Annotated in this window: 53 protein-coding genes, 6 tRNA genes, 1 pseudogene and 1 other annotated feature (1 of these 61 running past the window's edge); of the genes and pseudogenes, 43 read left to right on the forward strand and 17 right to left on the reverse strand. The window is 38.6% G+C overall.

The features are described 5' to 3' along the window. Positions 1-209: 209 nt before the first annotated feature. A complete protein-coding gene (gene mnmM, locus N7548_RS05785) occupies positions 210-764 on the reverse strand; it encodes a tRNA 5-(aminomethyl)-2-thiouridylate-methyltransferase MnmM (RefSeq protein ID WP_263608528.1) in 555 nt (184 codons plus the stop codon). Further along, entirely contained in the window at positions 754-1,689 is a 936-nt protein-coding gene (mnmL, locus tag N7548_RS05790) for a tRNA modification radical SAM protein MnmL/YtqA (protein ID WP_263608529.1), read from the reverse strand. Before mnmL ends, mnmM begins: the two co-directional genes overlap by 11 nt. 66 nt (positions 1,690-1,755) lie before the next feature. Between mnmL and N7548_RS05795 the strand changes: the two genes are divergently transcribed. From N7548_RS05795 to N7548_RS05835, 9 genes are all read left to right on the forward strand, one after another. Next, the gene (locus tag N7548_RS05795; protein WP_263608530.1) at positions 1,756-2,538 is read left to right on the forward strand and encodes a DUF1189 family protein; all 783 of its coding nucleotides are present in this window, start codon (positions 1,756-1,758) and stop codon (positions 2,536-2,538) included. 8 nt (positions 2,539-2,546) lie between these two features. Beyond that, entirely contained in the window at positions 2,547-6,995 is a 4,449-nt protein-coding gene (locus N7548_RS05800) for a PolC-type DNA polymerase III (protein WP_263608531.1), read from the forward strand. Between the two features lie 41 nt (positions 6,996-7,036). Beyond that, entirely contained in the window at positions 7,037-7,801 is a 765-nt protein-coding gene (locus N7548_RS05805; protein WP_263608532.1) for a Bax inhibitor-1/YccA family membrane protein, read from the forward strand. Between the two features lie 3 nt (positions 7,802-7,804). Then, positions 7,805-7,993, forward strand: a binding site (T-box leader). Positions 7,994-8,034: 41 nt separating this feature from the next. Beyond that, positions 8,035-9,030, forward strand: coding sequence for a phenylalanine--tRNA ligase subunit alpha (pheS, locus tag N7548_RS05810; RefSeq protein WP_263608533.1), 996 nt, complete (start codon positions 8,035-8,037; stop codon positions 9,028-9,030). A gap of 1 nt (position 9,031) precedes the next feature. After that, complete coding sequence (gene pheT, locus N7548_RS05815) at positions 9,032-11,377, forward strand: phenylalanine--tRNA ligase subunit beta (RefSeq protein ID WP_263608534.1); 2,346 nt, start codon at positions 9,032-9,034, stop codon at positions 11,375-11,377. Positions 11,378-11,459: 82 nt separating this feature from the next. Next, positions 11,460-12,479 carry a dual-specificity RNA methyltransferase RlmN gene (gene rlmN / locus N7548_RS05820; RefSeq protein WP_263608535.1) on the forward strand — a complete coding sequence of 340 codons (1,020 nt, stop codon included), beginning with the start codon at positions 11,460-11,462 and terminating at the stop codon, positions 12,477-12,479. Positions 12,480-12,491: 12 nt separating this feature from the next. After that, on the forward strand, positions 12,492-13,439 hold the full coding sequence (gene rsgA, locus N7548_RS05825; protein WP_263608536.1) for a ribosome small subunit-dependent GTPase A: 948 nt from the start codon (positions 12,492-12,494) through the stop codon (positions 13,437-13,439). Then, on the forward strand, positions 13,440-14,069 hold the full coding sequence (gene rpe, locus N7548_RS05830; RefSeq protein WP_263608537.1) for a ribulose-phosphate 3-epimerase: 630 nt from the start codon (positions 13,440-13,442) through the stop codon (positions 14,067-14,069). Further along, entirely contained in the window at positions 14,066-14,662 is a 597-nt protein-coding gene (locus N7548_RS05835) for a thiamine diphosphokinase (protein WP_263608538.1), read from the forward strand. The genes rpe and N7548_RS05835 overlap by 4 nt, the downstream gene beginning before the upstream one ends. Positions 14,663-14,689: 27 nt before the next feature. Here N7548_RS05835 and rpmB read toward each other — a convergent pair whose 3' ends face one another. Further along, complete coding sequence (rpmB, locus tag N7548_RS05840) at positions 14,690-14,878, reverse strand: 50S ribosomal protein L28 (protein ID WP_263608539.1); 189 nt, start codon at positions 14,876-14,878, stop codon at positions 14,690-14,692. A gap of 338 nt (positions 14,879-15,216) precedes the next feature. On the opposite strand from rpmB, the gene fakA reads away from it, so the two are divergent. The 6 genes from fakA (at position 15,217) to N7548_RS05870 (ending at position 19,900) form a co-directional block, all read left to right on the forward strand. Further along, on the forward strand, positions 15,217-16,899 hold the full coding sequence (fakA, locus tag N7548_RS05845; RefSeq protein ID WP_263608540.1) for a DAK2 domain-containing protein: 1,683 nt from the start codon (positions 15,217-15,219) through the stop codon (positions 16,897-16,899). Between the two features lie 41 nt (positions 16,900-16,940). After that, positions 16,941-17,026 (forward strand) — tRNA-Leu (locus tag N7548_RS05850). Between the two features lie 196 nt (positions 17,027-17,222). Beyond that, entirely contained in the window at positions 17,223-17,525 is a 303-nt protein-coding gene (locus N7548_RS05855) for an ArsR/SmtB family transcription factor (RefSeq protein WP_263608541.1), read from the forward strand. An 88-nt stretch (positions 17,526-17,613) separates the two neighbouring features. Beyond that, entirely contained in the window at positions 17,614-18,153 is a 540-nt protein-coding gene (locus N7548_RS05860) for a DUF402 domain-containing protein (protein ID WP_263608542.1), read from the forward strand. Between the two features lie 78 nt (positions 18,154-18,231). Further along, positions 18,232-19,158: an aromatic acid exporter family protein gene (locus N7548_RS05865; RefSeq protein ID WP_263608543.1), complete on the forward strand. Its 927-nt coding sequence runs from the start codon at positions 18,232-18,234 to the stop codon at positions 19,156-19,158. Positions 19,159-19,210: 52 nt separating this feature from the next. Further along, on the forward strand, positions 19,211-19,900 hold the full coding sequence (locus N7548_RS05870; RefSeq protein ID WP_263608544.1) for a hypothetical protein: 690 nt from the start codon (positions 19,211-19,213) through the stop codon (positions 19,898-19,900). Positions 19,901-19,982: 82 nt separating this feature from the next. Here the strand turns inward: N7548_RS05870 and N7548_RS05875 are convergent. The 5 genes from N7548_RS05875 to N7548_RS05895 all read right to left on the reverse strand — a co-directional run bounded on the left by N7548_RS05875 (position 19,983) and on the right by N7548_RS05895 (position 21,567). Continuing rightward, a tRNA-Gly gene (locus N7548_RS05875) sits at positions 19,983-20,057 on the reverse strand. Positions 20,058-20,118: 61 nt separating this feature from the next. Continuing rightward, positions 20,119-20,195 (reverse strand) — tRNA-Pro (locus N7548_RS05880). A 12-nt stretch (positions 20,196-20,207) separates the two neighbouring features. Continuing rightward, positions 20,208-20,284 (reverse strand) — tRNA-Arg (locus N7548_RS05885). A gap of 21 nt (positions 20,285-20,305) precedes the next feature. After that, positions 20,306-20,381 (reverse strand) — tRNA-Asp (locus tag N7548_RS05890). A gap of 16 nt (positions 20,382-20,397) precedes the next feature. After that, positions 20,398-21,567 (reverse strand): hypothetical protein, encoded by a 1,170-nt coding sequence (locus N7548_RS05895; RefSeq protein ID WP_263608545.1) that lies wholly within the window; start codon positions 21,565-21,567, stop codon positions 20,398-20,400. A gap of 88 nt (positions 21,568-21,655) precedes the next feature. Here N7548_RS05895 and N7548_RS05900 point away from each other — a divergent pair, with 88 nt between their 5' ends. From N7548_RS05900 to N7548_RS05915, 4 genes are all read left to right on the forward strand, one after another. After that, positions 21,656-21,964 carry a hypothetical protein gene (locus N7548_RS05900; RefSeq protein WP_263608546.1) on the forward strand — a complete coding sequence of 103 codons (309 nt, stop codon included), beginning with the start codon at positions 21,656-21,658 and terminating at the stop codon, positions 21,962-21,964. 62 nt (positions 21,965-22,026) lie between these two features. Beyond that, complete coding sequence (locus N7548_RS05905) at positions 22,027-23,520, forward strand: aminotransferase class I/II-fold pyridoxal phosphate-dependent enzyme (RefSeq protein WP_263608547.1); 1,494 nt, start codon at positions 22,027-22,029, stop codon at positions 23,518-23,520. Beyond that, complete coding sequence (gene speB / locus N7548_RS05910) at positions 23,510-24,370, forward strand: agmatinase (protein WP_263608548.1); 861 nt, start codon at positions 23,510-23,512, stop codon at positions 24,368-24,370. Before N7548_RS05905 ends, speB begins: the two co-directional genes overlap by 11 nt. Before the next feature lie 162 nt (positions 24,371-24,532). Next, positions 24,533-24,883, forward strand: coding sequence for a hypothetical protein (locus tag N7548_RS05915; RefSeq protein ID WP_263608549.1), 351 nt, complete (start codon positions 24,533-24,535; stop codon positions 24,881-24,883). A gap of 52 nt (positions 24,884-24,935) precedes the next feature. Here the strand turns inward: N7548_RS05915 and N7548_RS05920 are convergent, their stop codons facing one another. Both N7548_RS05920 and N7548_RS05925 read right to left on the reverse strand, forming a co-directional pair. Then, entirely contained in the window at positions 24,936-25,316 is a 381-nt protein-coding gene (locus tag N7548_RS05920) for a hypothetical protein (RefSeq protein ID WP_263608550.1), read from the reverse strand. Positions 25,317-25,401: 85 nt separating this feature from the next. Further along, a tRNA-Thr gene (locus tag N7548_RS05925) sits at positions 25,402-25,475 on the reverse strand. A gap of 85 nt (positions 25,476-25,560) precedes the next feature. Between N7548_RS05925 and N7548_RS05930 the strand changes: the two genes are divergently transcribed. The 21 genes from N7548_RS05930 (at position 25,561) to N7548_RS06030 (ending at position 48,241) form a co-directional block, all read left to right on the forward strand. Further along, positions 25,561-27,288: an ABC transporter ATP-binding protein gene (locus tag N7548_RS05930; protein WP_263608551.1), complete on the forward strand. Its 1,728-nt coding sequence runs from the start codon at positions 25,561-25,563 to the stop codon at positions 27,286-27,288. After that, a complete protein-coding gene (locus N7548_RS05935) occupies positions 27,285-29,066 on the forward strand; it encodes an ABC transporter ATP-binding protein (protein WP_263608552.1) in 1,782 nt (593 codons plus the stop codon). The genes N7548_RS05930 and N7548_RS05935 overlap by 4 nt, the downstream gene beginning before the upstream one ends. A gap of 61 nt (positions 29,067-29,127) precedes the next feature. Continuing rightward, complete coding sequence (locus N7548_RS05940) at positions 29,128-30,741, forward strand: alpha-glucosidase (protein ID WP_263608553.1); 1,614 nt, start codon at positions 29,128-29,130, stop codon at positions 30,739-30,741. Then, positions 30,728-32,116, forward strand: coding sequence for a glycoside-pentoside-hexuronide (GPH):cation symporter (locus N7548_RS05945; protein ID WP_263608554.1), 1,389 nt, complete (start codon positions 30,728-30,730; stop codon positions 32,114-32,116). The genes N7548_RS05940 and N7548_RS05945 overlap by 14 nt, the downstream gene beginning before the upstream one ends. Positions 32,117-32,211: 95 nt before the next feature. Next, a complete protein-coding gene (locus tag N7548_RS05950) occupies positions 32,212-32,409 on the forward strand; it encodes a cold shock domain-containing protein (RefSeq protein ID WP_262095747.1) in 198 nt (65 codons plus the stop codon). Positions 32,410-32,787: 378 nt separating this feature from the next. Beyond that, positions 32,788-33,606 (forward strand): transporter substrate-binding domain-containing protein, encoded by an 819-nt coding sequence (locus N7548_RS05955; protein WP_263608555.1) that lies wholly within the window; start codon positions 32,788-32,790, stop codon positions 33,604-33,606. Further along, a complete protein-coding gene (locus N7548_RS05960; RefSeq protein WP_263608556.1) occupies positions 33,606-34,364 on the forward strand; it encodes an amino acid ABC transporter permease in 759 nt (252 codons plus the stop codon). Before N7548_RS05955 ends, N7548_RS05960 begins: the two co-directional genes overlap by 1 nt. Further along, positions 34,361-35,101 carry an amino acid ABC transporter ATP-binding protein gene (locus N7548_RS05965; protein WP_303645807.1) on the forward strand — a complete coding sequence of 247 codons (741 nt, stop codon included), beginning with the start codon at positions 34,361-34,363 and terminating at the stop codon, positions 35,099-35,101. The genes N7548_RS05960 and N7548_RS05965 overlap by 4 nt, the downstream gene beginning before the upstream one ends. 111 nt (positions 35,102-35,212) lie before the next feature. Next, the gene (locus tag N7548_RS05970) at positions 35,213-35,941 is read left to right on the forward strand and encodes a Fic family protein (RefSeq protein ID WP_263608557.1); all 729 of its coding nucleotides are present in this window, start codon (positions 35,213-35,215) and stop codon (positions 35,939-35,941) included. Between the two features lie 74 nt (positions 35,942-36,015). Continuing rightward, positions 36,016-37,152 (forward strand): MFS transporter, encoded by a 1,137-nt coding sequence (locus N7548_RS05975; RefSeq protein WP_263608558.1) that lies wholly within the window; start codon positions 36,016-36,018, stop codon positions 37,150-37,152. A 30-nt stretch (positions 37,153-37,182) separates the two neighbouring features. Continuing rightward, positions 37,183-38,028 (forward strand): S1-like domain-containing RNA-binding protein, encoded by an 846-nt coding sequence (locus tag N7548_RS05980; RefSeq protein ID WP_263608559.1) that lies wholly within the window; start codon positions 37,183-37,185, stop codon positions 38,026-38,028. Further along, a complete protein-coding gene (gene proS / locus N7548_RS05985) occupies positions 38,028-39,452 on the forward strand; it encodes a proline--tRNA ligase (protein WP_263608644.1) in 1,425 nt (474 codons plus the stop codon). Before N7548_RS05980 ends, proS begins: the two co-directional genes overlap by 1 nt. A gap of 255 nt (positions 39,453-39,707) precedes the next feature. Continuing rightward, positions 39,708-40,019, forward strand: coding sequence for a hypothetical protein (locus N7548_RS05990; protein ID WP_263608560.1), 312 nt, complete (start codon positions 39,708-39,710; stop codon positions 40,017-40,019). Positions 40,020-40,036: 17 nt separating this feature from the next. Then, positions 40,037-41,074 (forward strand): V-type ATPase subunit, encoded by a 1,038-nt coding sequence (locus N7548_RS05995; RefSeq protein WP_263608561.1) that lies wholly within the window; start codon positions 40,037-40,039, stop codon positions 41,072-41,074. A gap of 9 nt (positions 41,075-41,083) precedes the next feature. Further along, on the forward strand, positions 41,084-43,003 hold the full coding sequence (locus N7548_RS06000; protein ID WP_263608562.1) for a V-type ATP synthase subunit I: 1,920 nt from the start codon (positions 41,084-41,086) through the stop codon (positions 43,001-43,003). 14 nt (positions 43,004-43,017) lie between these two features. After that, positions 43,018-43,461, forward strand: coding sequence for an ATP synthase subunit C (locus N7548_RS06005; protein WP_263608563.1), 444 nt, complete (start codon positions 43,018-43,020; stop codon positions 43,459-43,461). Between the two features lie 18 nt (positions 43,462-43,479). Beyond that, entirely contained in the window at positions 43,480-43,788 is a 309-nt protein-coding gene (locus N7548_RS06010) for a V-type ATP synthase subunit F (RefSeq protein WP_263608564.1), read from the forward strand. Positions 43,789-43,797: 9 nt separating this feature from the next. Further along, positions 43,798-44,397, forward strand: coding sequence for a hypothetical protein (locus tag N7548_RS06015; protein WP_263608565.1), 600 nt, complete (start codon positions 43,798-43,800; stop codon positions 44,395-44,397). Positions 44,398-44,408: 11 nt separating this feature from the next. After that, entirely contained in the window at positions 44,409-46,157 is a 1,749-nt protein-coding gene (locus N7548_RS06020; protein ID WP_263608566.1) for a V-type ATP synthase subunit A, read from the forward strand. A 12-nt stretch (positions 46,158-46,169) separates the two neighbouring features. Then, positions 46,170-47,612: a V-type ATP synthase subunit B gene (locus N7548_RS06025; protein ID WP_263608567.1), complete on the forward strand. Its 1,443-nt coding sequence runs from the start codon at positions 46,170-46,172 to the stop codon at positions 47,610-47,612. Beyond that, positions 47,609-48,241 (forward strand): V-type ATP synthase subunit D, encoded by a 633-nt coding sequence (locus N7548_RS06030; RefSeq protein ID WP_263608568.1) that lies wholly within the window; start codon positions 47,609-47,611, stop codon positions 48,239-48,241. The genes N7548_RS06025 and N7548_RS06030 overlap by 4 nt, the downstream gene beginning before the upstream one ends. A 30-nt stretch (positions 48,242-48,271) precedes the next feature. Here N7548_RS06030 and N7548_RS06035 read toward each other — a convergent pair whose 3' ends face one another. From N7548_RS06035 to yidD, 4 genes are all read right to left on the reverse strand, one after another. Continuing rightward, positions 48,272-48,451, reverse strand: coding sequence for a hypothetical protein (locus N7548_RS06035; protein ID WP_263608569.1), 180 nt, complete (start codon positions 48,449-48,451; stop codon positions 48,272-48,274). After that, positions 48,448-50,427, reverse strand: a complete 1,980-nt coding sequence (feoB, locus tag N7548_RS06040; RefSeq protein WP_263608570.1) for a ferrous iron transport protein B — start codon at positions 50,425-50,427, stop codon at positions 48,448-48,450. The genes N7548_RS06035 and feoB overlap by 4 nt, the downstream gene beginning before the upstream one ends. Then, on the reverse strand, positions 50,424-50,675 hold the full coding sequence (locus N7548_RS06045; RefSeq protein ID WP_263608571.1) for a FeoA family protein: 252 nt from the start codon (positions 50,673-50,675) through the stop codon (positions 50,424-50,426). Before N7548_RS06045 ends, feoB begins: the two co-directional genes overlap by 4 nt. A gap of 82 nt (positions 50,676-50,757) precedes the next feature. After that, entirely contained in the window at positions 50,758-51,006 is a 249-nt protein-coding gene (gene yidD, locus N7548_RS06050) for a membrane protein insertion efficiency factor YidD (protein WP_263608572.1), read from the reverse strand. A gap of 118 nt (positions 51,007-51,124) precedes the next feature. On the opposite strand from yidD, the gene fusA reads away from it, so the two are divergent. Then, the gene (fusA, locus tag N7548_RS06055; RefSeq protein ID WP_263608573.1) at positions 51,125-53,185 is read left to right on the forward strand and encodes an elongation factor G; all 2,061 of its coding nucleotides are present in this window, start codon (positions 51,125-51,127) and stop codon (positions 53,183-53,185) included. A gap of 469 nt (positions 53,186-53,654) precedes the next feature. Beyond that, positions 53,655-54,200, forward strand: a complete 546-nt coding sequence (gene hpf / locus N7548_RS06060) for a ribosome hibernation-promoting factor, HPF/YfiA family (RefSeq protein WP_263608574.1) — start codon at positions 53,655-53,657, stop codon at positions 54,198-54,200. 48 nt (positions 54,201-54,248) lie between these two features. Here hpf and N7548_RS06065 read toward each other — a convergent pair. Continuing rightward, a pseudogene (locus N7548_RS06065) lies at positions 54,249-54,893 on the reverse strand (DUF975 family protein); the annotation flags it as partial. A 104-nt stretch (positions 54,894-54,997) separates the two neighbouring features. Further along, positions 54,998-55,594 carry a superoxide dismutase gene (locus tag N7548_RS06070; RefSeq protein WP_263608575.1) on the reverse strand — a complete coding sequence of 199 codons (597 nt, stop codon included), beginning with the start codon at positions 55,592-55,594 and terminating at the stop codon, positions 54,998-55,000. A 140-nt stretch (positions 55,595-55,734) separates the two neighbouring features. Between N7548_RS06070 and N7548_RS06075 the strand changes: the two genes are divergently transcribed. Continuing rightward, complete coding sequence (locus N7548_RS06075) at positions 55,735-57,117, forward strand: potassium transporter TrkG (protein WP_263608576.1); 1,383 nt, start codon at positions 55,735-55,737, stop codon at positions 57,115-57,117. Here the strand turns inward: N7548_RS06075 and N7548_RS06080 are convergent. Next, on the reverse strand, positions 57,114-57,671 hold the 3' portion of the coding sequence (locus N7548_RS06080; protein WP_263608577.1) for an Rqc2 family fibronectin-binding protein. 984 nt of this gene lie beyond the right edge of the window; only the last 558 of its 1,542 coding nucleotides appear in the window; the start codon falls outside the window, past its right edge; it ends in the stop codon at positions 57,114-57,116. The genes N7548_RS06075 and N7548_RS06080 overlap by 4 nt on opposite strands.

Consider the following 57,671-nt stretch of genomic DNA (forward strand, 5'->3'; position numbering starts at 1 on the left):
CATAACGCAGCGATCAATATCAACAAAGAAGGGTTTAGAAAGTATAAGTTAGCATTTCAGTTATAAACAAATAAGAACCGTAGGGACTACGGGGATAGCCTATTGAGTCACTGGCGGGTACGCTGGTATGGATAGGAAGCCCCCACTTCTATTTAAGTGGTGGGTAGTTCACTCCAGAAGCGTACATACAACAAAAAAACTGCCAATCGTCAATTTGACTTCGGCAGTTTTATTTTTTCAATGAGGATCACATAAGGTGCATCTTGTCGATTTTGAATTTGATAAATGACAGAGATGAATGTCGAATCTAACGTTTTAATGTAAACGTTTAAGGCTTCAGACTCTTGTTTACCCGCATCATGTCCAGGATAAACAGTCATCAATATGAAGTCATCTACCTTCATCTGCGATAGAATCGTCTGTACGGTACTTAGGGTGACTATCGCGGTTGTTGTGATGGACTTATCACCATTAGGCAAATAACCCAAGTTGAATACAACGCCACGATAACTGGTTAAGGTACTTATTTTCTCGAATGAATCATGAATTAATGACACATTATGAATACCCAAATCCATTAGTTTTTCCTGGGTCACTGCCAACGCTTTAGACTGAATGTCAAAACCAATCACTTGTTTCGCAAGAGAAGCGATATAAATCGTATCGTGTCCATTACCAACGGTAGCGTCAATGATGGTATCCGTTTTTTGAACATGGGTCTTTAAATAGTTTTGAACAAATTGTTTGATATGATCATCTTTCATATAAATCACCTTGCCACGCATTGAGCGCACGCATACGTTTATCTATTTCATTCTGAACAACAAACTTCTTAATGGTCCACTTCGGTTCAATCAATAATTTTAAAGGGGCATCCCCAGTCACACGGTGAACAATCATCGAAGGTTTTAGAATCCGTAACTGATCAACAGTGATATCGACATATTCTTCTAAAGATAGTATTGGGAAAGGATTTTTTTTATAATCGAAACCCATTTTGGTTTTTTCCATGACATGAAGCATATGAATTTTAATCCCTTGAATATCCAATGTATTGATGTGTCTGATCGTATCAAGCATCATTTCTTTGGTTTCATAAGGTAACCCATTGATGATGTGAACTACCACTTCAATATTTCGTTTTCTGAGTTCAAAAACAGCATCATCGAAGCACTTCAGATCGTGAGCTCTGTTGATGAGGTTCGAAGTGGTTTCGTGGATGGTTTGCAAGCCGAGTTCTACCTGCAAAGGCATGCGTTTGTTCAAGTCATCTAAGTAGTCAAGTACCTCAATCGGTAATGAATCTGGTCTTGTCGCTATCGAAATCATGACGATGTTTGGATCTAAAGTGATGGCTTCTTCATATAAAGATTTGAGTTTTTCAAGCGGACCATGGGTATTGGTATTGGCTTGAAAATAAACCACATAATTGGCTTTATCAGGCCATTTTAGGTGCATCATCTCTTTGATATTATCGAATTGTTTCCTTAATGGATCATATTTAGACCCGGCAAAATCACCGGAACCTAAAGGGGTACAAAAAGTACAGCCACCTCGCGCTACAGTCCCATCAATGTTAGGACACGTAAAGTGACCATTTAAGGCAATCTTAAAGACTTTGTTTGGATAAACGTGTCTATAATAGTTGTTGAGTGTGTTATAATGTTTTTCGTCTGTCATTAATTGCATAGGATCACCAAATGTATTTTAACACAGGTGTCTTATTATGTTATAATAAATAGAAGAGGTTCTGACATGATTAAACGCATCAATATCGCGGTGTTTCAACCGTCAAAAATTGCATTTTTCTTAAAAGATAAAATGGGTTATGTATTTGGTTACATGGCTCTTTTGGCATTCTTAGCCTCTTTACCAGTGATGATTCAATTGTTTTTGGTATCCCCTTTAACAGCTGAAGTTAAACAGGACATCACAGGTGTGTTCATTCAAAAAGCCGTGGGATGTGAAATTGTTTCAGGCACATTGGCGTGTGAATCACCCACCAATTTCACTTATGGTGGGATACAATTACGATTTTTACAAGACCCAGCGGATATGGGTGTCCAACTGATATTCGAACAGGATAGAATAATACTCTATTCAACCACATTTCAAATATTAGATATCACCTATGAATCCATGGGTGTGACCAATTTAGATCTATCTTTAAAAACACAAGAGGATGTCCAAGCTTTTAAGGCTGCTTTAGTCCCATTTATGACTGTGATTCAACCCATTTACGCAACCACTGTTTCACTCTTAGTATTCATTTCCAATTTCTTATTATATATCGCGATTGCAGGCATCATGGCATATTCGTTTGGTTTTAGAGTAGAAAAAATCGCATACCAGTTCCGTTTTAAATTAGCAGCTTACGCAACCACCAGTTATTTTATTTTGGCTTTGGTTGTTGAATTATATGGTTTAGGTTACATCTTGGCTTTTGGCATGATCCTACCATTCATCACCATGACCATCGCATTCAATGGTTTATTAAAAATGTCGGTAGTCATCCGTAAAAAAGACGACGAAACGTAGGATATACTATGAATAAATTTGATCTATTTATCAAACAATCAGGGTTCAAAGACCCTCAATTATTACAGGCACAACTCAATAATGTTGCAGTCAATCCAAATGAGAAAAAGTGGACCTTTTTCATCTCGTTTAAAGAGACACCTGAAGCCAAATCTTTAGGCCATTTCGCAGCTCAATTGGTGCTTTATTTCACCATTCCAAACCAAGTACACAAGGTCGAGTACTTTTTTAAGTATGATAACCCAACCTGGCAAAAAGACCCTATTGCGTACTTCCAATGGGTTTTACAAACCTTATCCGAAGAACGCGCTTCTTTGAATGTATTTAAGAACTTTGAAGTCATCTATACCGATGGCTTTGTCGTGTTTGTCGATGAACACAGTGAACACCTCAATAGGTATCTACCATTTTTTGAAGAGGCATTTAAAAAATATGGTTTTTATTCAAGTATTCGATTGGAAATAACCAAAACCATTCCAAATGTGATTGAGGAAATCAAAAAAGATGAACAACAAGCCATTGAAAAGCTAAAAGACATCCAACCCAAAGAAAAAGTCGAACCTAAAAAGGCTTTAAAGAACTTCAAAAAAGTCTACAAAGCGGACAAAATCAGTCCGATTTCTGATATCCCTAAAGACAATTATGAACTGGATAAGTATCAAAATACCCAAGGTGTCCCTGCTTTCTCAGTAGAAGGTACCATCTTAAAAACAGAAATCAAACACCTTAAAAACATATCGCTTTTACAAATGACCGTCGCTGACGCGGATGACGCCATCATTGTAAAACAGTTTTTAAACAAACCAGAAGACATCACCACCGCAGAAGCATATAAGCCCAATGACATCGTTCGTGTGTCTGGTAGAGCCTCTTTTGATACGTTTGCGAAAGACGTCATTTTAATCGCGAATGTCATTGAATTCTTAGAAAAGACCAGCAAAAAAGAACGTAAAGACAATGCGAAAGAAAAACGCATCGAGTTCCATTTACATACCAAAATGTCCAATATGGACGGGATTACCGATGTTGCAGATTATGTCGATCAGGCCATCAAATGGGGACATAAAGCCATCGCATTTACAGACCATGATGGGTTATATGCGTACCCAGATATTGCGAAAGCAACCAAAGGAAAACCCATCAAACCCATCTATGGAGTCGAAGTCAATTACATTGATGAAACGGCCTTTAAGATGGCATTTGGTGACCGAGACATTGACCTAAAGACCGCGACTTATGTGGTATTTGACTTAGAAACCACTGGTTTATCTTCTGAAAGAGACAAAATCATCGAAATCTCTGCAGTCAAGATTCAAAACCATCAAGTGACTGAACAATTCTCAACCTTTGTCAACCCAGAACAAAAGTTGTCTTATTTCACCACCAGTTTGACTACCATTACCGATGAAGATTTGGTGGGAGCACCTAAAATTGATGAAGCCTTACCGAAGTTTTTAGCATTTGCGAAAGACGCGATTTTGGTCGCGCACAATGCATCCTTTGATATTGGGCACATCTACGCTAACATGGCCAGACTTTCCATCGATGATATCGAATTTCCGGTCATCGATACATTAAATATCGCTCGATATTATTACAGAGATGACCTGAAACGTTATAACCTTAAAGCGGTTGCGAAACTCTTTAAAGTGAAATTAGAAACGCACCATAGAGCCGTCGATGACGCTTTAGCAACCGCAAACATCTTTATTTTGATGTTGGCTGATTTATACAAAAAAGGCATCACCAAACACAGTGACATCAACCGTTCGATTGAACTTGCGAATGCATGGCAATGTGGCTTTACGACCCATATGAACTTACTGGTTCAAAACCAAGTGGGTTATAAGAATTTATTTAAAATCATTTCAGACACATTAACTGACCATTTCTTTGAAGGTCCAAGGCTGTTAAAATCGGTCTTAGAAGCCCATCGTGAAGGGATTTTGGTCGGGTCTGGTTGTAGTCATGGTGAAGTCTTTGAAATGGCTTTAAACCGCAGTGAAGAAGACCTTAGAAGAGTCATATCTTTCTACGATTACATCGAAGTTCAACCACCGGTATCTTATCGTCACTTGAAGGAAGATTTAGGTGTTGAAGCGGATTTCATCATCCAATCACTGATTAAGAAAATCATCAGGGTTGCGAAAGAGATGAATAAACTCGTCATCGCGACAGGTGATGTGCATTATTTAAATGAATCCGACGCGATTTATCGTGACATATATATTCGTACCAAACTCGTTGGTGGTGGTACACATGATCTCGCGAGATATGAAGTTGCACCACTACAGTATTTGATGACCACCGATGAAATGTTAGAAGCGTTTAAATTTATCGGGACAGAATTGGCATATGAGATTGTCGTTACCAATACGAACAAATTAAACAACCGTATTGATGCGATCCAAGCATTCCCTAAGAGTTTATATTCTTTAAGAGACGATGCCTTTAAAGACAAACTTGGTATCGCATCCATCAAAGATGAAATCTATCGTTTGGTCTATCAAAAAGCCCACCAACTTTACGGGGAACAAATCCACCCAATGGTTGAAAAACGCATTGAACGTGAACTTAAAAACATCATTGAAAATGAATTTGGTCCAATCTATTACATCTCATACTTATTAACCAAAAACAGTAACGATGCCGGATACCTTGTCGGTTCTCGTGGGTCTGTCGGTTCCTCGTTGGTAGCGACCCTCATGGGAATCACGGAAGTCAACCCACTCAAACCCCATTATCGTTGTCCAAATGGCGATTTTACCGTATTTAAAATGAGTGAAGAGGACATTGCGCAATTTGGTTTAACCGACCTTGAAAAGGCATTCCAAACCCATTTTGATAATGTCGCTTCAGGGTATGATTTATCGGATCAAGTGTGCCCTCAGTGTGGACAAAAACTCCATAAAGATGGCCACGATATCCCGTTTGAAACCTTCTTAGGGTTCAATGGGGATAAAGTCCCAGATATCGACTTAAACTTCTCTGGTGAATACCAATCCAAAGCCCATGATTATGTTCGTGAACTTTTGGGTGAATCCCATACCTTTAGAGCTGGTACCATTCAAACGGTTGCAGAAAGAAATGCCTTTGGTTATGTCAAAGGGTTCTTAGAGGATAAACAAATCACAGGTATTCGTAATGCCCAAGTGGAACGATTGGCTAAAAACATTGAAGGCGTCAAACGCTCTTCGGGTCAACATCCAGGCGGTATTGTGGTGGTGCCATCCGAAAAAGAAATTTTCGATGTCACACCGATTCAATACCCAGCAGATGACATCGAAGCCGGTTGGAAGACCACCCATTTCGATTATCACTCATTTGAAGATAACTTATTAAAACTAGACATTCTAGGTCACGATGACCCAACCATGATTCGTTTCTTGATGGATTATGTCAAAGCCCATCCTGAGGATTTCCCATTTACAGAAGCGAGTGAAATCCCAGTGGATGACCCTAAAGTGTATGAATTATTCGCCAACACCACCTGTATTGGATTAGACCCAAAAGACATCAATAGTGAGGTCGCCTCCTTTGGTATTCCCGAACTTGGCACCAACTTTGTGCGTCAAATGCTCACCGATACCAAACCAAGCAATTTCGCTGGTATGGTTAAAATTTCGGGTCTATCGCATGGTACAGACGTATGGTTGAAAAATGCTCAAGATTTGATTTTAAATAAAAAAGAAGAATTCCAAGGCATCACTTTTGACCAAATCATCGGTTGTCGTGATGACATCATGGTCGACTTGATTAACTTTGGCATGGACCCTTTAAAGTCCTTTGAAATCATGGAGTTTGTACGTAAAGGCAAACCTTCAAAGGACAAAGAAAAGTGGAAAACCTACGAAGAATTGATGATGCGCAACAGTGTACCTAAATGGTACATTTGGAGCTGCTCGCAAATCAAGTATATGTTCCCGAAAGCCCACGCTACCGCGTATGTCTTGATGGCGATGCGCATCGCTTGGTTTAAAGTTTATAAACCAATATTATTCTATAGTGCTTATTTTTCCAAACGTGCCGACCAATTTGATTATGAAACGATGGTTTTAGGACCGAATGCGATTCGTAACCGGATCAAAGAAATCGAAGGCTTATTCAATACCACAGCCAAAGATGAGTCGGTCTTAACTGTCCTTCAAATTGCGTTAGAGATGACCCTTAGAGGCATGAAGTTCTTAAAAGTAGATATCTTCCAATCAGAAGCTGTCGAATTTAAAATTGAAGGCAATCACTTGAGAATGCCATTTGTCTCGGTCGATGGTCTAGGCACACAAGTTGCCTATGACATCGTGGACAAACGTCATGAAAAAACATTCACTTCAAGAGAAGACGTCAAAAATCGTACCAAGATCAATAAGACCGTTTTTGAAAAGATGGAAGCTTATGGTGCATTTGACGAATTAAATGAGGAAAATGATGTGATTGAGCAAGGATTGTTTGCACTTTAAAACAAGAAGTTTTATAATACGGATGAATGGAGGTTATATTTATGCAACAAAATAATCCTGTATTTTCTCGATTAAGAAAAAACCCGGATGCCATGGCCTATGGCGCTGAAGCAGCAAGCATTCGAGGTATTATATTGAAGACCATCATCCTGTTTGTGATTGCGATTGGCACAGGCATCTTAGCCTTGAGTTTCGCCGACCAAAATCCTAACTTGTATATTGGTTTAGTGATGTTCTCGGGCATCATTGGTTTTATCAGTATCATCGTCGCCATGAGTTCGATTCGACTCGCCCCTGTATTCTCCTTGATTTATGCCATGAGTGAAGGTTTATTCCTCGTACTCATCAGTGTCATTTACATGGAAGCATTCAATTACACAGGGTACAACATTGTCTTACTAGCTGTCTTGATTACAGCCGCCATATTCTTTGGTATGCTGGTTTTATATAGCACCAAACTCATTGTGGTGACACAAGGCTTTAGACGCTTCATGTTATCATTTGGATTCATGATGTTGAGTGTCGTCTTATTCGTTTCCATCGCTTCTATCTTTGATGGCGGTCAAATGGCATACATGTTATTTGGTAACCCGGATAGCCCAATCGTTTTATTCTTAACATTGGTATTTGTCATGTATGGCGCATTCATGCTCACATTGCACTTTGACAATGCAGCACAAATTGCTGACCAAGGGTTAGACAAACGATATGAATGGGTTGCAGCCATGGGTTTAATGGTCGCAATTGTATATATCTACTACCAAGTTTTAAGATTACTTGCTATAATATTATCTAGAAGAGATTAAATAACAATAGAAGGACCCAGTACTTATTCAAAAGTGTTTAGAGAAGACATGGTTGGTGAAAATGTCTCACAACGAATAACGAATTCAGCTTTCTTGTGGTGCTAATCACACCCGTATGTGCTGCGTTAAGGCAATCAAGGGCTAGAAGCAATTCTAGAACTAAGGTGGTACCGCGTTTATGACGTCCTTAGAGCAATCTAAGGGCGTCTTTTATTTTTGCTAAGGAGGCAACTATGGAACTACAACATTTATTAGAACAAGCCAAACAAGCGCTTGAATCCATTCAAACCATGAATGACCTAAATAACTTAAAAGCAAACTATTTAGGTAAAAAAGGGGAAATCGCCAGTTTGATGATGACCCTCAAAGACTTGCCTAACGAAGAAAAACCAAAAGTAGGCAAACAAATCAATGAAATCAAACAATCCCTCGAAGCGTTGTTTGAAGAAAAAAGGGATGCCATTGATCAAAAAGAAATCGCATCCAAACTGGAAAAAGAATCCATCGATGTGACCTTACCAGGGCTTCAAATGGAGATTGGTTCAGCACACCTTTTACAACAAATTGTCGAAGAATTAGAAGCATTCTTCATCGGCTTAGGGTATGAAGTCAAAGAAGGTCCAGAAGTCGAAAGTGATCATTACAACTTTGAAATGCTTAACTTACCAAAAGACCATCCAGCCCGTGCAATGCAAGATTCTTTTTACATCGATCCCAACCGTTTACTCAGAACCCATACCTCGCCGGTTCAAGCAAGAACCATGTTGGAAAGTGCGGGTAAACCGATTAAAATCGTATGTCCAGGTAAAGTCTATCGTAGGGATGACGATGACCAAACCCATAGCCATCAATTCATGCAAATTGAAGGCTTGGTCATTGGTGAAGACATCGCCATGTCTGACTTAAAAGGTACTTTATTGGCTGTGATTCGTCAATTCTTTGGTCAAGACAGAGAAATCCGTTTGAGACCTTCTTATTTCCCATTCACTGAACCTTCAGTCGAAGTCGATGTTCACCATGAAGATGGTCGTTGGATTGAAGTATTAGGGGCTGGCATGGTCCATCCTAATGTTTTAAAAATGGGCGGTTATGACCCAGATAAAGTCCAAGGGTTCGCCTTCGGTATCGGTGTTGAACGCTTGGGTATACTCAAATACAAAATCGATGATATCAGACAATTCTACACGAATGATCTTCGTTTCTTAAAACAATTCAAAGGGGGACGCTAAGATGAAAATCTCTACCCATATGTTAAAAAACCTCATCCATGAGGTACCCAATAATTTAAAAGAACTCACCAATGGCTACATCACTGAAATCGAATCCTATGAATCCTTGGTGGTTGCGAGCGGTTTAGCTACCGGTCATGTACTCACCTGTGTGGATCACCCAAATTCGGACCATTTACATGTGACTACCGTGGATTTAGGCAATGGTTTGGTGGAACAAATCGTTTGTGGCGCACCGAACGTAGCTGCCGGTCAATATGTCATAGTTGCGACCCCTGGGGCTGTATTACCAGGTAATTTTGAAATCAAGCGCAGTAAAATCCGTGGGGTTGAATCCAACGGCATGATATGCTCATTAAGAGAACTAGGCATTGAAGACAAATATGTCGAAGACAAATACAAAGACGGTATATTCTATTACAACGAAGCTGTTCCACTAGGCGTAGATCCACTCCCGTTTTTAAATCTCAATCAAGATTCCATGGAGTTGTCATTGACACCCAATAGAGCCGATTTATTGTCCGTTCTAGGGTTTGCATACGATTTGTCCGCTGTTCTTAATAAGAAATTGATTTATCATGAAGAAACCCCATTTGAATCTGAACAACTCAACCCAGTGGTGGTTCAAAATGAGACCGAAGGTTGTTATCGCTATTTTGCAAGAACTCTCAATCATGTAAAAATCAAATCCTCACCTGAATGGTTAAGAAGTGATTTGATTGCCAGTGGGATTCGTCCAATCAACAATGTGGTCGACGTCACCAACTATGTCATGTTAGAACTAGGTGTGCCTCTACACGCATTTGATAGAAACAAATTTGAAACCGATAAAGTGGTGATTCGCGACGCCAAAGAAGGCGAAGAAGTCGTTACTTTAGATGGCATCAAACGCATCCTATCGAAAAAAGACATCGTCATCACCAATGGCTTATACCCAGTGGCTTTAGCCGGTGTGATGGGTTTAGAAAATACCATGGTCGATAACGACACCGATAGCATCATCTTAGAAGCAGCCAGCTTCGATCCTAAACGCATTGGTGAAACCTCAAAACGTTTGGATTTAAGAAGCGATTCCTCATTACGTTTTGAACGTGGTATTGATGAAACGCGCGTACGCATGGCCATCAATAGAGCTGCAACCCTATTGTATGAACTTGCGAATGCAGAAGTCACCAAAGAAATTGCCTATACGGGTATCCCTTATCCAAAACCAGTGAAAATCGAATTACATGTTGAAAAGGTCAACAAGTACTTAGGTATCGCACTGACTAAAGAAGCCTTAAGAGACATTTTAAGACGCTTAAATATCATCCCTGTCTCAGAAGATGTGTATCTCGTTCCAAGTTATCGAAATGACTTACGCATTGAGGCAGACCTCATCGAAGAAGTGGCGAGAATTTATGGTTTAAACAACATTCCGATGACCTTGCCAAAAACCAATCAATTGGGTCATTATTCCAAACGTCAAACACAAGTACTTAAATTTAGAAGATTGCTTAGACACATGGGCTTGAATGAAGTCCTTAACTACTCATTGTTGAAGACCGCTGAAGTGAATTTGTTTACCTTACCAAGCGAAGATGTGATTTCTGTATTACATCCACTATCAGAAGATAAGAAATCCTTAAGACACTCTTTGATCAATGGTTTGGTTGAAAATGCCAAATACCATGCATCTAGACAAATCAACGATTTGAAATGCTTTGAAGTGGGCAAAGTCTATTATTCCCATGAAGAACCTGTCCATGTGGCTGGATTATTGATGGGCAACTATCAACAAATTGCTTGGTCTAAACAAGGCCTAGAAACATCCTTCTATGTCCTAAAAGGACTCGTGGATGCGTTATTGAAACACTTTGATTTGGTACCTACTTATGAAAAACAAACCCAAATCGAAGGATTCCATCCAGGGGTTTGCGCAAACATTCTCATCAAAGATCAAGTGGTGGGCGTGCTCGGTAAATTGCACCCAAGTTTAGGTATTGATGCGTATACTTTTGAACTCAGCCTTGAAAAGCTCATGACATACATCGAACCACAACCTAAATTTGAAGTGATTTCTAAATACCCAAATATCACCAGAGACTTGGCTTTTGTCGTCGACCGTGGTATTGAAGTGGGTAAAATCACCAAATTAATTGAACAAACCGCACGTAAGTTCTTAGTAGACCTCACATTATTTGACGTCTATAGAGATGAAAAACTGGGGGATCTAAAACAATCCTTGGCTTATAGTCTCACTTTCAACAGTAAGGAAAAGACGTTAGAAGCTGCCGATGTAGATAAACTCATGAAGAGCATTGTCAATCGTTTACAATTTGAATTTAAAGCAGAACTGAGAGGTTAAGAAGGCAAATTGCCTTCTTTTCTTTTGTGTGCATCGTGTAGGCAAAAAAAGCATTTTAGTGTATAATATCTTTGGTGATAGAATGACAAATATTTATGATTTAAGATTAGAAGCATTAGAGTCGTTTATGGTAGAACACGGACAAAAGAAATTCCGTGCATCTCAAATTTTCGACTGGATTTATAAAAAGAAAGTTGTTTCATTCAACGAAATGTCCAACGTAAGCCAAGAAGTCATTGACCTTTTGGAAGCCAATTTTGAAATAAAAACACTTGAAAAGGTCATCGAATCCAAAAGCGTCGATGGCACCGTTAAATACTTATATGGTCTTCAAGACGGAAACCTCATTGAAACCGTTGTGATGAATCACGACTATGGCTATTCCATATGTGTAACTTCACAAGTCGGTTGTAACATGGGTTGCCGTTTTTGTGCATCGGGTATTTTAAAGAAAAAACGTAACCTGACAGCCGGCGAAATCATGAGTCAAATCATTGAATCCGAACGTGCTTATGGCAAACGTATTTCATACGTGGTTGTCATGGGGATTGGTGAACCATTCGACAACTATGAACACTTAATGACGTTTTTAACCAACGCCAATTCAGCTAAAGGTCTTGAAATTGGGGCGAGACACATCACGGTATCTACCTGTGGTATCGTACCGAAAATCAAAGAATACGCCGATGAACAACTTCAAATCAACTTAGCGATTTCTTTACACGCACCAAACAATGAAGTTCGAAATCAATTGATGCCGATCAATAAAGCATATCCAATTGAACAAGTCATTGACGCGATTCGCTATTATATGACTAAAACCAATCGTCGTATTACCATCGAGTACATTTTAATCGATGAACTCAACGATAAAAAAGAACATGCCTATGAGTTATTAAAACTACTCAAAGGCTTGAATGTCTATGTGAATTTAATACCTTATAATGAAGTATTAGAAGCACCATTCAAACGCTCAAAACGTGAGAATCAAGAAGCATTCTATGATGTCCTTAAAAAAGGCGGCATGAATGCGACACTCAGAAAAGAACAAGGCCACGACATCAACGCGGCTTGTGGACAACTTAGAAGCCAAAATCTATAACGGAGGTATCTTTTGAGAAAGGGTCAAATCATCAAACTCATCGGTGGTTTATATGAACTCATCGATGTTGAGTCTAAAGCCATCATTCAAGCCAAAGCCAGTGGTAAATTACGCTATCAAAAACTAGATGAGTCATCCTCATTCAATAAATCTGTCACGAAAAAGACCAAATTGGAGACAAAAATCGTTCAAGTGAGTCCAAAAGTAGGCGACATCGTTGAATACGATGAGACAGACATCAACCATCCGATTCAAAAGATTGAACCACGTAACAACGAGCTCAATCGACCGGATGTAGCGAATGTCGATCAAGTGTTGATTTTAAACGCTGCTGTCAACCCATCCTTCAGTTTCAACCTGTTGGATCAGTTTTTGATTTTGATTGAAAAAGCCCATATCAAACCCATCATCATCGTTTCAAAAATCGATTTGATCGATGCGAAAGGGTTGAAAGATATCCAAGATGGACTGTCCTATTATGAACAAATTGGTTATGATGTGCACTATGTGAACTCTAAACAAAAGATTGGTTTTGATACCCTTGAAGATATTTTCCACGACAAAATTTCTGTTTTAGCTGGCCAAACTGGGGCAGGAAAGTCCACATTTTTGAATGCTTTAATGCCGGATTTAGGGATCAAAACCCAAGAGATTTCCAAAGCCTTAGGTCGAGGTAAACATACCACAAGACACACGGAACTCTATGCCTATGCTGGCGGAAAAATAGCTGATACACCTGGATTTTCTAAATTGGAACTTGACATGTTTGATGCGGGAGAATTGAAAGATTACTTCATCGAATTCCGTGAGATATCGTCCGGCTGTAAGTTTGGAAACAAATGTGTACACATCCATGAACCTGGTTGTGCGGTTAAAAACAACCCCAATATTCTTACCACAAGATATCAAAATTATGTCAAATATTATGAAGAAATAAAAAATAAAAAAGAGGTATACTAAATGTTTATTGCACCCTCAATCTTAACCGCAGATTTCAATCAATTGGCGACTGAAATCGAATCTGTTAAATCTGCTGATTTTCTACACTTAGATGTCATGGATGGTCATTTTGTACCAAACATTTCTTTTGGGTCGCATGTCCTCAGTGGGTTAAAAAAAATCTCTAAAGTGCCTTTAGATACCCATTTAATGCTATCAAACCCATTGGACTACATCGATCAATTTGTCGAAATTGGATCGTCATACATTACAGTTCATGTCGAAGCGAATAAAGTCCAAGAATCCATCAATCGTATCAAAGCCTCAGGTATCAAAGCAGGTATTACTTTAAAACCAAAAACCAAAGTAGAAACACTATACCCATATTTAGACCAAGTAGATTTGGTACTCATCATGTCGGTTGAACCTGGATTTGGGGGTCAAAAATTTATGGTAGATCAACTTGAAAAAGTAAAAGCGTTGGTTGAGCTTCGAAAAACCTATGGTTATCACTATATGATAGAAATCGATGGTGGTATCAATGGGGATACTGCAAAACTGGCGAAAGCCGCTGGTGTAGATATCGCTGTGGTTGGTTCTTATATATTCAATGCGAAAGACCGCGATGCTGTGATTGGATCTTTGAGATGAAAGTAGCGGTCATCAGTCCAACGGTACCTATAGACATCCGTGCACTTATAAAACCAGAAGATTATTATGTCATCGCTGTGGATGCAGCGATAGAAGCATTGAACGAACAAGCTATTCCTTATCAATTGGCTGTGGGTGATTTTGATTCACTCAGCACACCCGCATTATTAAAAGGTGAGGTCATTCGGTTAAACCCGATTAAAGATGATTCAGACACTTCAAAAGCCCTAGAAATCGCTTTTGGTATGTCGGATGATGTCATCCTCATTGGGGGAACTTCAGGCGCGAGAAAAGACCATTTTGTCGCGAATTTATTATTACTAACACACTACCCAACACTGGTGATGATGGATGCTTATAATCAAATCCGAATTAAAACAGTTGGGACCCATCATATAGAAAAAAAAGGGTATGACTACTTATCGGTTTTCCCAGTCGAAAACAGCGTCATTACCCTAACAAACGTTAAATACCCACTACATCAATACACGCTCAACCGATTCAATCCTTTGGGTTTATCCAATGAGATTGATGGGGTCGCAACCCTCATCGTTCATGAAGGTAAGTTGATGGTATTTCAGTCCAAAGAATAAAAAAAAAGGCGATCGGCCTTATTTTTTTTAAGCTCTTGTAAGTGTACCTTTTTTAAGTGCACGCGCAGAAACTTTAACCTTCTTAACATTACCATCTTCATCTATGATTCGAACGGTTTGTAGATTAACTTTCCATGTGCGTCTTGTCGCATTTAAGGCGTGGCTTCTTGTATTACCAAAAGTCGTACCCTTACCTGTTACATAACATTTTGCCATAGTTTCACTCCTTTACTTCGCGCATTAAAACTATACCATACTCAAAAATAAAAAGCAACTGGTTTCAGCCTATTTCGTGCGTAATTATGACTACTTATATTATTATATAGTATTATTTGATTTTGTCTAGTGAAAAGTAATAATTTCGTATCATACAAAAGGGGTTTCTTTTTTTATCACTTGTGATATAATAGCGTTGTATCTTGTATACTTGCATCTTCAAAGTAAACATGCTATACTAAGAAAGCCTAAAAAACACATTAAATTGACACTATCTCTTTGAGACCAAATATATCTAAAATTCAATATCTAGTCATTTAATTATCAGGAGGATTAAAATGGCAAACACAATCAGTGGATCATTATTTAAAAAAATGGTGACCAACGGGGCGATTAACTTAAAGAACAACCACCAAGAAATTAACCACTTAAACGTATTTCCGGTACCGGATGGCGATACAGGCACGAACATGCAAATGACCATGATGGCGGGTATTAAAGAAGTATCCACATTAGACTCAAAATCCATCGTTGATGTGTCCAAAATTTTATCCCGTGGGCTATTGATGGGCGCAAGAGGTAACTCAGGCGTTATCTTATCCCAATTTTTCCGCGGCGTTTATTCCGAAATTGCGAAAATCAAGAATGGTTCTGCGACTGTAGACGAATTCATCGCAGCTTTGGTTGGTGGCTATCAAATGGCTTACCGTGCAGTTATGACCCCAGTAGAAGGTACCATCCTAACCGTTGTTAGAGAAGCAGCTGAACATGTATTAAGAGAAAGAAAGTCTTTAAAATCGGTTGAAGACGTCTTAAATTGCTATTTAGCACAAGCAAGAGTATCCCTAGACAGAACACCAGAATTACTACCTGTATTGAAACAAGCAGGTGTGGTAGACTCCGGTGGTGCTGGCTTTATCAAGATCATTGAAGGTATGTTATTGGCAGCACAAGGCCAAACACTCACCTTACAACAAGAAGTGCAACAAGAATTACAACATGAAGAAGGCTTTAAAGGACAAAACATTGAAGACTTCAACATTGAATTTGGTTATTGTACAGAATTTATTGTTAAATTACACAATCAAAATGACTTCGATCAAGAAGTTTTAAGAAATACCTTATTACAAATGGGCGACTCACTTGTCTTAGTACAAGATGAAGAATTGGTTAAAGTACACGTACATACCAATCAACCAGGTGTAGCCATCACGTTAGGTCAAAAATATGGTGATCTACAAACCATGAAAGTTGAAAATATGAGACTTCAACATGGTGCTGTAGTCGAAAGCATCCATGAACATGACCACAACCATGATCACAAAGAAGAAGTCAACTTCCAAGCAGTTAAAGAAGAAAGATCCAAATATGGCATCATCGCCGTTTGTTTCGGAGATGGTATCAAACAAGCCTTTAAAGAACTAGGTGTAGATTACATCATCGACGGCGGTCAAACCATGAACCCACCAACGGAAGAGTTCATTAAAGCAGTTAAAGCAGTCAATGCTGAAAATGTCATTATTTTACCTAATAACTCTAACGTTATCTTATCCGCTGAACAAACCTTAGCACTATGTGAAGATCAAAATATCCGCGTCCTAAAGACAAAGAGCATTGGTCAAGGGTATGCTTCATTAATGGTATTCGATAACACCCAAGAAATGGATGATAATGTCGAAGCGATGTCAGAAATCGTTGCAAATATGACTACTGGTGAATTAACTTACTCAGTCAGAGACACTGAAATGAACGGTGTTAAGATTGCGAAAGGTGATTTCATTGGTATCACTAAAGGCAAGATTGTGGTATCACTACCTGATCGTGTAGAAGCGATTCATGGATTACTCGACACCATCATTAAAGAAACCTCAGAAATTGTAACTCTATTCTATGGTAAAGATGTTTCCGAAGATGAAATTACAGAAGTCAAGAAGTACATTCAATCCTTGAATGAAGACCTTGAAATCGAAGTCATCAATGGTAAACAAGATATCTACGCTTACATTGTTGCAGTTGAATAACGAGTCAAAATGGGTATAATTTAATTTATACCCTTTAATTTGCGGATATGGCGGAACGGTAGACGCGCATGTTTGAGGGGCATGTGGCTTAAAGGCTGTGTGAGTTCAAATCTCATTGTCCGCACCATTAACTAATTAACGGCTAAATAAAGCCGTTTTTTGTTATATAATAAAATTAAACGCATATATATATAGTTATAAAATTTTTTAATATGCATATTATTATAGGCAAATTACCGAGAGAAATTTGTGAGAAAACAACGTTTTTGTTTCAAGAGTGATTGGTTTAAGATATAATTGTTATGTAAAAGAGGTGTATCCATATGGAACAATCCATTGACCAAGTTTTTAAAGCATTAGGTGACCCGATACGTATTCAAATTGTAGATACATTAGCAAAGGGTTCTGTGTGTGCATGCAAGCTACTAGAACAATTTCAAATCACGCAACCCACACTATCATTTCATATGAAAATATTGGTAAGTAGTGGCTTAGTTGAAGCCATTAAACAGGGTAAGTGGGTATTTTACGAATTAAAACACGATGTATTGAAGCATATTCGTCATTATGCGTTTCAGTTAGAATCTACCAAACAGAATCACATCGCCATTTGTTCTTGTAAATAAAGACCACGTAAATAGGTAAATTAAGTTGAATTGATGGTTACCAAAGATTAACTTGTGTTATAATATTGCCAATTAGGGAGGTGTTTCAATGAAACCACTCATTGTTGGTGACACTGTCCAAATTCATAGTTATAAGCACAACAAAGCATTACATCGAATTTGGCGCAGCGCTACCGTGATCAACCAAACAGAGGACTGTTTAGTTTTAGGCAACTATAAAACCCGCGTCATCGAATCCGATGGTCGAAATTGGATGACTAAAGAACCAGCGATTTGTTATTTTTTTAAAAAACAATGGTTCAACGTCATCGGTATGATTAAACCCGATGGTATTTATTATTACTGCAATCTATCGAGTCCGTATTTATATGACGGTGAAGCAGTAAAATATATCGATTATGATTTAGATATTCGTGTCTCACGTGACGGTACATTCAAAATCCTTGATGAGGATGAATATCAAAAACATCAACTCAAGTATCGTTATCCTGCGGAGATCAAGTCCATTTTAGAATCCGAGATGAAAGTGCTCATCCAAATGATTCAACATCGTAAAAAACCTTTTGATGATTCTTTTATCGAACAATCATTTGAAGAATTCAAACACCTTAGACAAACCAGCAAATGACGCTGGTTTTTTCTTTTTTCAAGCATTATCAAACTTTATATATTTATATAGGCTATAATTAGTATAGGAGTTGATGGTATGAAACCTTGGATATTTCAAGCTTTAAAAATGGTTATTGGTGCATTAATCGCGATTGTACTATCGGATTTTTTATCATTAGAATATAGCGTTACAGCAGGTATCATTGTCATTCTATCCATTCAACCAACCAAACAACAATCCATCCGTGTGGGTGTAAAACGAATCATCGCTTCCTTGGTAGGTCTAATCATAACAGCAGGGTTAATGGTATTGTTTGGCTATACTTTGCCTATATTTATTCTGTCTCTATTGCTCTTCATTCCGTTGGCGTTTGTTTTCAAAATGGAAGAAGGGATTGTTGTATCGGCTGTATTAATGTCCCATATCCTCGCACAAGCAGATTGGAAATATGGCATCAATGCTATATTCATTTTAGTCATTGGTGTATTAATCGCTGTTGTTTTAAATCTGTTTATGCCTAACAAGTCTAAATCTATTGAAAAAGAAATTCTCTTGATTGATGAGTCATTAAGAGAAGTGATTAAGACCATTACGGAGTGTGAGTGTGCCAATTATAGTCCGATTCTCGCGATGATTGACAATGCCATTCACACCATACGAATCGAATCTTTGAATCAGTTATTGCCTAAACGCGATTTAAATATTTCATATGTTACCATGAGGAAAGAACAAGTCAGTTATCTTCAAAAGATTGAAATGGACTTAAAACGTGTGGTCGTTACCGAATATAAACAAGACATTGTCAAATTTTTAAAGGATATGGTTCCACGGATTGGAAAAGCCAATATGGCATCATTGTTGTTGGTACAATTGGATCAAATGCGTGAAGCTTATAAAGAAAAACCACTTCCTAAAAACCGACAAGAGTTTGAAGAACGTGCCATTTTGTTTCACATCTTGTTTGATTTAGAAGCCTTCTTAATGGCTAAAGTACGCTATCATGAAATTGAAGAAATCCGATAACCCTTTACAATAGACTACAAATCACATAAAATGAGACTATCGAGGTGAACTTATGCAAACCATTAAAAACTTAAATACAGGCCTTTCAGACGGCATTAAAATCGTGATTGTTGCCGTTTTAGCATTGGCAGGTTTGGTGTCATCGTTTAGCGGTCAAAATCGTTTATTTGACTATTTCATTCAATACTTACCACTCTTGTTATTTGGATTAATCGCAATCTATGCACAGTTTAAAGGCTATTCATTATTATCGTTTACCATCTTGTTGATGATATTCTATCCTAGCAGTATTAATAATTTTATGGACGCTACGATTCAATTGCTGGGTGGCCGAGTTGCGTTTACCCTTCAAATTTTCATGCAATTTGGTATTGGCGTATTTCTATTATTAATGATTGTGTCCATTTTACTTTCCGGGGTTCAATTGAAACCAAAACTTCGAAATGAAGACTTGTTGTTCTTGAGTATTGGTATTTTGCATATCCTCGTGTTTAATAACGTGATTGCAGCATTCAATGGTTTACTGCTCGTTCTCATTGCATTATTATTGGGTTCAAGAAAACTCGCAAGTTTGTTGTTTTTACTCAAATATTTGATGACACCACTATCTTACATTGATAACATCGTCAGATATGACACTTTATCATTGGCTTTCCATATCAGATCTATTACAGGGATCATTGTGTTATTTGTTTTAATTGCATACGCCGTTAAATTGTCATCAGAACCAAACATCGACTAATCTACAAAGACGCTATCCGTAGCGTCTTTTTTGATGTATAAATGAAAAAAAAGAACTTTCACAAGTTCTTAATTAACTGATTTGGAGCGGGCGAGGGGAATCGAACCCCCATCTCATGCTTGGCAAGCACGTATATTAACCATTATATTACGCCCACAGCATTATTATGATAACAAGATTGGTAGTTGTTGTCAACTACTTTTTTTGGAATTTATTGATGGTCGGGAAGACAGGATTTGAACCTGCGACCTCCTGGTCCCAAGCCAGGCGCTCTACCAAGCTAAGCTACTTCCCGTGTTTACACAAGTGGCGCGTCGTAAAGGATTTGAACCCTCAACCCTCTGATCCGAAGTCAGATGCTCTATCCAGTTGAGCTAACGACGCAGAGCCTTGGTAGTTGGATAGTGGCGGTCCGGACGGGAATTGAACCCGCGATCTCCAGTGTGACAGACTGGCATGTTAACCACTACACCACCGGACCGGCAAGAAGAATTATATCACATCAATTCTTCGTTATCAAGATGAATCATTTCCTTTTTTTCAAATCTTTCAATCGGTTTTAAATGGGCTTTTTCATCGGCTTGGTATTCAGGGATATTTGACACAATTAAATCCATTAAACCCAGATGAAATGGGCGTGTATCATTTAAGTATTCAGATGCGTCAATGCGATTCAATAAATGGTTGGTTTGTTTCATGTAATATTGTTTAACGGGTTGTTTTGTTTTTACTCGGTCCAATTCAGCTTCAAATAAAACCATCAATCTATCGACCAATTCATATTCTTGACAGCGGTATAGATACAAAATGGCTTGTTGTAAAATCAAAGGCTGTTGGTATTGTCTCGCAATACGTCTACCGATGACAGATGATTTTGCCAGTACACGCGTTTTCTCTAGTAACAGTTCATCGATTTCCGAATCTTCATAAATCCCCTTATTAAGTAAAACTTGGTAGAAATTGAGTAAGTGAATGCTAAAGTCTGAGGGGATATGTTCAAATAAGCGTTTTCTCATTTCATCGATTAAAAATGGATTAAGATCATCTACAAACTGGGTCACAATCGATAATGCAAACATCGGGTCCGTATTAATTCTTTTATGGGCGACAAAATCGCCATAAATGCCTTGAGCAGATAGCGTAGAGGTATAAGTGAAAAAGGCACTAAACAAGGCGATATAAAAGGCGAATACGGTGAGTGGTGTATCGTAGAAGAAGATGAGGTTTGTCAACAATAATAAGGATGCGAAAACGACAGTAAATGTTGGGGCTGTAATCAAACTGAACGCGGTAGCCTTTTTCAAGTAATCAATGTCTTTTTGACTCTGAATGGCCTGAAAATTTGGCATGACCATTCCCCCACCTAAAACCATCAGTTTGGGGTTGATTTTCAAATGCCATCTCGTATCTTTATAAAACAAAAACATCAATACCAATATCATTTTTGGTTTGATTCCTTTAATCAAGAATGCGACAGCGTGGGCCAGTTCATGTAACAGCACAACGATGAAGTATGAAGCGAGAAATATCAAGATATGATAATAAAAGGGCACTTTTAAATAACTGCCAAACAAAATATGGAAATAGGGTCTAAAAATGGCAAATAAGACCACTGCAGTAATAAAGATGATCGCATTTATTAATATCGGTTTAAATCGTTTTTTCATATTGTTCACCTTAGCCTATTATACCATTTAAAAAACCCGATTGAAATTGTCGTAAAATGTGTTAATATCAATATTAGGGGAAAATAATATGAAGACAACAGTGATATTGCGAAAGGCTCACTTTAGCCTTTCTATTTTGACAGTAACCCTCGCGGTTACTTTACTGATCACCATGGTTTTGGGGACTAAACTAATGAATCAGTCTTTGGATGGGCTCTTTGTTATTTCAGTCCAGATCATCATGGGGATGATGACTATTGTCCTGATGATGGGTTTAATATGTTATTTTAGACATAAGAAAGTAGATGTTTTGGAAAAGTGGACGTTATCTTTATTGGGTTTTGGCGTCGTTATTTTAGCTTTTTTATTCGTATTTGAATTATTTTTGAAGCCCTAGGGCTTTTTTTCTTGTGAATCTTGAGTTTATGTTAAAATATAAAATGAAAGGTTGTGATCTATTTGAAGAATTTAAATCAAGAGAAAACACCGTTTTTTACCAAATTAAAAGAATATGGTGAATCGGATGTTGTCCCCTTTGATGTCCCCGGACATAAGTTGGGTCGACTCCCAAATGATCTCTCTGCTTTTGCAGGTAAAGGCATCTATCAATTGGATGCGAACGCACCTAGAGGGCTAGATACACTTAGTAAGCCTACAGGGGTTATTAAAGAAGCACAAGCATTGGCAGCTGAAGCATTTGGCGCGGATAAAGCCTATTTCTTAACTTCCGGGACGACCGGTGGGATTATCGCCATGATCATGGCTACGGTATCCGCGAAAGAAAAAATCATACTACCAAGAAATGTACATAAAAGCGTCATCAATGCGCTCATTTTTAGTGGGGCAGTACCCGTGTTTGTTAAACCCGATATCGATAATAATCTAGGGATTGCGAATGGTGTAAGTCTTACACAAATGAAAAAAGCCATCGATGAACATCCAGATGCAAAAGCCGTGTTTGTCATCAACCCGACGTATTTTGGTGTGGTATCTGATTTAAAGAATATTGTGGATTATGCCCACAGTAAAGATATGATTGTGATGTGTGATGAAGCCCACGGTGCACAATTTTATTTCTCAAACTTATTACCACAAAGTGCAATGGCAGCAGGTGCTGACGTTGCGGCAACCTCAATGCATAAAACCGGGGTTTCCCTCACTCAAAGCTCGATATTATTAACCAAAGGTGACCGTATCGATAATGCAAAAATCCAATCCACTTTAAATATGATTCATTCCACTTCACCGAGTGCCATTTTGTTATCTAGCTTAGATGTTGCACGAAAACAAATGTACTTTGAAGGGGAAAAAGGCATCAAAAAAGCACTCGATCTAAGAAATAAAATGGTACCTAAATTTAACGAAATCCCTGGTGTTGAAATCATCGGTGAAGCATATGCACTTAAGCGGGGATTTGATTTTGGATTTGATTCGACCAAACTGGTCATCAAGGTTGCGGATATTGGTTTAACGGGATTCGATATTTATCGTACGTTAAAAGACCGTTTTGATATACAATTGGAATTGGCGGAAACGTATTTGGTGCTTGCGATCATCACGATGGCAACCACAAAGCGCGACTTAGACCGCTTGTATCAAGCATTAAAGACCATTTCAGATGAAAACTACGAACAAAATCAATCGTTACCAAAGATTAAGTTCCATTATAATTTCCCTGAAACTTATGTTAGACCACGTGAAGCGTATCATGCGCCACACAAAATTGTACCGCTCGCAGATTCGGAAAATGAAATATCAGCGGAATCCATCATGATTTATCCACCAGGTATTCCACTATTGATTCCTGGTGAAGTCATCAACACCCAGTTCTTAGAAGACTTAGATTTCTATCAACAAAGCGGTTCGGTGATCTTTAGTGAATTAAACAACGGTTACGTCAAAGTAATCGATAAAGACAATTGGCAAAAATGGGAGGACTCTGATGAGCTTTAAGAAAGTAGATTTGTCATTTCAAAGTTGTAAATCCGAATACGATGACGCAAGCGTTGTCATCTATTCATGTCCAATGGACGCGACCACGTCGTATCGTCCAGGTACACGTTTCGCAGGGAATGCGATTCGTGTCGATTCATTTGGTATCGAATGGTATTCACCATACCGTGATATGAGTTTAAAAGATTATCCAACCTGTGATATTGGTGATTTAGACTTACCAATTGGTGCGGTAGAAGATGCGTTAAATGTCATTTATGAAACCACCAAACAAATTCTCAAAGACAATAAGAAACCGATGATGATTGGTGGCGAACACTTAGTCACATTGCCTGTACTTCAAGCTGTAGCTGAAAAGTATCCGGATGTTCACATGATCCATTTAGATGCACATACGGATTTGAGAGATGAATTCTTTGGCAGAAAACTGTCACACGCAACCGTCATTAGACGTTGTTTCGATGTGTTAGGTCCAGGCAGAATTTATCAATTTGGTATTCGCTCAGGGGATAAACACGAATTTGAATGGGCAGCTGCAGGCAATACTTTCTTGAGAAAGTTTGACTTTGAAGGCTTGGCAGAAACCATTCAAAAACTCAAAGACAAACCAGTCTATATCACCATCGATTTAGACGTATTAGACCCAGGTGTTTTCCCGGGTACTGGTACAGCAGAACCAGGTGGGATGCAATACAAAGACTTACTCAATGCATTCGACTTGTTTGAAAACTTGAATAACATTGTTGGTGCAGACTTTGTTGAACTCAACCCTTATTTGGACCCTTCTGGCGCATCCAATGCGGTCGCTGTGAAGACTTTAAGGGAAATGGTACTCCTTTTACACCGCTAGAAAAACATAAAAGACAGACTGAAAACCTACATTTTGTTAAAAATCGACCCTATTTTTTAACAAAATCACGTTTTTTCAAAATCTGTCTTTTTTTTCAGGCTTATAAAAAGTATTGAACATCAAAGTATTCTATAATGAACATAGAAAGGTGGTAATGTACCCTTGGAACCGTTACAAAAACATCAGAAGATTCAAAACATCTATTTCTATGGCTCATTGTTGATGATCCTACTTAGTGTCGTATTGTTTGTCTTAGGATATGTCTTAACACAAAACGTGGTTGCTGCTCCTGATGCTTTGATTTCGTTTGCGATCGCTTATTTGTACTATCATTATGCCCATGTGGTTATTGGTATTGGATTATTGATCTATTTTCATATCCAAAAGAAGAAACTCGTTTTCAAGATGAGCATATTAAAAACCGTTCTAGGGTTACTTTCAACCCCATTTAGTTATGTCATATTAATGATTGCCATTCTTTTATTAAGCTTATCCAGCTGTGCTGGGTCATGATAAACACTCTCTCTAAAAACCCATGTTGACGCATGGGTTTTTCATTTTTTGATTAGGTCAAATCGACGGTACCGGATACGATTTTGTATGAGTACTGATGTACCGACAACATGTCCATAAAATCGATCCCAAACTTTTGAGAGTAGTTATTTTTCGGTACTAAGTTTGTCATCGTTTTGGTATTGACCAAAATGATGTTGCCAGATTTATCTAGAAATGTGACTTGAAGCGTGATGGTTTTGATTTTGACATTCGCCGTAAAATTCAAAGTGACACTAGAAGCCCCTTGTGAGGCATCTAACCATGTAATATCGGTTGACTTGATGGACCGTTCAAGGGGAACGATATCGGCGGGTTCGTCCATGTTGAAGACACACCCAGTGAGATTGAAACTCAGTAAACATAAAAATAAAAGTGATACGATTTTTTTCATAGTTACCTCCTAATAGATTCACAAGAATATATACCGGAGTGTTGTGAAAAAAAAGAAAAACCCTTGTTAGGGTTTAAATGACTCATGGTGCCCTCAGCGAGAATCGAACTTGCAATACAGCCTTACCATGGCTGCGTTATACCATTTAACTATGAGGGCGTTTCATAGCAGCAAAATTATTATACAAAATTAAAAATAAAAATACAACACAAATGTGATAATATAATTACAGGAAGTGTTTTTGATGAAAAAAATCTTAGAATTATTAAAGCCATTTTGGCGCACACTGACGGTCTCATTGACCTTAAAAATGCTGGGGTCTATTACCGACCTTTTTTTACCATTTTTAATCGCTTATATGATTGATGATGTCATTCCAACGACCACAACGGACAACCTTTGGCCAATCTATATGGTCGGTATATATATGTTTTTAATCGCCTTAGCGGGCTGGTTGATGAACATCTTTGCCAACCGAACTGCAGAACGGATTGCAGCTGAAGCGATTCGAGAGTTAAGGCATGAAGTATTTGAAAAAATCGAAGGCTTATCCTCTGCACAAATTGATCAATTTACCAGACCATCATTAATATCTAGAATGACCACCGATACCTATAATTTATACAATTCTACTGCGGGTATTCAACGTTTAGGGGTTAGAGCACCAGTGTTATTAATTGGTGGTATTTTGATGTCATTCTTGGTTGACCCAATCTTAACATTGGTCATGATCGCGACATTACCATTCATTGGGTTGGTTGTTTACACCGTATCCAAAAAAGGTATTCCTTTATACAAAGAAATTCAAGTGCGTGTTGACCGATTGATTCGTACGGTCAGAGAGTTCATCACAGGTGCGCGCGTCATTAAATCCTTATCGATGAGTGAACACGAACAACAACGTTTTGAAAAGGACAATCAACGCACGGTAGATGGCGAACTCAAAGCGAGCATCACGATGGCAAAAATCAACCCATTGATGAATGGGATTGTCAACATTGGTCTGGTTTTGGTCTTGGTATTTGGGGCATTTCGTCTCGATCAAGGCTATGTTCAAAAAGGGGACATTACGGCTTTTGTTACCTATTTCACCATCATCTTGAATGCGATGATGTCGATTACAAGGGTATTCGTTATGTTATCCAGGGCACAAGCCTCTGGTGCCCGTATTGATGAAATACTCAATGCGCCAAACGACATCCAAGATGGTACGGAAGATATTGTGGTGAACAGCAAATTACCACACATCGCCTTTAACCATGTGTCATTTTCTTATAATAAACAAAAATACAATGTAGAAGACATCTCATTTGAGTTATTCGAGGGACAAACCCTCGGTATTATCGGTTCAACAGGGTCAGGCAAGACCACTTTGGTCAATCTTTTGATGCGTTTTTACGATACCACCGATGGCGAAATCCTATATTATGGTAAGCCGATTCAAACCTTAAAGGTGAAGGATTTACGCAGTCGAATCGGATTGGTTTTACAACAAGATTTGATTTTCTCAGAATCTATTTATCAAAACATTCAATTCAATCGTAATAAAATTGGCCATTATGACATCGATATGGCAACCCGTATCGCTCAAGCAGAGTTTATTTATGAACGAGAAGATGCGTTTGAAGCGATGATGGCGACCCGTGGGATGAATTTATCGGGTGGTCAAAAACAACGCATATTGATCGCAAGAGCAATCGCTGGCAAACCAGATGTACTCATTTTAGACGATGCCTCATCCGCACTAGACTATCAAACCGATATGAAGATGCGTAAAAAACTCAATGAGACGTTGGCTCATACCACTAAAATCATCATTGCCCAACGCATTTCTAGTTTAAAGGAAGCCGATTTAATCTTGGTCATGGATGAAGGCAAGATCATTGCGAAAGGCACCCACGAAACACTATTAAAAACCTCTAGTACCTATCAACTGTTGGCGAAACACCAGATGGGAGGGGCAGCGTTATGATGTATGCAGGCAAACAATCCCGCAAAAGCAATGACGGTTCACAAAAAGCCAAGAACCGTAAATACGTAGTTAAACGCTTATGGGATTATCTCATATTTTATAAGTGGCGTCTGGCTTTAGCCATTTTCTTAACCGTGATTTCTAACCTCTTATCCTTGGTTGGACCTTACCTAACAGGTCGTACGGTTTCTGCGATGGAAAACGGGGTTAAGTTCGATCAAGTGTTCCTATTTGCTGGACTGATGATAGTATTCTATATCTTAAGTTCAATCTTAAATTATTCATTGTCCATCGCGATGGTCAAAATCAGTCAAAGCGTTGTATATAAAATGCGTAAAGACGTCTTTGATAAATTAACCAAAGTCCCTGTATCATTCTTTGACCAAAATCAAACCGGGGACATCATCTCAAAAATCTCTTATGATATCGACACCATCAATACGTCACTCGCGACCGATGTGGTCTCGATATTCACCTCATTAATTACCGTAGTCATCTCCTTGGTCATGATGCTCATCATGTCACCAATTCTATCCTTGGTATTCTTAATTACCATCCCGTTGTCTTTCATTTTTACCCGAACATTGTCCAAAATCGTTAAGAAGAAATATCGTTTAAGAAACATGAAACTTGGCGAACTCAATGGGTTCTCTGAGGAAATGATTACAGGTCAAAAAACCGTTCAATCTTATGTTTCAGAAGCCGCTGTTTTAAGCCGTTTTGACATCATCAACGATGAAGCATCGGATGCTTCTTATAAAGCGGGGTATTATTCTACCGTGGTTGGACCGACTGTTAACTTCATATCGAACTTATCTGTGACCTTGGTCGGTGTATTCGGTGGTTTATTGTATTTCAATGGTTCGATTGACTTAGGTAAACTCACCAGCTTCACCTTGTATTCTAGACGTTTCTCAGGTCCAATCAACCAAATGAGCAACATTTTGGCGGATATTCAAAGTGCGCTCGCAGCTGCTGAACGCGTCTTTGGATTGATTGACCTCAAAGAAGAAGTACTAGACAAAGACGACGCTACACCGTATGAAAATGTCAACGGTGAAATCGAATTTAATGCGGTTCAGTTCTCCTATGACAAGAAAACCCCAATCATTCAAAATCTAAGTTTTAAGGCTCAACCAGGCCAAGTGGTCGCGATTGTTGGTCCGACAGGGGCAGGTAAAACAACCTTAGTCAATTTATTGATGCGTTTCTATGATGTGGATGGCGGAGAAATCATTGCTGATGGTAAAAACATCCAAGATTATACCCGTGACTCCTTGCGTCGGGCGTTTTCAATGGTCCTTCAAGATACCTGGCTTTTCACCGGTTCGATGGCAGATAACATCGCCTATGGTAATGGTGAAGTCACCCGTGAACAAATCATTGAAGCCGCTAAGAAAGCCAAGATTCATCATTTCATCGAAGCGTTGCCTCAAGGTTATGATACTGAACTCACCGATGAAGGACTCAATATCTCTAAAGGTCAAAAACAACTGTTGGTCATTGCGCGAGCGATGTTATCCAACACCAAGATGTTGATTTTGGATGAAGCCACATCGAATGTCGATACGCAAACCGAAATCCATATCCAGCAAGCCATGTTACAACTCATGCAAAATAAGACCACCTTTGTCATTGCCCACCGTTTGTCTACGATTCAAAATGCAGACTTAATATTAGTCATCAAAGATGGCAATATTGTCGAACAAGGCAAGCACGACGAATTGATCCAAAAACAAGGCTTTTATAACAAACTCTATCAAGCGCAATTCGAATAAAGTTACCATGTGTAACTTTTTTCTTTTTCTAATGTATAATGAAATTATAAGGTGGGATAACATGACATTCAAACAAGGCATATTTTATCAAATCTATCCACGTAGTTTTAAAGACGCCAACGGCGATGGCATTGGTGATATCAAAGGCATCATTTCAAAACTTGACTACCTCCTTCAACTGGGTGTGAATTATATATGGCTTTCGCCTGTATATGCATCACCCAATGTCGATTTTGGTTACGATATTAGTGACTATTTTTCAATCAACCCTGAATACGGTACGATGGCTGATATGGATAAACTGATTGCTGAAGGGAAAAAGCGTGGGATTTATTTCGTGATGGATTTGGTCATGAACCACACTTCTAGTGAACACGCGTGGTTTAAATCCTCTTTAGATCCGAATAGTCCTTACCGTGACTATTATTTTCATCGTCCCGGTAAAGGTAATAAATTACCCAACAATTGGACCAGTTTTTTTGGTGAAAAAGCCTGGTCTAAAAATGCAGATGGAACTTATTATTTACACCTATTTGCCCAAAATCAACCCGATTTGAATTGGGACCACCCAATGATGTATGAAGAATTCAAAAAAATCATCTTATTTTGGCTCAATAAAGGCATCAAAGGATTCCGTTGTGATGTTGTGAATGTGATGTGTAAAACCGATTTAGAAAATGGTAAAAACCGTTTATTCTTGAAGGGGTTAGAAAAGTATCAATCCACACCCAAGAACCATATGTATTTGAAACGTATTCACAAAGAACTCATCGAACCAAATGGGGCTTTTTTAGTGGGTGAAACCGTGATGATCAACACCCAGCAAGCCAATGACTTATTAGGCACAGAATCTGAAAAAGAACTCGATATGATGTTTGGTTTTGAACATATGGATGCAGATCAATTTTTAGTTAAATGGTTCAAAAGAAAATTCAATCCAGATAAATTCAACCGTATTCTCACAAAATGGCAGTTAGAACTCCCATGGAATGCCAATTATTTTGAAAATCATGATCAACCCAGAAGTGTCTCAAGGTATGGGTCACTTCATTATCATAAAGAAAGTGCCAAAATGCTTTCGACCGTATTGTTAACACTCAAAGGTTCCCCTTTCATTTTCCAAGGTCAAGAAATCGGGATGACCAATGTCGACTACAAATCATTAGATGAGTATATGGACATTGAGACAAAGAACATTTGGGCTTTAGCAAAAAAACTATGGATTCCTAAATTCTACCGTTGGCATATGATTAAAACGGTCTCTCGTGATAACGCTAGAAGCCCGATGCAATGGGATGCCAAAGGTGGGTTTTCAACGGGAAAACCATGGTTAAGAATAAACCATAATCAAACGATTATCAACGTGGAAGCCCAAACTGATGATGGTAATTCAATCCTAAGTTACTATAAAAGACTGATCAAAATTAGACAACAACACCCCGTTTTGATCGACGGTGATTTTGTCCCACTGGTGATTAAAAAAGGCGTATTTGCTTATCACCGCGTATTAGGCAATCAAAAGATTTTAGTGGTGGTGAACATGTCATCCAAATACCGTAAATTCAAACATTCGATGGATGGCGAGATTCTTTTACAAAACTATCCACCGCTTGAAATGAAACGTTTGAGACCATATGAAGCGAGAATCATCGAGGTTCAAAATGACCAAGTCTAACCGTTTTACATTTGGTGTCGGGACCATTGGTCGCGACATGAGTTATACCTTGATTTCGATGTATTTAATGTTTTACCTCACCGATATCATGGATTTGAATGCACAAATGATTTTAATCTTGACCGCCATCATTGTTACCATTCGTGTATTTGACGCATTTAATGACCCGTTTATGGGGGTTATTGTGGATAATACCCGTTCTAGATTTGGTAAATTTAAACCGTGGATATTCGTTGGTTTAGTCGGATCTGCCATCACTTCGGTACTGATGTTTAGCGATTTCGGATTGACAGATACCGCATTCATCATTGTTTTCACATTGTCTTATGTCCTCTGGGAACTCTTTTTCACCATGAATGATATTGCTTATTGGTCGATGTTACCAGCCTTAACGCAAGATCAAAAAGAACGTGAAGAAATTGGCTCATGGGCTAGGGTATTCGCGAATTTAGGGGTATTCATCGTGGTAGGTGGATTGATTCCCATCACGAATTATTTTAAAAACGATTTAAACATGACAGAACAAAATGCATTCTTTACATTTGTTTTCATCAGTGCGATACTGATGGTCATCGGTCAATTGGTGACCATTCGTTTTACCAAAGTAGAAGTGCATTTCGCGAAAGTTGAACAAACCAAAATCAGCGAAATGTTTGGAGTCATTCTTAAAAATGACCAGTTATTATGGGCAGCCATCGCGATGAGTTTATTTATGACAGGGTATATGATTACCACTAATTTTGGACTACACTTTTTCAAATATGCTTATAAAGATGAAAGTATGTATGGTGTATTTGGTATTGTTTTAGGGGCATCTCAAATGGTGGCGTTACTCGTATTTAGATTTCTATCGAATCAATTTACACGCAAACAGTTATTCACAGGTGCCATTGGTTTGGTCTTATTGGGCTATGTATTGTTTTTTATCGCACCCATGGACATCATTTGGATTGGTTTGGCTGGTATCATCATGTTCTTTGGACAAGGGATGTTACAATTGATCATTCTTGTTTTACTAGCAGATACGGTTGAATATGGACACTATAAGTTAGGCAAACGGAATGAATCTGTGAGCTTCGCGATTCAGCCGTTTGTCAACAAATTATCTGGTGCTATCGCATCCTTGGTGATTGGCGTTACATTGGTTTGGATTGGCATCACTGAAGTCACATCGCCATCTGAAGTGACCGATACCGATGTTTTATACTTAAAATTATCGATGTTGGTTTTGCCAGTCATTTTGATTATTGCCAGTTACTTGATTTATTATAAATGCTATAAAATTGATAAAAAAATGTATGATCAAATTATTGAAACCTTAAAAAAACGCGATGATGAATTTTTGGCTCAAAATGAAGATAATAAAATTAGTTAGACGAACCCCTTGTTTTAAACTATTGCATAGTGTATAATGTTTTTAGGTGAGTTGAATAACCACCCAGAATTTTTCAAGTAAGGAGTTAAGTTTTCATGACAGGCAAAGTTAAATGGTTCGATGCTGAAAAAGGTTACGGCTTTATTTCAACATCAGAAGGCAAAGATGTGTTTGTACACTTCAGCGCTATCCAAGCTGATGGTTACAAAGCATTAGCAGAAGGCGACCAAGTTGAATTTGAAGTTAAAGAAGGCGACCGCGGCCCACAAGCTGCTAAGGTTGTTAAATTATAATTTTAAAATAACAAGGTAAGCAGAAGGACTGAATTTCAGTCCTTTTTCTTTTTATCATTAAACTGAAAACGTTTTTATCGATAACTTGGGTTGACAATGTTTAAAATTGCTAGTATTCTATATGCAAACAAAAAAAGTTTAGAGGTAGCGATGTATCATAGTACAGTGTAGAGCAGGCATGCGACGACACACTCGAAAGGTAACCATCGCCGAATGAGGACTTAGGCATAGGTCAATCATGGGGTTATAGGGAACACTTATAACACTCCTACACACAAATGTAGAGGCGCTAACGAATGTAAAAAATTTCTTTTTATTTCGTGTTGAAGGCGTCCTATGGGACGCTTTTTTTGTTAAAAAAATAGGAGGTCTTCGACAATGAGAAGAATGTTTGTAGTATTAACCGTTTTATTTGCATTAACCTTGTCTGCATGTAGCACATCGAGCTACGAAGTAGAAGAAGGTAATACCTTGGTGGTTGGGTTAGAAGCAGCGTATGCACCATACAACTGGACAACCCAAGCACAAAATGAATTTACAGTACCACTATCAGGTCAACCGGGTGCGTACGTCGATGGTTATGATGTTGTGGTAGCACAATACATCGCCGATGAACTTGGCTTGGTTCTAGAAGTCAAAGCGATTGAATGGGATGGTTTGATTCCGGCACTACAAGCAGGACAAATCGATGTGATTATCGCTGGTATGAGTCCAACATCCGAACGTGCACAAACCGTTAATTTTTCAAGTGAATATTACAGAGCACAACAAGTGATGGTTGTTAGAACCGATTCAAGCTTCGCTGCCGCAACCACATTGGCTGGTTTCACTGGTGCTAAAGTTGTTGCGCAATTGGGTACATTACAAGATGATTTGATCGATCAAATTCCAAGTGTCGTTCATCAAACACCCCTCGATTCGTATAACGCTTTAACCAATTCAGTATTGAGTGGGGTTGCTGACGCATTCATCGCTGAATTGCCAGTGGCGATGTCCATTGTTCAATCCAACTCAAACTTAACGTTCATTAACTTTACCGGGTCCAATGGATTCACTGTTTCTGAAGAAGATATCACCACAGCAGTTGCGCTTAGAAAAAGAGACACTGCTTTACTTGAAGCCATCAATGGTGTTTTAGCTGAACTATCGGTTGAAACCCGTGATGCTTGGATGCTAGCAGCCCTCAATAGACAATAATGTTTTTAGATGTTTTAGCCAGCCTGCCACCACAAAGTGATTTCTTTGGCACCATTATTTACATCATTCAGTCCTATTATAAAATCATTTTATATGGGTTGAGTGTGACCATTTTATTATCCGTCGTAGGTACCTTCGGCGGATTTATCCTCGCCATGGGTGTGACCCAAGCGCGTGTGGTCAAAATCGATGTCAAACGTGACCCTGTATTTGTTAAAATATACAAAGCAGTCTTTAGACAACTCGCCATCGTGTATGTCACCATTTTTAGAGGAACACCGATGATTGTCCAAGCGATGATCATCTATTATGGGATTGCGAGTGCAGGCATTTTTGCTTGGTGGAGTCCACTACCAGCCGGTTTAATCATTGTTACCATCAATACCACCGCCTATATTTCAGAGGTTTTAAGGGGTGGATTACAAGCTGTAGACCCTGGCCAAATGGAAGCTGCTAGAACATTAGGCATGAGTCACAGGCAAGCGATGCGTAAAGTGATGTGGCCACAGGCGATTAAAAATGCTTTACCAGGGGTGGGCAATGAATTCGTTGTCAACCTAAAAGATACCGCTGTTTTATCGGTCATTTCAGTCGTTGATTTATTCTATTCTGTGCGACAAGGGGCATCTGCCACTTATCGCTATTATGAGTCGTTTATGATTGCGGCGATACTGTATTTGATGCTCACCTATTTATCATCTAAATTGGTGGATTATCTATCGAAACGCTTAGATACCACTGCGGAGGTGAACGCATGAATCCCATCATCCGTGTAGAGAATTTAACCAAAAAATTTGATGACCGCATCATCCTTAACAGCATTAATTTAACCGTTAATCCAAAAGAAGTGATCACTTTAATCGGGTCATCTGGGTCAGGAAAAACCACCTTATTGCGTTGTTTAAACTTACTGAATGAACCCAATAGTGGACACATATTTTTTGAAGATAAAGACTTAATGGATCCGACCACTGATATCAACAAACTCCGTGAACACATGGGGATGGTCTTCCAACAATTCAATTTATTCAATAATAAAAATGTATTGGATAATTGCATCATGGCGCCGATGCTACGTCTTGGGTTAAGCAAGAAAGAAGCCACCGATCGCGCTGTGATGTATTTGACAAAAGTGGGTTTAAAAGACTTTATCAAACAAGATGTTAGACGTTTATCCGGGGGACAAAAACAAAGGGTAGCCATCGCAAGAGCACTTTGTATGGAACCCAAAGTCATGTTATTTGATGAACCCACATCCGCACTTGATCCTGAAATGGTAGGAGAGGTCCTTTCAGTCATCAAGACATTGCGCGATGAAGGGATGACGATGGTCATTGTCACCCATGAAATGGGTTTTGCAAAAGAAGTCTCGGATCGTATTTTATTCATGGATCAAGGCATTGTCCTCGAAGAAAATAATCCAGAGGATTTCTTCAATCGCCCAAAAGAAGAAAGAACCAAACAATTTTTAAATCGTGTGATTCAACACATTTAAACCTAATGACACGAGCATCTTCGGATGTTAACGTGTCTTTTTTCTTTTTAACGTTGAATGATAGCGTTTTTATTGTTATAATAACATTATAAGAAACGGGAGTGAAATGATATGGAAAGAGGCCTTTTAGAAGCAGAGAAGAAACACCTCTTGATTGCTCTTAAAGAAGCAAGCAAAGAGGAACTTCAAAAAATCGAAAGTGTATTTGAATTAGAACAAGCCTATGCAGCCATCGGTTTTGAAGGTAAGAATCACATCACTAGAGCGGAAGTTGAGAGACTCATCAAAGCGAGACAACTACTTGACCGTAGTGAACGTGAACAAAAAGAAGTTTTAAACCATGTTAAGGCGTATGAATTTGTGAAAAAAGCGGTTGAAGAAAAACAACCACTCACAGAAGATTTCGTCAAAGATTTACACCAAATCATCTTAGAGGATATCATGGTTGGCGGATTATATCGCCAAGTGAATATCCAACTCATGGGTTCTACCCATCAACCACCTGACCACGTAAAAGTATACGACCGCATGAAAAAATTCTTTATGAACTTAGAAGAATTTGAAGGCGACGCGATTGAACGTGCATGCTATGTACACCTATCTATATCCAAGATTCATCCATTTGTGGATGGCAACGGGCGCTTAGCTCGACTACTGATGAATTTTGTTTTAATGCAAAACGATTACTTACCGATTTCGATTAGCCACGATCAGATTCAAGCGTATTTCCATGCGCTAGATACGTTCAAAGAACAAAAAGACATGACGCCAATGATGGAACTCGTGAATGGGCTTTTAATCAAGCGATACAACGAAGTCAATCAACTGCTCAACAAGTAAGCATTTTTATATATAAAAAAGTGAAAACAACTTTCACTTTTTTTTCTTTTTGATATAATGGGTATGGTGATAAAGTGAAAGAGGTTCGTAAGTATCAATTAACGTATTTTATACGATTCATTGGGGATGCTTTGTTCTACCCTTTTTTTGCTTTATACCTCAAATCCATGCAAGTGCCAAACAATCAAATAGGCTTGATTTTGATGATCCTACCTTTGGTGGCTTTGTTCGTCAATCCCATTTGGAGTAGCCTTTCAAGGAATATTAACGATAATCGCCATATCATGCGAATTCTCACCATTTTAGAAGCGATTACCGTCATCGTATTAATTCAGCTCAATCAAACCCAATTCATCGCGTTAGCTGTCGTGGTGTTGGCGATTGTTGGACAACCGGTTTATGTATTATTGGATAGTTATACGTCCGTTTTTAGCAAAAAGAAGAACTACCCATACGGGAACATTCGTTTATTCGGTTCATTTTCTTACGGGGTTACCACCATCGTAGGTGGATTGATGATTGCGAAACTAGGCTATGAAGAAACCTTCATTGCGTCCGCGGTATTCTTCGCATTATTCGCGGTTGCACTGACTTGGATTTTACCTTTAGACATTGAAAACGATATCGATTTGAACATCAAGAGTGATGCAAAAGTCTTGATTAAAAACAATAAATTCCTATTATTCGCCATCTTCTATATCATTACTTTAGGTATCTTATTTGGTGGCGATAACTTCTTAAGTATTTACTTTGAATCCTTAGGGGTAAAACCAGATCAATATGGGTTAATCATGTTTATCTTCATCATATTTGAGATGATTGTATTGGCTTATTTATCGGCCAATGGCTATAAGTATAAAACCAAGACTTTATTATTGATGATTGTGATCACGAATGCCTTAAGATTTTTAATCTATGGGATTGAATTACCACTCATCGTCTACATCCTCATCAGTTTGATTAGAAGTGTGACGATGGGCACCATGTTGTATGTCACCATCCGATATATCGAAGAGATTGTATTACCTAAAAACATCACCTTAGGTATTTTGGTATTTTCAAGTTTTAGAAGTTTATTTACAGCATTAGTAACCCTTTCTGGTGGGTATATAACAGAATTATTTGGGTATCGTCCTTACTACATCATGGCATCCATCATCGCCCTATCCGCCATCGGTTTTATAGACTATTCCCAATCAAAAGTATCATGAATATGATATAATAGACAAGGATGTGATAACATGTTAAAAATCGGTGAAATCAATCAATTGAAAGTAAAACGTAAAACAGACATTGGCTATATGCTGACCGATGGCACTGAAGACGTATTTTTACACTTCAATGAAACCAATCATCAAACACTGCAAGATAACCAAAGTGTATCTGCATTTTTATACTACGACTTTAAGTCGCGTTTAGCTGCGACATTGTCAACCCCAATCATTACTGTGAACCGTCCGGATTTCGTGACGGTTAAAGAAGTCAACCATGACTTAGGCGTGTTTGTTGGAAACAACATTTCTAAGGACATGTTGGTATCGAAAGACTATCTACCCTATGATTTTAATCTATGGCCCGAAAAGGGTGACACTCTATACTGCATCTTAAAATTGAAAAACCGCTTGGTTGCGAAACCACTGAATAAAGTGGAAATCAACTTAAAGCCTGAAACCAAACTCGATTTACATCAGCACATCGATGCTTATGTCATCCATGCTGGTAAAGAAGGTCTCAATATGATGTCAGCTTCAGGACACCTCATCTTCGTACACCACACGCAAATGCGTCGTGTGTACCGTTTAGGTGAACTAGCCAATGTGAGAATTGCACGCATCCATGAAGATGGATATAGTGGTTCTTTGATTGAAGTCAAAGAAAAAATGATGGATCAGGATGCCCAAATGTTACTCGACTATTTGATTCAAAATGGTGGTAAAATGGCATTTACATCCGATTCTGACAAAGACCTCATCTATGAAACGTTCAAACTCTCTAAAAAAGCATTCAAACGTGCCTTAGGCCGTTTATATAGTGAAAGGAAGGTCATTTTCGAAGATGACCAAACCATACTCGTTAAAGGTGAATAATAATGGATAAAAAACTCGTAGAAACCATCACCGCTCGCGACAAAGATTTCGCACAGTGGTATACCGATTTATGTATCAAAGCTGAACTTATGGATTATAGTGATGCGAAAGGATTTATCATCTATCGTCCTTACGGCTACGCTATTTGGGAAAATATTCAAAAATATTTAGACCAAAGATTTAAAGAAACTGGACATGAAAATGTCTATATGCCTATGGTCATTTCTGAATCGCTATTTCAAAAGGAAAAAGACCATGTTACAGGTTTCGCTCCAGAAACAGCATTTATGACCACTTCATCCGGCGATGAAGGTGAAAAACTCATCATTCGTCCAACCTCAGAAGTTTTATTTTGTCAACATTACTCAAAAATCGTCTCTTCTTACCGCGATCTACCTAAAAAATATAATCAATGGTGTTCAGTGGTCCGTTGGGAAAAAACCACACGCCCATTCTTAAGAGGCAAAGAGTTTTTGTGGCAAGAAGGGCATACCATTCATAGAACAGAAACAGAAGCTAGAGCAGAAACCTTAGGCATGCTTGACATTTACAACAACCTAGGTAAAGAATTGCTCGCGATTCCATTTGTGACTGGTCGTAAAACCGAAAAAGAAAAGTTTGCTGGTGCGGTAGAAACCTACGCCATCGAAGCATTGATGCATGATGGTAAGGCACTACAATCGGGGACCTCTCATTACTTCGGAGATGGTTTCGCAAAAGCATTCGACATCAAATTCCAAGATAATGATAACCAAGTGAAAAATGTCTTCCAAACCTCTTGGGGCGTTTCAACACGTTTAATTGGTGCAGTCATCATGGTCCATGGCGATGATGAAGGGTTGGTATTGCCACCGTATGTGGCACCGACACAAATCGTCATCATCCCAATTCAAAGCCAAAGACCTGAAGTCATGGAAGCTTCCAATAAAATGTATGCAGACTTAAAAGCTGCAGGTTACCGTGTGAAGCTAGATGATTCCAATCGTACACCGGGATGGAAGTTTGCTGAATATGAAATGAAGGGTGTCCCAGTTCGTATTGAAATCGGACCAAGAGACTTAGCCAATGGTCAAGTCACCATCACCCAAAGACACGATAGAAGCAAACGAACGGTTGCCATCGATTCCGTGATTGAATCCATGCCAAATGTACTCAAAGCGATGCACGATGCATTATATGAAAAAGCATTGGCTCATGTCACTGCCAACACCTTTGTTGCATCCACTTATGAGGACTTCAAAGTTCAAATTGAAAAAGGTGGATACATCAAGATGAGCGTTGCTGGTGAAGAAGCTGAACTCATCATCAAAGCCGATGTTCAAGCCACCGCACGCGTCATTTTAAATGAACCACTGATCACTGAAATTTGCCCAGTGACCGGCAAAAAGGCAACTCAAACCATCTTATTTGCACGCGCTTATTAAAATCATGTTAAAGAAACCATAATGAACGATGGTTTCTTTTCGTTTTTATAGTTTTTGTAATGTAAGAGTTTTATTCATTTGCATTTTAATTTGTACTTGTATTATCTTTTATTTTGTATTACAATAACACATGTTGATTTCGTTTAAACTCGATCGGATTTTGTAAATAATCTCATATGAGAGTATAATAAATTTAGACCGTATATTACACGCGCACGTGTTCTTAAAATATCGTTTAAACCAGGAGGTTGTTTTATGCACTCAGGCATCATTCGTGAAACTGTCTTACTCGACAAAGTCGCGAGAGAAAAAGTCGAAAAATTAGAAAAAGAAAAGGCCATGTTGGACATCAAAATCAAAGCCGATGAAAAGAAAATCCAATTGGAAAATATGGCTTTTATTCAAAAGACAATTGATGACACCAAAACCAATTTTGAAAATGAGATTGCGTTAAGAAAAGAAACTGAATTGAAGAAATTCAATGACAATCTCGCTTTAATCAAATCACAATTTGATGAACATGAAGAACAGTGGATCGATATGATCTATTCTTTTTGCATTAAGTAGACAGAAAAGAGGTCAAGATGAGTCCTTTAGCAAATAACGCCATCATTGCGAAATCCAAAGCAATTTATGGCAGTTTTCTGAAAGAAGAAGACTATGAACGTCTTGTGAAATTTAGATCGATTCCAGATTTGGTCGGGTATTTGAAGAAACATAAAAATTACCAATTAATCCTAAAAGATGTTCAAGAGAATTCAGTCCACAGAGGACAACTCGAAGCGTTAATCCGAAAGAATTCATTCGACCATATATACCGATTAATCAAAATGGTCTATTCAAAAGATGAATCCTTTTACAACTTAAACATCGTCACACAAGAAAATGAATTGATTCTTTCCGTTCTTCGTACCATCATCTCAAAAGAGTTTGATGAAATGAAAGGGAAAATCCCTTACTTTTTTGATGTGCATACCCCAATTGAAATCGATAAACTATTAAAAGTAACGACATTCGAAGAATTGCTTGAAGCAGTCAAACGTTCTAACTATTATGACATATTGAAGCCGTTTTATGTCAAAGACCCAAATATGATTCGCTATTTAGATATTGAACATGCATTGGAATCTTATTACTACGATCAAGCATTCGAACGCATTGGTAAAAACTACAGTGGATCTTTGAAACGTGATTTAGAAAGTATCTTTGAAACACGCATCGAGTTGGGTAACATCATCAAGATTTACCGTTTGAAGAAGTTTTATCAAGCAGACCCGGTAACCATTAAAAACGTGTTGATTAAAAAACATTCACGAATCAGTGAGAAAAAAATGGATGAAATCATCCACCTTAAAGACCCAAACGCCATACTAAAATACTTATCAACGAGTGAGTTTTCTAGATTTGCGAGCGATAAAGATTATGTGTATGTCGAATACTATGCTGGAAAAATCAAATACGATTTAGCACGCAAATTCATGTATTTTTCGACGGATGTACCAAAAGTATATATGGCTTTTGTTACGATGTCTGAAATTGAAATTGAAAATATCACCAACATCATCGAAGGTATTCGTTACCAAGTCGATGAAAATGAAATTAAACAAATGTTAATTTATTAGGAGGCATTTATGGGAATTGCAAAAGTAAATCTCATTGATTTAACCTCAAATGTCAGTAATTTAGATAAAGTACTTACCAGATTCATCGATTTGAAAAACTTTCACCCGATTTTAGCGAGTGAAATTGTCGAACGTGTCCATGGCTTAACATCCTTCGTGGCTGAAAACCCATGTCAAACCATGTTACAAGAAATCGAAGATATCGAAACCAAGTACGACTTAAAGTTACCGAATATTGAGTATCGTGATGAGAACTATAACTTAAATGAAATGTATGATTACATTACGGAAATCAAACGTTCATTAGAAGAAGAAGTAACACAAATTAAAGAACTAGAAGTTTTCATTGAAAAATATGAAAATGCACTCATCCAAGTTAAAAATATAGCGAGCTTAGATGTGTCATTAGATGACCTATTCGCTAGTCAGTATATCTCAATTCGATTTGGTCGTTTACCCATCGATTCGGTAGAAAAATTACGTTTCTTCCAAAATCGTCCATTTGCCTTCAAATCATTCAATACCGACCACAACTACGTTTGGTGTATGTATTTCACAACCGATGAATACAAACGCGAAGTGGATAACATCTTTTCCTCATTATTCTTTGAGAGAAGTTTCATTCCAGATTTCGTTCACGGTACACCAAAAGAAGCAGCGGAACGTATCGAATATGAAATCGCTCATGCGAGAAATCAAATCATGAAATACCGCAGTGATATGTGCAATATTACCGATGGTTGTGAAAATCGTCTTTCGATGATTAAAGGTGAATTGCTATTCCTAAACCGATTATTTGAATCTAAAAAATATGTGGTTGGTCTGGGGGATAAATTCACCATCAGTGGTTTCGCTGAGGATGCAGATGTCAAAGTATTCCAAGACACCTTTAAAGACATGACCGATGTTGAAATAGAAGTCAACGCCGCAGATACAGACAAGCGTGTTACACCACCAACCAAACTCAAGAATGGCTGGTTCAGTAAACCCTTTGGTATGTTCGTTGAAATGTATGGATTACCTGGTTATAACGAACTCGATCCAACCCCGTTTGTCGCGATTACATATTCCATTTTATTTGGTATTATGTTTGGTGACTTAGGTCAAGGTTTGGTATTGATGTTATTAGGCTATTTAGCTTATAAATTCAAAGGCATGCGTTTAGGCGCTGTAGGGGTTCGTATCGGATTATCTTCAGCCATCTTTGGATTATTATACGGTTCATTCTTTGGTAATGAAGAAATCTTAACCCCATTCTTTACCGATATTTTAGGTTTACCAGGTAAACCAATTCATATCATGGATAGTGATTTTACCATGACCTTGCTCATCAGTGCGATTGCGATTGGTGCGCTGTTGATTTTATCGACTATGATCTTAAACATCATCACCATGATCAAAAAGAAAGACTATGTTGAGATGGTGTTCTCACACAATGGGATTGCCGGCATGATGATGTATGGATTCGTTGTGGTGGCGGCCGGTTTACAAGTCGGCTTAGGTATCCCTGTGGTCAATATCTTTACCATCCTTGGGTTTGTTGCCATCCCACTCATCATGATCTTCTTCAAAGAACCTGTACATCGAAAAATTCATAAACATCCGATGTTTCCAGCAGGTTTTGGCGGATTCTTCATTGAAGCGTTCTTTGAATTATTTGAAATCGTACTTTCGTATTTAACCAACTCCATGTCATTCTTGCGTGTTGGTGGGTTCGTATTATCCCATGCCGGTATGATGTTGGTTGTGTTCACACTCATGGGTATGGTGGGCAATGCTAGCCTCTTGGTCATGATTTTAGGTAATATCTTCGTGATGGTGCTTGAAGGAATGATCGTTGGTATCCAAGTACTTAGATTACAATTTTATGAAATGTTCTCGCGTTATTATTCAGGTAATGGTATCGCGTTCAACCCAATCAATCAATAATAGGAGGAAAAATCATGTTAACAGTTATTGAATTAGTATTGCCATTAGTATTACTCGTATTAATCACCTTACCACTTATTAAAGTATTTAAAGGTAAAACCACAGTCGAATCTGCGCGTAAAAGATTATTAACACACATCAGCGGATTCTTCAGCATCATCGCTTTTGTATTTGTATTCCAAATGATTTTCAGCCCTGCGTTACAAGCAGCTGAAGGCGATGTAGCCTCGATTGCAGGAACCATGGCTCAAGGTTTAGGCTTCATTTCTGCAGCCTTATCGACAGGGATGTCCGCTTTAGGTGCCGGTATCGCCGTAGCCGCAGCAGCGCCAGCAGCGATTGGAGCGTTCTCTGAAAATGAAAAGAACTTTGGTAAAGCCTTGATTTTCGTTGCCTTGGGTGAAGGGGTAGCGATTTACGGTATCTTAATCTCCATCTTGATCATCAACAAATTATAATCGAAAGAAGGCGTCTCTATGAGATTTTTCTTAATCAGCGACAATGTCGATACAGAGGTCGGCATGCGACTAGTCGGCATCGATGGGGTAGTCGTCCATGAAAAGGACGCGTTTTTGAACGCGCTTGAAGATGCCCTACAAGACCCTAATATCGCCATTATTTTGGTTACGACCAAACTGGTTGAGTTAGCGCCACAAATCATTTCTGAAATCAAATTGACAGAGTCTAGAAAACTCATTGTCGAAATTCCTGACCGACATGGTACAACCAATATTGGTGAAGCAATTGACCAATACGTGAGTGAAGCCATTGGCGTCAAACTGTGAGGTGACACCATGTCATACTATAATGAAGACCAACTCAAAAAATACTTTGAAAAAGCCATTCAAAGAGAGTCTACCAAACGCGTCGAAGCGTTAAAAAAAGAAATTGATTATGCCTATCAAAAAGAAATGGCTAAAGTCATTTCAGATTTGGACATGAAGAAGAAGTTAGAACTTAATAAATTGATGCGCGATGTTCATGCAGAATATCAAGACAGATTAAATCAAATCGGGGCTGGATATGATGAAATGCTCATCAAAGAACGCAGCGTGATGATCAATCATATCTTTGACAAAGTCTATAAGAAGTTACACAAATATGTAGCCACAGAAGACTACGTTAAACACATGTCCAAACAACTTGAAAGTGTGCAATCTTTCATCGGTATGGCTACGATTGATGTGATGATATCGACCAAAGATGAATCGCTAAAACAAGCTTTTTCGAAAGTAAAAGGCATTCGTTTGGTTCAAACCGATGAGGTTGAAATTGGCGGATTTATTGCCGTATCTAACGAAAAAAACATTCGTATCGACGAAACACTCGATGCGAAATTAGCCAATCAACGCGATTGGTTCTATCAAAACGCTAAGTTATTCATCAAACAATAAAGGAGGTAACCATGGGCAATACAGTATATTCTATCAACGGTCCAGTCGTTACCGTCCAAAACGCGACCGATTTTTCAATGTTAGAAATGGTTTATGTGGGACATGAACGTCTTTTAGGCGAAGTCATTTCCATCAGTAAAACCAAAACCGTGATTCAAGTGTATGAATCGACCACAGGGATCAAAGTAGGTGACCCCGTATTCGGCACCAATGAACCCATATCCGCTTTACTTGGACCTGGCTTGGTCAGAAACATTTTTGACGGGATCGAACGTCCACTCAAAACGATTCAAGCAGCTCAAGGGATCTATATCCCAACGGGGTCTGACGTTAAACCTTTGGATGAAGACTCAACCTGGGAAGTCACCCCAACCGTCCATGTCGGCAGTTTGGTTCATTTTGGCGATATTTACGCCACCATTCCTGAAACAGCTTCGATTTTACATCGCTTAATGATACCACAGGGTATTCAAGGGACTGTTACTTGGATAGCACCTAAGGGCACTTACAAACTCAAAGACATTATTTTAAAAGTCAAAGATGAAAAAAATCAAGTCCATGATTTGGGTTTAACTCAAAAATGGCCGATCAAAACACCACGTCCTGTGAAACAAAGATTACCAATTTCAATTCCACTGGTCAGTGGTCAACGTGTCATCGATACATTGTTCCCGATTGCTAAAGGCGGAACCGCCGCAGTACCGGGCGGATTCGGTACAGGTAAAACCATGATGCAACACCAGTTTGCGAAATGGTGTGATGCCGATTTAATCGTTTACGTTGGTTGTGGCGAACGTGGGAATGAAATGACACAAGTACTCGAAGAGTTCTCTGAATTGATCGACCCAAGAACCAACAAACCACTTTTAGAAAGAACCGTGTTGATTGCCAACACATCCAATATGCCTGTTGCTGCACGTGAAGCCTCCATTTATACTGGGGTTGCGATTGCTGAATACTATCGTGACATGGGTTATCATGTCGCTGTTATGGCTGACTCCACCTCTCGTTGGGCAGAAGCCTTACGTGAAATCAGTGGTCGTTTAGAAGAAATGCCTGCTGAAGAAGGTTTCCCCGCTTATTTACCAAGCCGTATTTCACAATTCTACGAACGTGCGGGTTATGTTCAAACCTTATCCAATCAAGAAGGTTCTGTCACCATCATTGGGGCAGTTTCGCCTCAAGGTGCGGACTTCTCAGAACCAGTGACACAAAACACCAAACGCTTTGTACGCAGTTTCTGGGCACTTGACAAGCAATTGGCTTATATGCGTCACTACGCTGCGATCAACTGGAATTTAAGTTATTCTGAATACATCAATGATTTAACCAAATGGTATGACCAAACCGTCAGCCCAAGATTCTTAACCAATCGTCGTGAAATCATGTCGATTCTGGCCGAAGAAAATAAGCTTTTGGAAATCGTCAAACTCATTGGTAGTGATGTCTTACCGGATGACCAAAAATTGGTCATTGAAATTGGTAAGGTCATTCGTTTAGGTTACCTTCAACAAAACGCATTCCATAAAGACGATACGTTCGTACCTTTGGAAAAACAATTGAAAATGATGGATGTCATCTTGTATCTCAATAAACGCGCTAAAGTGTTTATTGAAAGTGGTAAATCCTTCAACTTGCTGTTTGAAACGGGTATTTTTGACCAAGTCATTAAGATGAAGTACGATGTACCGAACAATCAAATTGAAATGTTAGATGCTTATCAAGATAAAATTGATGAGATTATTCAAGCCATTAAGTAAGGGGGTTTATTAATGAATTTACAATATATTGGACTAGATGAAATTAATGGACCTTTGATCTTCTTAGAAAACACAGCCAATGTGGGCTACGAAGAGATGGTTGAAATCAAACTCCAAAATGGTCAAACCAGATTTGGTCGTGTGGTTCAAATCGAAGGTTCTAAAGTAGCCATTCAAGTATTTGAAGGCACACACGACATATCCTTAAAAAATACATTTACCAAATTTACTGGACACCCGGTTGAAATGTCGCTTTCAAAAGAGATTTTGGGACGTACCTTCAATGGTTCAGGCAGACCCATCGATGGCCTCGGAGAAGTCTTTATCGACGAGAAGAGAAACATCAATGGTTATCCATTGAACCCAGTAGCACGTGTGTATCCACGCAACTATATCCAAACCGGTGTTTCCACCATTGACGCATTGACCACACTGATTCGTGGCCAAAAATTACCGATATTCTCTGGGTCTGGGATGCCACATAACGAATTGGCGGTTCAAATTGTAAAACAAGCCAAGATCGCGGATGGCGATGATTCTAAATTCTGTATCGTATTCGCTGCCATGGGTGTTAAAAATGACGTTGCTGAGTACTTTAGAAAATCATTTGAAGAAGCTGGGGTCATGCATAAGGTTGTCATGTTCTTGAATTTATCCAATGAACCCATCATTGAAAGAACACTTACCCCACGTTTCGCTTTAACCGCCGCAGAATACCTTGCCTATGTTCATGACATGCATGTGTTGGTTATTTTGACCGATATCACAGCGTATTGTGAAGCATTACGTGAGTTTTCCAGCAGTAAAGGTGAAATTCCTGGTAGAAAAGGGTACCCTGGTTATCTATACTCCGACCTAGCGTCTGTGTATGAAAGAGCCGGTATCGTTAACAATGCGAAAGGGTCTGTGACTCAAATCCCAATCCTAACCATGCCAAATGATGATATTACGCACCCAGTACCGGATTTAACTGGATACATCACCGAAGGTCAAATCGTTCTTTCCCGTGATTTAAATCAAATTTCAGTATTTCCACCGATTGGGGTCCTACCTTCCCTATCCCGTTTGATGAAAGATGGTATTGGTGCAGGTTACACCCGTGCTGACCATGGGTCTGTTGCCAACCAATTGTTCGCTTCATACGCGATGGTTCAAGACGCGAGAAGTTTAGCAAGCGTTATTGGTGAAGACGAATTATCCACCGTCGATAAGCAATACATCGAATTTGGTAAATTGTTTGAAAAACACTTCATTGGTCAAGGGTTCGATGTGAACCGTTCAATGATGGATACCTTAGATTTAGGTTGGGATTTATTATCGGTCTTACCTAAAGATGAATTACACCGTATTGACCAAAAATTAGCGGATCAATTTTATAACCATGAACGTGCCGTCGAACGATTCCATTTGGTAACCAAACACTATGTCAAAGGCCTTAAAGGTGACCGCTCATGAGTAGCCAAGTTTTCCCAACTAAGGGAAATTTAATGGCACTTCAAAAGTCCTATGCACTAGCCAAAAAAGGCTACGAGTTGATGGACCGTAAACGCAACATTTTAATCCGCGAAATGATGACCATGTTGGAGGATGTACGTGTGGTTCGTAATGAACTTTCGGACACCTATAAAAAAGCGTATCAAGCCCTTCAAGAAGCCAATATCACCTTAGGTATCGTATCAGACATCGCCAAATCCATTCCGTTGGATCAAAATGTGTCGGTCAGTTATCGAAGCGTGATGGGGGTTGAAATCCCTGAAGTAACCCACTTTTCTGAACACGTTAAAATCACCTACGGGATCGGACATACCAATACCAAATTTGACTATGCCTATAAATCCTTTTTAAAGGTGAGAGAACTCACCGTCAAATTGGCTGAGATCGATAACGCAACCTATCGATTAGCGAACGCCATTAGACGTTCACAAAAACGTGCCAATGCCCTTCAAAACATCGTGATTCCACGATTTGAAGCCGACATTAAGTTCATTACCGAAGCACTAGAAGAAAAAGAACGCGAAGCTTTTACCAGACAAAAAGTCATTAAAACTCAACAAGAAAAACGAAAATTAATGAATAAAGAATGAAAAATCGGCTATTTTTGCCGATTTTTTCTATTATTTTTGTTGTTGTAAATCTTCAAACATGGCTTTAATCGTGTCTACTTTTAAACTACATGTTGTCTTTTGACTGCAGTTACAGCCCAAGCCTGTTTTACGTTTGATGAATCTAAAGTACGTAATGGCTGTTAAAATGCCGATGACTATGATTAGAATGATGACGTCTACAAGGGTCATAGAAGGCCTCCAATGAATGTCAAGGTTTGATAGATGACGATACTAAGCACATAGGCTAAACCTGTTTGGAACAAAATGGCTTGCCACATCTTTTTTGCAGAACCTAATTCCTTACGCATCGCGCCGATGGCACCAAAGCATGGGGCAGAGAATAAATTAAACGTCATAAAGGCATAGGCTGACGCTGGTGTGAAGAAAGCATATATTGGGGCATTTAAAATAACATTACCCTCAGTAATATCGGCCGATAACCCACCGATGACTGCCATCGACGAAACCACCTGTTCTTTCGCAACCAAACCTTGAATGGCAGAAACGGAAGTCGCCCAAGATAGATCGCCTAACATCGGATAGAAGAGATAACTGAAGACTCGACCGATATAAGCCAAAATGGACTCATCCACGTCAACACCATAAGTTAGCGTGATAGAAAATGAGGTTAATAACCAGATGATGATGGAAGACATCAAAATGATGGTCCCTGCTTTTTCAATGAATTCAGCGATTTTATCATACACATCCCTAACCGTATATCTTAGGTTTGGTAATTTATAATTAGGCAATTCAGAGATGAAGGCCGATGGTGTACCTTTAAAGAAAAATGTTTTCATGATGATGGCCGATAGTAAGATGATTAAGATGGATAACACATACAAACTAAAGGAAACAAATCCAGCATAATTTGGAAAGAAGAATCCCGCAAATAATGCGATGATGGGAAGTTTTGCACTACATGGGATGAAAGGCGTAACCATGATTGATATACGACGTTCATCTTGACCTTCAATGGTACGGGTTGCCATAATCCCTGGGATGCTACAACCTGAACCTAGAATGAATGGAATTAACGATTTCCCAGAGAGTCCGAATTTCTTAAACAACCTATCAAGGAAGAAAGCGATTCGGGTCATATAACCGGTAGATTCTAATAAACTGATGAGGATAAACAATAAAATCAATTGAGGGACAAAGTTTAATACAGCCCCAACCCCAGCAATCATCCCATCAGCTACCAAGGAAGCCGACCATTCAGAAGCCCCGATGTTGCGTAACCAATCGAACATCCAACTGGATAACGCAGAAACATTGCCATCGATAAAATCGACGGTTAGGCTACCGATGACACCGACTGAAATATAATAAATCAGGAACATAATCAAAGCGAATATCGGTAATGCTAACCATTTATTTAAGAATATTTTATCCAATAGTTCAGTGGTATGATCGCCATGATGTAACCGCACAAAGGTTTGAGATTTTACTTTTTCGATATAATCGTATCGACCACTCGCGATGATGGTTTCAATGTCTTGTTGATAGGATTGTTCAAGCGGTTTAATCCATTTATCGATGTCTAGCCCTACGGATTCAATGATGGGATCTTTTTCCAATAACTTGATTGCGATAAAACGTGCGTGGTCTTGATGGATTTGACTGACTAAATGACCAATGATTTTTTCGACGTTTGGTCTAAAAATAGATTGTGTTTGATGCTTAATGTACGTTTGACTTTCAATGATGTCCACCAATTCTTTAAGACCTGAACGCTTCAATGCGGATATCTTAACAATGGTGGTTTGAAGTTGTTTTGATAAGGCTTTAATATCGATTGAAATGCCTTTTTTATCGAACATATCCGCCATATTTAAAGCAATCACCATATCGATATTCAGTTCCATCAACTGGGTGGTCAAATATAGACTACGTTCAATCGATGTCGCGTCGATGATGTTGATGATTAAGTCGGGTTTCTCTTGAATCAAGAATGCCCTTGATAAAGCTTCTTCAAGCGTATAGGGCGATAAGGAATAAATCCCTGGTAAATCGATGATTTCATGGGTACCATTGGAAATGTAGCCCACTTTTTGTTCAATCGTTACCCCAGGCCAGTTACCAATTTTTTGATTAGCACCGGTTAACGCATTGAACAAAGTGGTCTTACCACTATTTTGATTGCCAATCAGTGCTATTCTCATAATGGGTGAACCTCGATGAATGATAGGTCAGCTTTTCTCACACATAAATCATAATCTCTGACTTTAATATCATAAGGATCACCCAGGGGTGCTATGTGTTTGATTTCAACCACGACCCCAGGCGTAATACCCATATCTAATAGACGACGTTTGATTTCTTTAGACGTGGATTCAATTTTGATAACCCGACCTTTTTGACCTGTTTTTAATTGGTCTAAGGACAAGGTTTGTAAATCGCATGTAGGCATAAAAAAACACCCCTTTAACACTCATTATGATAATCAAATTGAGGGGTGATTTCAAATGAAGTTATAATTATTTTAAATAGACTTATAAATTAGAATCGTCTTTCTTGACTTTAGTTTTCTTTTCCGGCACTGGGTCATATTTTGGCTTAAAAAGTGGGTTACAGGTGAGGACACGTTTGGTCGATAAATACATGGCTTTAGGGAAACTAAAACGTTCAAAACACCCCAATGCATAATTCGAACATGACGGCTTGTGTCTACAAACAAAATGCTTGTTAGGAGAGACGTTTTTTTGATACCATTTAATGAGTTTGACTGATCGTTTTTCCATCTTTTTCACCCATCGCCATTATACCACAAATTCACACATAAAAAAGAGATGCGCAAACCAAAGGCGTTATGTTATAATTTAATCAAGTAGTGAAACCGATTTCAAGGAGGAAAATGATATGAAGGTTTATGATACAAACCAAATCAGGAACATTGCCATCCTAGGACATCTAGGATCAGGAAAGACCAGCATTGCTGAAGCATTATTATTTTCAAGTGGTGCCATTAGCTCACGTGGCAGCGTCGAAGCTAAGAACACCGTATCCGATTTTATGGATGAAGAAAAAGCGAAACAAGGTAGTTTGTCGACTAGTATCATCCCAATTGAGTACAATGGCATTAAACTCAACTTTTTGGATGTGCCAGGCACCGATGAATTAGACAATGAAATCAAACAATCCCTTTCAGTCGTTAAAGGTGCAGTATTGGTCGTTGACGCTTCTAAAGGCGTTGAAGTAGGCACTGAAAAACTATGGAAAGAAATTCGCGATATGCATATTCCAGCGGTTATTTTCGTGAACAAGATGGACAAAGAAAATGTCAAGTTCGAAGATGTTTTAGAAAGTATTCGCGTTAAACTAGGTAAAAAAGCAGTCCCATTTTGTTGGCCAATTGGTCGAAATGAAAACTTCGAAGGTTTTGTGAATGTCATTGAAATGAAAGCCCGTATTTACGACGGCACCACTTCACATGACGCCCCAATTTGGGATGAGAAGAAACCAAAGATTGAACAACTTCGTAATATGATTATGGAATCCGTCGCTGAAACCAGTGATGAACTCCTTGAAAAATTCTTTGGTGGCGAAGAATTAACCGAAGAAGAAATCAATGAAGGCTTAAAGAATGGTATTTATCATGGTGAATTAACACCAGTCATCGTCGGTTCTGCAACGAAGAACATTGGTATTCGTACGATGTTAGGTATGCTTGCAAAATTCTTACCTCAGCCAGATCAACTTAGAGCCCTTGAAGGTGTAAATCCTAAAAATGATGAAGCTGTGGTTAGACATACCAAAGACGAAGAACCATTCTCAGGTTATGTATTTAAAACCACGATTGACCCATTTGTTGGCGCAATCAATATCATCAAAATCAATTCAGGAACCTTAAAAACTGGACAAGAAGTGATGATTGGTAATTCCGGTAAGATGGAAAAGATTGGTGCGTTATTTGCGTTACAAGGCAAACAACAATTCCCAATTGAATTGGCCCATGCCGGTGACATCGTCGCGGTATCCAAACTTGAAAATATCCATACCGGTTATACATTATCAGATCCAAAAAATCCTATCGTGTATGAACCAACCAAGACATTAAAACCAACCATCTATGTAGCAATCAATCCAAAGAATAAAGCCGATGAAGATAAGATTTCCAATGCATTAACCCGTTTAAACATTGAAGACCCTTCATTTGAAATCGTTCGCAACAAAGAAACAGCCCAACAATTATTGGGTGGTTTAGGAATGACACACATCAACTTCATCATTGACCGCATGAAAACGGTATTCAAAGTTGAAGTAACGACAGAAGAACCAAAAGTTGTCTATCGTGAGACCATTAAGAAAAAAGTTGAAGCTGAAGGTAAACACAAGAAACAATCCGGTGGTGCTGGTCAATTTGGTCACGTATTCATTCGTTTTGAACCATCCGATAAAGAGTTTGAATTTGCTGAAGAAGTCTTCGGTGGATCTGTCCCTAGAAACTACTTCCCAGCCGTGGAAAAAGGCTTGATAGAGTCTTTTGAACACGGTCCATTGGCAGGTTTCCCAGTCATCTTCGTGAAAGCAACCCTATTTGATGGGTCTTACCATCCAGTCGACTCCAATGAACTTTCATTTAAATTGGCTGCTAACCTCGCATTCAAAGATGCTGTTAAATCGGCACAACCGACCATCCTTGAACCAATTCTAAAGATGTCCATCACAGTGAAAGATCAATTCGTTGGGGATGTCATGGGCGATATGAACAAACGTCGCGGTCGTGTCATGGGTATGAGTCAGTCGGATGAAGGACAAGTCATTGAAGCTGAAGCACCAGAATCTGAAGTTCAAAAATATATCATCGACTTAAAAGCGATGACTCAAGGTTCCGGTATCTTCCAACGTGAATTCGTGCGTTATGAAGAAGTCCCACAACACCTCATTGATGGTATCATTCAAAAATACAAAGAACACTAATCGTTAAGAGCACTTCGGTGCTCTTTTCTTTTAATAGCCATACAAGAGGTATATATCTATTGGTGATCCTTAATGAAATGTTATCAATGTCGAATCCATTTTTACCCTAAACGTACATTAATGACCTTATTCGAAGAACCTTTGTCACTTCGATGTCCAAGTTGTGATCGAAGGTATCCCCGTTTTATTACGAAAACAGTCATCCCAATTGAAGGGCATTTGTTGTTTCACTACACCTTATTTGACGCAACTTACCCAATTAAAGAAGAAGCATTCTTAGATGAAACATTAAAAATCCTATTAATATTTCTACAAAAAAGAGCTCAACGCGATTTAATTATATTTCGTGAAGAGCTCGACTTGGATTTTTTTGAATGTTTAGAAGCTATAAATGAATGTGATATTTTTCTCATTTCCCTATTCCCTTCTAAACTCATGATATAATATAAGTGTAAGGGAGGATACATATATGAAATATGATATCATTGGTAAAAATGGTTTTGAACCTACCGAAGCAATCAAGAATTATTGCCAAAAAAGGTTAAACAAAGTCGTCTCCTTTTTCGACACAGAATTGATTCATGAAGTTAGAGTCGTTCTGAAGGTGTACAAAGATCACCACAAAGTCGAAGTCACCATCCCTGCGAAAGGCATCATCCTTCGCGCAGAAGTGTCTGACCCAGACATGTACACCGCTATCGACAAATCAGTCGATAAATTGATCACACAGATCAAGAAACACAAGGAAAAACTCAAATCACACTTGATTAAACAAGGGTTGAAGAAAGTTTACTCCGAAGAATTTGAAACCGAATCGATTGAAAAAGAATTGTTGGCTTCCCAATTGGTGAAGAACAAAGAAGTGAAGTTACAAGCCATGTCCGTGGATCAAGCCTTGATCGAAATGGAAATGTCAGGTCATGACTTCTATGTATTCCTAAATGAAGCTACCAACCAAGTCAACGTCGCTTACATCCGTGAAGATGGCGATTACGCTGTGATTGCAACCAAATAGACATAATAAAAACAGTTCAACCAATAATTGAACTGTTTTCTTTTTGATTTATTTTAATAAGAATGAATCGAATGTATCGTCTTCAGTAGGTTTTTGTTCCTCAACTGCTTCAGCAATCACATTGCCACCACTGACTTCAAGATAGAATTCTGCTTGTGCTGCATTGATATATGGAATAACCCAAATAAATGCGATACCAAATGTGATTAATCCAAGCAACACCCAACCAATGAAGGATAAACCAAGAATGAATAAATCCATTTTGTGGCCTTTCATCATTTCTTGAGATTCATCTAGTGCTTCAGTGATGCTAATGGTTGGATTATCTGCCAAAATATACGGAGCCATGGCATAGGCAAATGCTTTAATGATCCCTGGAATGATGAAGAGTAACATCCATAAAAAAATGAGCAACCCGGTCAATAAACTTAACAAGATACTGCTGAGAAAGCTTTCTTTATAACCATCAAATAAAACTTCAACATCTGGACTGAGTTGTTTGGAAAACTCGATAAAATACTTATTAAGCCCGATGGCTAAAGGTGCGGTAATAATCGTACTCAATAAACTGGCTGTAGGCATATTTCGGAAAATTGCAGATAACACCCCTGTTATGACCATGTAAATCAATGACACCGCAATTGGACCACCCCAGTTGCCTGAAAGCTTACCCCAAGCGGCTTGTCTTAAATCACTACTATTCTTAAGTTAACGTCCTCCTAAAATTAATTGTAACATAAAACATATGAAAAAAACACACTGAATTTAGTGTGTTTTTAAATGGGACTAAATGAATATTATTTTTGGAATTTCGCTTCAACAACATCCCAGTTAATGACTGAGAAGAATGCTGCAACATAATCAGGACGTCTGTTTTGGTAGTTTAGGTAATATGCATGTTCCCAAACGTCTAGTCCAAGAATTGGTGTACCTTCTGCAAGCGGTGTATCTTGGTTAGGTGTAGAAGTGACTACTAAGCCTTTAGGTGTCTTAACAAGCCATGCCCAACCAGAACCGAAACGGGTCTTCGCAGCGTTACCAAACGCTTCTTTGAATGCGTCAAATGAACCAAATGCTTTGTTGATTTCTTCTAACAAGGCACCTTTTGGCGCTTTAGATCCACCTGGGGTTAATACTTCCCAGAATAAGCTGTGGTTGAAATGTCCGCCAGCGTTATTTCTAAATGCCATACGGATATCTTCAGGTACTAAATTGAGGTCCTTCAATAATGCCTCAAGTGGTAAATTTAATTCAGGGTGTTTTTCCAACGCTGCATTCGCGTTAGTCACATACGCATTGTGGTGTTTGGAATAATGGATTTCCATTGTTCTTGCATCAATTGCAGGTTCTAATGCATCATAAGCATAACCTAATTTTGGTAATTCAAATTTCATAGTGATAAATCCTCCTTCAACACCTCTATTTTACTCCAAAATCTTATTTAAAACAAACCAAATGCTTATTTATAAAACCATGATTATTTGAAAATTCATTGCATTGTGCTATAATAAGCCATGGCAAGTAGGTGCTTTATATGTCATTATCCAAACGCATTAGACGATTTTTCTTCATTACACCCGCACGAACTATATTTACCATATACCTAATAACCATCTTAGTCGGTGGCTTTTTGTTGTGGTTACCGATTTCACAAAATCTTGGGGTTGAATTATCGTTCATCGATGCCTTATTCATTTCACTATCTCAAATTTCTTCAACAGGGTTATCACCAGTCTCACAACGAGACACCTTCAACACACTGGGTGGAATCATCTCTATTTTTATCCTTGAAATTGGTGCTGTTGGTATCATGATGTTGGTCGCGTCATATTGGGTCATCATCGGTAAAAAAATATCCTTAAAAGAACGCAATCTGATCGCTTCTGAACAAAATCAATTTACGGTCAAAGGGATCATTCGGTTGATCACCAACGCGATGATTGCTGTTGGTGTGATTCAAATACTATACATCATCATCATGACCATTTATATTTACACAGTTCAACCTTTCCAAGCATCATTTGGTGAAGCGTTGTTCCAATCGGTGTATCTCGCTGCAGCCGGGTTTGCCAATGCGGGATTTGATTTCCTGCCAGGCAATCAAAGCTTTATGGTATTTAATGGCTATTACTTACCTCAAATTCTAACCATGATCATCATCTTTATTGGCGGTGTTGGCTTTTGGCCATTGGCAGAAGTCGTCTTATTTATCAAAAATAAGCTCCATAAAAAACCATATAAAATGTCATTCATTTCTAAAATGTTGATTGTCAGCCACTTTGTACTCTGGATGTTGTCAGCACTCATTTATTTCGTGATGGAGTATGAACACTCCATGAAAGGCAATCCACCATTAGATATATTAATGAATGTCTTATTCATGACCAATAATGCGAGAAGTGCTGGTTTCTATAATACACCAGTCACCAACTGGGCAGAAGCCACTCGATTGTTTTTCTCGATGCTCATGTTCATTGGTGCCGCACCGAATTCATCGGGTGGTGGGATTCGTATGACCACATTCTTCTTATTAACTTCTGGTTTAATTTCCTTTGGTAGACACCGTAAACAAGTGTTCTTTGCTGGCAAGGCGATTAAAGACCAAGCGGTTAAAAAAGCTTATATGGTATTTGCGCTCGCCATCATCTTAGTGATGTTATCCACGATGTTTATCTCGATTGTAGAACCCAACCGTTGGACCATCATGGAGATTGGTTTTGAGGTCGCTTCAGCCTTCGGGACTGTTGGGTTATCGCTTGGATTGATTCCTTACATTGGTGTGTATTCTAAATTGATTATCATGCTCAATATGTTCGTGGGTCGTATCGGGATTTTAACCGCGATTGCGATGTTAGAAAATAAAAAGGAGACAACCAATGTTGTCACCTATGTTGAAATGGATATGCTGGTCGGCTAAAGCGACTTCAGTTTTGTTTCATCAATATCGATATAAATGGTCTTTTGTTGGGTATACGTTACATTGTATCCAGGAAGGCCTTTTATTTTTTTGATGAATTTGATTTTGGTATAATCGACAGGAATCGATGATGATTGACGTTGTGGGCTATAATATGCCGCTAACATGGCACACAATCGAAGGGATGTTTCATGGAAAGCACCACGCAATAAGACGTGTGCACCTGGACCGTGTTGAACGTGAAACCAAAGATCGGTAGGTAACGCAAATACATTGGTTAAATAATTATTCTGTTCAGCGGTTTTTCCAATATATATTTCAAAATCTGCCATTTTATACGATAAAAATGTTGGTTTGGTGGGTTTCTTTTTTGGGTTGATTTTGAGTTTAATCAAACCAACTTCGCCCAGTTCTTTCTTAATATCATCTAAATCATGTGAAGAAAGGAGGGGTAATTCTAACAATAAGTTTTGATAGTATTGGTGGAAGTCTTTGGTTATTTTGATTTGTGTTTCGATGGGCTGAATGGCCTTTTTGGCCTTATGATATTTCAA

Origin of the sequence: Paracholeplasma manati, assembly GCF_025742995.1 — a bacterium.
Classification (GTDB): Bacteria; Bacillota_I; Bacilli_A; order Acholeplasmatales; family UBA5453; genus Paracholeplasma; species Paracholeplasma manati.

Excerpts from the sequence above, each read along its gene's own strand:
- N7548_RS06000 (WP_263608562.1), top strand. The coding sequence starts at position 41,084 with ATGGGAATTGCAAAAGTAAATCTCATTGATTTAACCTCAAATGTCAGT.
- N7548_RS05800 (WP_263608531.1), top strand. The coding sequence starts at position 2,547 with ATGAATAAATTTGATCTATTTATCAAACAATCAGGGTTCAAAGACCCT.
- N7548_RS06015 (WP_263608565.1), top strand. The coding sequence starts at position 43,798 with ATGTCATACTATAATGAAGACCAACTCAAAAAATACTTTGAAAAAGCC.
- N7548_RS05960 (WP_263608556.1), top strand. The coding sequence starts at position 33,606 with ATGTTTTTAGATGTTTTAGCCAGCCTGCCACCACAAAGTGATTTCTTT.
- pheS (WP_263608533.1), top strand. The coding sequence starts at position 8,035 with ATGGAACTACAACATTTATTAGAACAAGCCAAACAAGCGCTTGAATCC.
- N7548_RS06045 (WP_263608571.1), bottom strand. The coding sequence starts at position 50,675 with ATGCCTACATGCGATTTACAAACCTTGTCCTTAGACCAATTAAAAACA.
- mnmM (WP_263608528.1), bottom strand. The coding sequence starts at position 764 with ATGAAAGATGATCATATCAAACAATTTGTTCAAAACTATTTAAAGACC.
- N7548_RS05970 (WP_263608557.1), top strand. The coding sequence starts at position 35,213 with ATGGAAAGAGGCCTTTTAGAAGCAGAGAAGAAACACCTCTTGATTGCT.
- N7548_RS05950 (WP_262095747.1), top strand. The coding sequence starts at position 32,212 with ATGACAGGCAAAGTTAAATGGTTCGATGCTGAAAAAGGTTACGGCTTT.
- N7548_RS05795 (WP_263608530.1), top strand. The coding sequence starts at position 1,756 with ATGATTAAACGCATCAATATCGCGGTGTTTCAACCGTCAAAAATTGCA.
- N7548_RS05805 (WP_263608532.1), top strand. The coding sequence starts at position 7,037 with ATGCAACAAAATAATCCTGTATTTTCTCGATTAAGAAAAAACCCGGAT.
- feoB (WP_263608570.1), bottom strand. The coding sequence starts at position 50,427 with ATGAGAATAGCACTGATTGGCAATCAAAATAGTGGTAAGACCACTTTG.
- N7548_RS06035 (WP_263608569.1), bottom strand. The coding sequence starts at position 48,451 with ATGACCCTTGTAGACGTCATCATTCTAATCATAGTCATCGGCATTTTA.
- pheT (WP_263608534.1), top strand. The coding sequence starts at position 9,032 with ATGAAAATCTCTACCCATATGTTAAAAAACCTCATCCATGAGGTACCC.
- mnmL (WP_263608529.1), bottom strand. The coding sequence starts at position 1,689 with ATGCAATTAATGACAGACGAAAAACATTATAACACACTCAACAACTAT.
- N7548_RS05945 (WP_263608554.1), top strand. The coding sequence starts at position 30,728 with ATGACCAAGTCTAACCGTTTTACATTTGGTGTCGGGACCATTGGTCGC.
- rpe (WP_263608537.1), top strand. The coding sequence starts at position 13,440 with ATGTTTATTGCACCCTCAATCTTAACCGCAGATTTCAATCAATTGGCG.
- N7548_RS06010 (WP_263608564.1), top strand. The coding sequence starts at position 43,480 with ATGAGATTTTTCTTAATCAGCGACAATGTCGATACAGAGGTCGGCATG.
- N7548_RS05990 (WP_263608560.1), top strand. The coding sequence starts at position 39,708 with ATGCACTCAGGCATCATTCGTGAAACTGTCTTACTCGACAAAGTCGCG.
- N7548_RS05920 (WP_263608550.1), bottom strand. The coding sequence starts at position 25,316 with ATGAAAAAAATCGTATCACTTTTATTTTTATGTTTACTGAGTTTCAAT.
- N7548_RS06005 (WP_263608563.1), top strand. The coding sequence starts at position 43,018 with ATGTTAACAGTTATTGAATTAGTATTGCCATTAGTATTACTCGTATTA.
- N7548_RS06025 (WP_263608567.1), top strand. The coding sequence starts at position 46,170 with ATGAATTTACAATATATTGGACTAGATGAAATTAATGGACCTTTGATC.
- N7548_RS05895 (WP_263608545.1), bottom strand. The coding sequence starts at position 21,567 with ATGAAAAAACGATTTAAACCGATATTAATAAATGCGATCATCTTTATT.
- rpmB (WP_263608539.1), bottom strand. The coding sequence starts at position 14,878 with ATGGCAAAATGTTATGTAACAGGTAAGGGTACGACTTTTGGTAATACA.
- fusA (WP_263608573.1), top strand. The coding sequence starts at position 51,125 with ATGAAGGTTTATGATACAAACCAAATCAGGAACATTGCCATCCTAGGA.
- N7548_RS05835 (WP_263608538.1), top strand. The coding sequence starts at position 14,066 with ATGAAAGTAGCGGTCATCAGTCCAACGGTACCTATAGACATCCGTGCA.
- rlmN (WP_263608535.1), top strand. The coding sequence starts at position 11,460 with ATGACAAATATTTATGATTTAAGATTAGAAGCATTAGAGTCGTTTATG.
- N7548_RS05965 (WP_303645807.1), top strand. The coding sequence starts at position 34,361 with ATGAATCCCATCATCCGTGTAGAGAATTTAACCAAAAAATTTGATGAC.
- N7548_RS05900 (WP_263608546.1), top strand. The coding sequence starts at position 21,656 with ATGAAGACAACAGTGATATTGCGAAAGGCTCACTTTAGCCTTTCTATT.
- N7548_RS05955 (WP_263608555.1), top strand. The coding sequence starts at position 32,788 with ATGAGAAGAATGTTTGTAGTATTAACCGTTTTATTTGCATTAACCTTG.
- N7548_RS05980 (WP_263608559.1), top strand. The coding sequence starts at position 37,183 with ATGTTAAAAATCGGTGAAATCAATCAATTGAAAGTAAAACGTAAAACA.
- N7548_RS06075 (WP_263608576.1), top strand. The coding sequence starts at position 55,735 with ATGTCATTATCCAAACGCATTAGACGATTTTTCTTCATTACACCCGCA.
- N7548_RS06070 (WP_263608575.1), bottom strand. The coding sequence starts at position 55,594 with ATGAAATTTGAATTACCAAAATTAGGTTATGCTTATGATGCATTAGAA.
- N7548_RS06020 (WP_263608566.1), top strand. The coding sequence starts at position 44,409 with ATGGGCAATACAGTATATTCTATCAACGGTCCAGTCGTTACCGTCCAA.
- hpf (WP_263608574.1), top strand. The coding sequence starts at position 53,655 with ATGAAATATGATATCATTGGTAAAAATGGTTTTGAACCTACCGAAGCA.
- N7548_RS05860 (WP_263608542.1), top strand. The coding sequence starts at position 17,614 with ATGAAACCACTCATTGTTGGTGACACTGTCCAAATTCATAGTTATAAG.
- N7548_RS05935 (WP_263608552.1), top strand. The coding sequence starts at position 27,285 with ATGATGTATGCAGGCAAACAATCCCGCAAAAGCAATGACGGTTCACAA.
- speB (WP_263608548.1), top strand. The coding sequence starts at position 23,510 with ATGAGCTTTAAGAAAGTAGATTTGTCATTTCAAAGTTGTAAATCCGAA.
- fakA (WP_263608540.1), top strand. The coding sequence starts at position 15,217 with ATGGCAAACACAATCAGTGGATCATTATTTAAAAAAATGGTGACCAAC.
- N7548_RS05855 (WP_263608541.1), top strand. The coding sequence starts at position 17,223 with ATGGAACAATCCATTGACCAAGTTTTTAAAGCATTAGGTGACCCGATA.
- N7548_RS05995 (WP_263608561.1), top strand. The coding sequence starts at position 40,037 with ATGAGTCCTTTAGCAAATAACGCCATCATTGCGAAATCCAAAGCAATT.
- yidD (WP_263608572.1), bottom strand. The coding sequence starts at position 51,006 with ATGGAAAAACGATCAGTCAAACTCATTAAATGGTATCAAAAAAACGTC.
- N7548_RS05940 (WP_263608553.1), top strand. The coding sequence starts at position 29,128 with ATGACATTCAAACAAGGCATATTTTATCAAATCTATCCACGTAGTTTT.
- N7548_RS05870 (WP_263608544.1), top strand. The coding sequence starts at position 19,211 with ATGCAAACCATTAAAAACTTAAATACAGGCCTTTCAGACGGCATTAAA.
- N7548_RS05865 (WP_263608543.1), top strand. The coding sequence starts at position 18,232 with ATGAAACCTTGGATATTTCAAGCTTTAAAAATGGTTATTGGTGCATTA.
- N7548_RS05930 (WP_263608551.1), top strand. The coding sequence starts at position 25,561 with ATGAAAAAAATCTTAGAATTATTAAAGCCATTTTGGCGCACACTGACG.
- N7548_RS06030 (WP_263608568.1), top strand. The coding sequence starts at position 47,609 with ATGAGTAGCCAAGTTTTCCCAACTAAGGGAAATTTAATGGCACTTCAA.